This is a genomic window from Variovorax sp. 10L421 (assembly GCF_056395365.1).
This window is the reverse complement of sequence record NZ_JBFTJJ010000015.1, coordinates 1-53,633: the sequence shown is the minus strand read 5'-3', so window position 1 is coordinate 53,633 and position 53,633 is coordinate 1. Positions and strand designations below refer to the sequence as shown.

The 53,633-nt window shown below is 65.9% G+C and carries 60 protein-coding genes, 1 tRNA gene and 1 pseudogene (1 of these 62 running past the window's edge); 30 read left to right on the top strand and 32 right to left on the bottom strand.

The annotated features are described in order from the left end of the window. Positions 1-532: the 3' portion of an ABC transporter ATP-binding protein gene (locus AC1DFC_RS19210; protein ID WP_007830636.1), read on the top strand. 173 nt of this gene lie to the left of the window's left edge; the window shows 532 of its 705 coding nt (coding positions 174-705); its start codon lies beyond the left edge, outside the window; its stop codon occupies positions 530-532. On the opposite strand, the gene AC1DFC_RS19205 is transcribed toward AC1DFC_RS19210, so the two are convergent. The 3 genes and pseudogenes from AC1DFC_RS19205 to AC1DFC_RS19195 all read right to left on the bottom strand — a co-directional run bounded on the left by AC1DFC_RS19205 (position 529) and on the right by AC1DFC_RS19195 (position 3,115). Continuing rightward, on the bottom strand, positions 529-1,185 hold the full coding sequence (locus AC1DFC_RS19205; protein ID WP_413333888.1) for a DsbA family protein: 657 nt from the start codon (positions 1,183-1,185) through the stop codon (positions 529-531). The genes AC1DFC_RS19210 and AC1DFC_RS19205 overlap by 4 nt on opposite strands. Next, a pseudogene (locus AC1DFC_RS19200) lies at positions 1,179-2,072 on the bottom strand (MBL fold metallo-hydrolase); the annotation flags it as partial. The gene AC1DFC_RS19205 and the pseudogene AC1DFC_RS19200, both read right to left, overlap by 7 nt. Before the next feature lie 140 nt (positions 2,073-2,212). Further along, positions 2,213-3,115: a LysR family transcriptional regulator gene (locus tag AC1DFC_RS19195; RefSeq protein WP_413333890.1), complete on the bottom strand. Its 903-nt coding sequence runs from the start codon at positions 3,113-3,115 to the stop codon at positions 2,213-2,215. Positions 3,116-3,215: 100 nt separating this feature from the next. On the opposite strand from AC1DFC_RS19195, the gene AC1DFC_RS19190 reads away from it, so the two are divergent. From AC1DFC_RS19190 to AC1DFC_RS19180, 3 genes are read left to right on the top strand one after another with little or no spacing between them, the layout of a single operon-like run. Continuing rightward, on the top strand, positions 3,216-4,163 hold the full coding sequence (locus tag AC1DFC_RS19190; RefSeq protein WP_007830641.1) for a hydroxymethylglutaryl-CoA lyase: 948 nt from the start codon (positions 3,216-3,218) through the stop codon (positions 4,161-4,163). Beyond that, positions 4,160-5,368, top strand: coding sequence for a CaiB/BaiF CoA transferase family protein (locus AC1DFC_RS19185; RefSeq protein ID WP_007830643.1), 1,209 nt, complete (start codon positions 4,160-4,162; stop codon positions 5,366-5,368). Before AC1DFC_RS19190 ends, AC1DFC_RS19185 begins: the two co-directional genes overlap by 4 nt. A gap of 41 nt (positions 5,369-5,409) precedes the next feature. Beyond that, positions 5,410-6,420 carry a tripartite tricarboxylate transporter substrate binding protein gene (locus AC1DFC_RS19180; RefSeq protein ID WP_007830645.1) on the top strand — a complete coding sequence of 337 codons (1,011 nt, stop codon included), beginning with the start codon at positions 5,410-5,412 and terminating at the stop codon, positions 6,418-6,420. A 129-nt stretch (positions 6,421-6,549) separates the two neighbouring features. On the opposite strand, the gene AC1DFC_RS19175 is transcribed toward AC1DFC_RS19180, so the two are convergent. The 3 genes from AC1DFC_RS19175 to rpoD all read right to left on the bottom strand — a co-directional run bounded on the left by AC1DFC_RS19175 (position 6,550) and on the right by rpoD (position 11,215). After that, entirely contained in the window at positions 6,550-7,677 is a 1,128-nt protein-coding gene (locus tag AC1DFC_RS19175; protein WP_413314550.1) for an HPP family protein, read from the bottom strand. 14 nt (positions 7,678-7,691) lie between these two features. Then, complete coding sequence (locus tag AC1DFC_RS19170; protein WP_413333895.1) at positions 7,692-8,927, bottom strand: multidrug effflux MFS transporter; 1,236 nt, start codon at positions 8,925-8,927, stop codon at positions 7,692-7,694. Between the two features lie 101 nt (positions 8,928-9,028). Continuing rightward, the gene (rpoD, locus tag AC1DFC_RS19165; RefSeq protein WP_235507900.1) at positions 9,029-11,215 is read right to left on the bottom strand and encodes an RNA polymerase sigma factor RpoD; all 2,187 of its coding nucleotides are present in this window, start codon (positions 11,213-11,215) and stop codon (positions 9,029-9,031) included. Here rpoD and AC1DFC_RS19160 point away from each other — a divergent pair. After that, on the top strand, positions 11,208-11,540 hold the full coding sequence (locus AC1DFC_RS19160) for a hypothetical protein (RefSeq protein WP_235507901.1): 333 nt from the start codon (positions 11,208-11,210) through the stop codon (positions 11,538-11,540). The two genes, rpoD and AC1DFC_RS19160, sit on opposite strands and share 8 nt — an antisense overlap. Positions 11,541-11,663: 123 nt before the next feature. Here AC1DFC_RS19160 and dnaG read toward each other — a convergent pair whose 3' ends face one another. Continuing rightward, positions 11,664-13,688, bottom strand: a complete 2,025-nt coding sequence (gene dnaG / locus AC1DFC_RS19155; RefSeq protein ID WP_007830661.1) for a DNA primase — start codon at positions 13,686-13,688, stop codon at positions 11,664-11,666. A gap of 80 nt (positions 13,689-13,768) precedes the next feature. Between dnaG and AC1DFC_RS19150 the strand changes: the two genes are divergently transcribed. Then, the gene (locus tag AC1DFC_RS19150; protein WP_007830662.1) at positions 13,769-14,716 is read left to right on the top strand and encodes a YihY/virulence factor BrkB family protein; all 948 of its coding nucleotides are present in this window, start codon (positions 13,769-13,771) and stop codon (positions 14,714-14,716) included. Here the strand turns inward: AC1DFC_RS19150 and AC1DFC_RS19145 are convergent. Continuing rightward, on the bottom strand, positions 14,664-15,422 hold the full coding sequence (locus AC1DFC_RS19145; protein WP_413333898.1) for a 3-hydroxyacyl-CoA dehydrogenase: 759 nt from the start codon (positions 15,420-15,422) through the stop codon (positions 14,664-14,666). The genes AC1DFC_RS19150 and AC1DFC_RS19145 overlap by 53 nt on opposite strands. A gap of 130 nt (positions 15,423-15,552) precedes the next feature. After that, positions 15,553-16,104: a phasin family protein gene (locus tag AC1DFC_RS19140; RefSeq protein WP_007830664.1), complete on the bottom strand. Its 552-nt coding sequence runs from the start codon at positions 16,102-16,104 to the stop codon at positions 15,553-15,555. Between the two features lie 186 nt (positions 16,105-16,290). Here AC1DFC_RS19140 and AC1DFC_RS19135 point away from each other — a divergent pair, with 186 nt between their 5' ends. Next, positions 16,291-16,734: an acyl-CoA thioesterase gene (locus AC1DFC_RS19135; protein ID WP_007830665.1), complete on the top strand. Its 444-nt coding sequence runs from the start codon at positions 16,291-16,293 to the stop codon at positions 16,732-16,734. Here the strand turns inward: AC1DFC_RS19135 and AC1DFC_RS19130 are convergent. Further along, positions 16,724-17,158 carry a hypothetical protein gene (locus tag AC1DFC_RS19130; RefSeq protein WP_007830666.1) on the bottom strand — a complete coding sequence of 145 codons (435 nt, stop codon included), beginning with the start codon at positions 17,156-17,158 and terminating at the stop codon, positions 16,724-16,726. The genes AC1DFC_RS19135 and AC1DFC_RS19130 overlap by 11 nt on opposite strands. Before the next feature lie 41 nt (positions 17,159-17,199). Further along, a complete protein-coding gene (locus AC1DFC_RS19125) occupies positions 17,200-17,433 on the bottom strand; it encodes a CsbD family protein (protein ID WP_413333900.1) in 234 nt (77 codons plus the stop codon). A gap of 184 nt (positions 17,434-17,617) precedes the next feature. On the opposite strand from AC1DFC_RS19125, the gene pncB reads away from it, so the two are divergent. From pncB to AC1DFC_RS19100, 5 genes are read left to right on the top strand one after another with little or no spacing between them, the layout of a single operon-like run. Further along, positions 17,618-18,838, top strand: a complete 1,221-nt coding sequence (gene pncB, locus AC1DFC_RS19120; RefSeq protein WP_007830668.1) for a nicotinate phosphoribosyltransferase — start codon at positions 17,618-17,620, stop codon at positions 18,836-18,838. 35 nt (positions 18,839-18,873) lie between these two features. Next, complete coding sequence (locus AC1DFC_RS19115; RefSeq protein WP_478179807.1) at positions 18,874-20,286, top strand: sodium:proton antiporter; 1,413 nt, start codon at positions 18,874-18,876, stop codon at positions 20,284-20,286. An 11-nt stretch (positions 20,287-20,297) separates the two neighbouring features. Then, positions 20,298-21,284 carry a 2-hydroxyacid dehydrogenase gene (locus AC1DFC_RS19110; protein WP_007830683.1) on the top strand — a complete coding sequence of 329 codons (987 nt, stop codon included), beginning with the start codon at positions 20,298-20,300 and terminating at the stop codon, positions 21,282-21,284. Positions 21,285-21,304: 20 nt separating this feature from the next. Then, positions 21,305-22,672, top strand: coding sequence for a DNA recombination protein RmuC (locus AC1DFC_RS19105; RefSeq protein WP_478179806.1), 1,368 nt, complete (start codon positions 21,305-21,307; stop codon positions 22,670-22,672). After that, positions 22,669-23,832 (top strand): MFS transporter, encoded by a 1,164-nt coding sequence (locus AC1DFC_RS19100; protein WP_007830685.1) that lies wholly within the window; start codon positions 22,669-22,671, stop codon positions 23,830-23,832. Before AC1DFC_RS19105 ends, AC1DFC_RS19100 begins: the two co-directional genes overlap by 4 nt. Here the strand turns inward: AC1DFC_RS19100 and AC1DFC_RS19095 are convergent. The 3 genes from AC1DFC_RS19095 to earP all read right to left on the bottom strand — a co-directional run bounded on the left by AC1DFC_RS19095 (position 23,829) and on the right by earP (position 26,608). Then, positions 23,829-24,692 (bottom strand): LOG family protein, encoded by an 864-nt coding sequence (locus AC1DFC_RS19095; RefSeq protein WP_007830686.1) that lies wholly within the window; start codon positions 24,690-24,692, stop codon positions 23,829-23,831. The two genes, AC1DFC_RS19100 and AC1DFC_RS19095, sit on opposite strands and share 4 nt — an antisense overlap. 119 nt (positions 24,693-24,811) lie before the next feature. Further along, positions 24,812-25,366 carry an elongation factor P gene (gene efp / locus AC1DFC_RS19090; RefSeq protein ID WP_007830687.1) on the bottom strand — a complete coding sequence of 185 codons (555 nt, stop codon included), beginning with the start codon at positions 25,364-25,366 and terminating at the stop codon, positions 24,812-24,814. Between the two features lie 153 nt (positions 25,367-25,519). After that, a complete protein-coding gene (gene earP, locus AC1DFC_RS19085) occupies positions 25,520-26,608 on the bottom strand; it encodes an elongation factor P maturation arginine rhamnosyltransferase EarP (protein WP_413333903.1) in 1,089 nt (362 codons plus the stop codon). Between the two features lie 75 nt (positions 26,609-26,683). Between earP and AC1DFC_RS19080 the strand changes: the two genes are divergently transcribed. Next, the gene (locus AC1DFC_RS19080; RefSeq protein WP_007830689.1) at positions 26,684-28,108 is read left to right on the top strand and encodes a M20/M25/M40 family metallo-hydrolase; all 1,425 of its coding nucleotides are present in this window, start codon (positions 26,684-26,686) and stop codon (positions 28,106-28,108) included. Positions 28,109-28,159: 51 nt separating this feature from the next. On the opposite strand, the gene ggt is transcribed toward AC1DFC_RS19080, so the two are convergent. After that, complete coding sequence (gene ggt, locus AC1DFC_RS19075; RefSeq protein WP_007830690.1) at positions 28,160-30,217, bottom strand: gamma-glutamyltransferase; 2,058 nt, start codon at positions 30,215-30,217, stop codon at positions 28,160-28,162. A gap of 141 nt (positions 30,218-30,358) precedes the next feature. Here ggt and uvrC point away from each other — a divergent pair, with 141 nt between their 5' ends. From uvrC to AC1DFC_RS19060, 3 genes are read left to right on the top strand one after another with little or no spacing between them, the layout of a single operon-like run. Further along, positions 30,359-32,323, top strand: a complete 1,965-nt coding sequence (uvrC, locus tag AC1DFC_RS19070; RefSeq protein WP_007830691.1) for an excinuclease ABC subunit UvrC — start codon at positions 30,359-30,361, stop codon at positions 32,321-32,323. Between the two features lie 48 nt (positions 32,324-32,371). After that, complete coding sequence (gene pgsA / locus AC1DFC_RS19065) at positions 32,372-32,938, top strand: CDP-diacylglycerol--glycerol-3-phosphate 3-phosphatidyltransferase (protein ID WP_007830693.1); 567 nt, start codon at positions 32,372-32,374, stop codon at positions 32,936-32,938. Continuing rightward, positions 32,935-33,822: a DMT family transporter gene (locus AC1DFC_RS19060; RefSeq protein WP_007830697.1), complete on the top strand. Its 888-nt coding sequence runs from the start codon at positions 32,935-32,937 to the stop codon at positions 33,820-33,822. Before pgsA ends, AC1DFC_RS19060 begins: the two co-directional genes overlap by 4 nt. An 18-nt stretch (positions 33,823-33,840) precedes the next feature. Here the strand turns inward: AC1DFC_RS19060 and AC1DFC_RS19055 are convergent, their stop codons facing one another. Then, positions 33,841-34,800, bottom strand: a complete 960-nt coding sequence (locus tag AC1DFC_RS19055) for a LysR family transcriptional regulator (RefSeq protein ID WP_413333907.1) — start codon at positions 34,798-34,800, stop codon at positions 33,841-33,843. A 71-nt stretch (positions 34,801-34,871) separates the two neighbouring features. Here AC1DFC_RS19055 and AC1DFC_RS19050 point away from each other — a divergent pair, with 71 nt between their 5' ends. From AC1DFC_RS19050 to AC1DFC_RS19030, 5 genes are all read left to right on the top strand, one after another. Then, complete coding sequence (locus AC1DFC_RS19050; RefSeq protein WP_042673028.1) at positions 34,872-35,792, top strand: alpha/beta fold hydrolase; 921 nt, start codon at positions 34,872-34,874, stop codon at positions 35,790-35,792. Further along, positions 35,789-36,874, top strand: coding sequence for a tartrate dehydrogenase (locus AC1DFC_RS19045; RefSeq protein WP_007830702.1), 1,086 nt, complete (start codon positions 35,789-35,791; stop codon positions 36,872-36,874). Before AC1DFC_RS19050 ends, AC1DFC_RS19045 begins: the two co-directional genes overlap by 4 nt. Before the next feature lie 219 nt (positions 36,875-37,093). Beyond that, positions 37,094-37,366, top strand: coding sequence for an HU family DNA-binding protein (locus AC1DFC_RS19040; protein ID WP_007830705.1), 273 nt, complete (start codon positions 37,094-37,096; stop codon positions 37,364-37,366). A gap of 29 nt (positions 37,367-37,395) precedes the next feature. Then, positions 37,396-37,471: transfer RNA gene (locus AC1DFC_RS19035), tRNA-Val, on the top strand. Between the two features lie 229 nt (positions 37,472-37,700). Beyond that, the gene (locus tag AC1DFC_RS19030; RefSeq protein WP_478179805.1) at positions 37,701-38,768 is read left to right on the top strand and encodes a site-specific integrase; all 1,068 of its coding nucleotides are present in this window, start codon (positions 37,701-37,703) and stop codon (positions 38,766-38,768) included. On the opposite strand, the gene AC1DFC_RS19025 is transcribed toward AC1DFC_RS19030, so the two are convergent. Further along, positions 38,733-38,969 (bottom strand): helix-turn-helix domain-containing protein, encoded by a 237-nt coding sequence (locus AC1DFC_RS19025; protein ID WP_478179804.1) that lies wholly within the window; start codon positions 38,967-38,969, stop codon positions 38,733-38,735. The genes AC1DFC_RS19030 and AC1DFC_RS19025 overlap by 36 nt on opposite strands. After that, the gene (locus AC1DFC_RS19020; RefSeq protein ID WP_478179803.1) at positions 38,966-39,115 is read right to left on the bottom strand and encodes a hypothetical protein; all 150 of its coding nucleotides are present in this window, start codon (positions 39,113-39,115) and stop codon (positions 38,966-38,968) included. Before AC1DFC_RS19020 ends, AC1DFC_RS19025 begins: the two co-directional genes overlap by 4 nt. Before the next feature lie 24 nt (positions 39,116-39,139). On the opposite strand from AC1DFC_RS19020, the gene AC1DFC_RS19015 reads away from it, so the two are divergent. Beyond that, positions 39,140-39,793, top strand: a complete 654-nt coding sequence (locus tag AC1DFC_RS19015; RefSeq protein WP_478179802.1) for a hypothetical protein — start codon at positions 39,140-39,142, stop codon at positions 39,791-39,793. Between the two features lie 2 nt (positions 39,794-39,795). Here the strand turns inward: AC1DFC_RS19015 and AC1DFC_RS19010 are convergent, their stop codons facing one another. The 12 genes from AC1DFC_RS19010 to AC1DFC_RS18955 form a co-directional block, all read right to left on the bottom strand. Then, positions 39,796-40,533 (bottom strand): deoxynucleotide monophosphate kinase family protein, encoded by a 738-nt coding sequence (locus AC1DFC_RS19010; RefSeq protein WP_478179801.1) that lies wholly within the window; start codon positions 40,531-40,533, stop codon positions 39,796-39,798. A 22-nt stretch (positions 40,534-40,555) separates the two neighbouring features. After that, the gene (locus tag AC1DFC_RS19005; protein ID WP_478179800.1) at positions 40,556-40,897 is read right to left on the bottom strand and encodes a hypothetical protein; all 342 of its coding nucleotides are present in this window, start codon (positions 40,895-40,897) and stop codon (positions 40,556-40,558) included. Then, a complete protein-coding gene (locus AC1DFC_RS19000) occupies positions 40,894-41,061 on the bottom strand; it encodes a hypothetical protein (protein ID WP_478179799.1) in 168 nt (55 codons plus the stop codon). Before AC1DFC_RS19000 ends, AC1DFC_RS19005 begins: the two co-directional genes overlap by 4 nt. Further along, positions 41,058-41,180 (bottom strand): hypothetical protein, encoded by a 123-nt coding sequence (locus AC1DFC_RS18995; protein WP_478179798.1) that lies wholly within the window; start codon positions 41,178-41,180, stop codon positions 41,058-41,060. Before AC1DFC_RS18995 ends, AC1DFC_RS19000 begins: the two co-directional genes overlap by 4 nt. A 49-nt stretch (positions 41,181-41,229) precedes the next feature. After that, on the bottom strand, positions 41,230-41,502 hold the full coding sequence (locus AC1DFC_RS18990; RefSeq protein ID WP_478179797.1) for a hypothetical protein: 273 nt from the start codon (positions 41,500-41,502) through the stop codon (positions 41,230-41,232). Then, positions 41,502-41,690 carry a hypothetical protein gene (locus tag AC1DFC_RS18985; RefSeq protein WP_478179796.1) on the bottom strand — a complete coding sequence of 63 codons (189 nt, stop codon included), beginning with the start codon at positions 41,688-41,690 and terminating at the stop codon, positions 41,502-41,504. The genes AC1DFC_RS18990 and AC1DFC_RS18985 overlap by 1 nt, the downstream gene beginning before the upstream one ends. Then, positions 41,687-42,136 (bottom strand): hypothetical protein, encoded by a 450-nt coding sequence (locus AC1DFC_RS18980; protein ID WP_478179795.1) that lies wholly within the window; start codon positions 42,134-42,136, stop codon positions 41,687-41,689. Before AC1DFC_RS18980 ends, AC1DFC_RS18985 begins: the two co-directional genes overlap by 4 nt. Beyond that, positions 42,133-42,474 carry a hypothetical protein gene (locus AC1DFC_RS18975; protein WP_478179794.1) on the bottom strand — a complete coding sequence of 114 codons (342 nt, stop codon included), beginning with the start codon at positions 42,472-42,474 and terminating at the stop codon, positions 42,133-42,135. Before AC1DFC_RS18975 ends, AC1DFC_RS18980 begins: the two co-directional genes overlap by 4 nt. A 12-nt stretch (positions 42,475-42,486) precedes the next feature. Next, the gene (locus AC1DFC_RS18970; RefSeq protein WP_478179793.1) at positions 42,487-42,729 is read right to left on the bottom strand and encodes a hypothetical protein; all 243 of its coding nucleotides are present in this window, start codon (positions 42,727-42,729) and stop codon (positions 42,487-42,489) included. Between the two features lie 118 nt (positions 42,730-42,847). Further along, positions 42,848-43,525 (bottom strand): XRE family transcriptional regulator, encoded by a 678-nt coding sequence (locus AC1DFC_RS18965; protein WP_478179842.1) that lies wholly within the window; start codon positions 43,523-43,525, stop codon positions 42,848-42,850. A gap of 331 nt (positions 43,526-43,856) precedes the next feature. Beyond that, positions 43,857-44,240: a hypothetical protein gene (locus AC1DFC_RS18960; protein ID WP_478179792.1), complete on the bottom strand. Its 384-nt coding sequence runs from the start codon at positions 44,238-44,240 to the stop codon at positions 43,857-43,859. Positions 44,241-44,345: 105 nt separating this feature from the next. After that, positions 44,346-44,624, bottom strand: a complete 279-nt coding sequence (locus AC1DFC_RS18955) for a hypothetical protein (RefSeq protein ID WP_478179791.1) — start codon at positions 44,622-44,624, stop codon at positions 44,346-44,348. Positions 44,625-44,634: 10 nt separating this feature from the next. Between AC1DFC_RS18955 and AC1DFC_RS18950 the strand changes: the two genes are divergently transcribed. The 8 genes from AC1DFC_RS18950 to AC1DFC_RS18915 all read left to right on the top strand — a co-directional run bounded on the left by AC1DFC_RS18950 (position 44,635) and on the right by AC1DFC_RS18915 (position 51,765). After that, positions 44,635-45,165, top strand: coding sequence for a phage regulatory CII family protein (locus AC1DFC_RS18950; RefSeq protein ID WP_478179790.1), 531 nt, complete (start codon positions 44,635-44,637; stop codon positions 45,163-45,165). A gap of 40 nt (positions 45,166-45,205) precedes the next feature. After that, positions 45,206-46,129 carry a helix-turn-helix domain-containing protein gene (locus tag AC1DFC_RS18945; RefSeq protein WP_478179789.1) on the top strand — a complete coding sequence of 308 codons (924 nt, stop codon included), beginning with the start codon at positions 45,206-45,208 and terminating at the stop codon, positions 46,127-46,129. Then, positions 46,120-46,905 (top strand): hypothetical protein, encoded by a 786-nt coding sequence (locus AC1DFC_RS18940; RefSeq protein ID WP_478179788.1) that lies wholly within the window; start codon positions 46,120-46,122, stop codon positions 46,903-46,905. Before AC1DFC_RS18945 ends, AC1DFC_RS18940 begins: the two co-directional genes overlap by 10 nt. Positions 46,906-47,062: 157 nt before the next feature. Next, the gene (locus AC1DFC_RS18935) at positions 47,063-47,626 is read left to right on the top strand and encodes a hypothetical protein (RefSeq protein WP_478179787.1); all 564 of its coding nucleotides are present in this window, start codon (positions 47,063-47,065) and stop codon (positions 47,624-47,626) included. After that, complete coding sequence (locus tag AC1DFC_RS18930; protein WP_478179786.1) at positions 47,626-49,698, top strand: phage terminase large subunit family protein; 2,073 nt, start codon at positions 47,626-47,628, stop codon at positions 49,696-49,698. The genes AC1DFC_RS18935 and AC1DFC_RS18930 overlap by 1 nt, the downstream gene beginning before the upstream one ends. Before the next feature lie 5 nt (positions 49,699-49,703). Beyond that, on the top strand, positions 49,704-50,015 hold the full coding sequence (locus AC1DFC_RS18925; RefSeq protein WP_478179785.1) for a helix-turn-helix domain-containing protein: 312 nt from the start codon (positions 49,704-49,706) through the stop codon (positions 50,013-50,015). A 76-nt stretch (positions 50,016-50,091) separates the two neighbouring features. Continuing rightward, the gene (locus tag AC1DFC_RS18920; RefSeq protein WP_478179784.1) at positions 50,092-50,313 is read left to right on the top strand and encodes a phage head-tail joining protein; all 222 of its coding nucleotides are present in this window, start codon (positions 50,092-50,094) and stop codon (positions 50,311-50,313) included. A gap of 3 nt (positions 50,314-50,316) precedes the next feature. Further along, on the top strand, positions 50,317-51,765 hold the full coding sequence (locus AC1DFC_RS18915) for a phage portal protein (protein ID WP_478179783.1): 1,449 nt from the start codon (positions 50,317-50,319) through the stop codon (positions 51,763-51,765). 99 nt (positions 51,766-51,864) lie between these two features. Here the strand turns inward: AC1DFC_RS18915 and AC1DFC_RS18910 are convergent, their stop codons facing one another. Together AC1DFC_RS18910 and AC1DFC_RS18905 are read right to left on the bottom strand one after the other, a co-directional pair. Then, the gene (locus AC1DFC_RS18910; protein WP_478179782.1) at positions 51,865-52,248 is read right to left on the bottom strand and encodes a HEAT repeat domain-containing protein; all 384 of its coding nucleotides are present in this window, start codon (positions 52,246-52,248) and stop codon (positions 51,865-51,867) included. Between the two features lie 38 nt (positions 52,249-52,286). After that, entirely contained in the window at positions 52,287-52,679 is a 393-nt protein-coding gene (locus AC1DFC_RS18905; protein WP_093176404.1) for a hypothetical protein, read from the bottom strand. Between the last annotated feature and the right edge of the window lie 954 nt (positions 52,680-53,633).

Here is a 53,633-nt window from a genome sequence, read left to right as displayed (position 1 = left end):
CGGCAGCATCGCGCTGAGCGGACAGGCGCTGCACAAGCTGGCGCCGCACCAGCGCGCGGCAGCCGGCATCGGCTGGGTGCCGCAGGAGCGCAACATCTTCAAGTCGCTCACCGTGCACGAGAACCTCACGGCCGTGGAACGGCCGGGCAAGTGGAATCCGCAACGGGTCTACGAGATGTTCCCGCGTCTCGCAGAGCGCAAGACCAACCTCGGCACGCAGCTGTCGGGCGGCGAGCAGCAGATGCTGGCCGTGGGCCGCGCGCTGGTGCTGAACCCCAAGCTGCTGCTGCTCGACGAGCCACTCGAAGGGCTCGCGCCGATCATTGTGGAAGAGCTGCTGCGCGCCATCCGCCGCATCACGCAGGACGAGGGGCTGGCCGCGATCATCGTGGAGCAGCATCCGCAGGCGATCCTCGCGATCTCCGACGAAGCAGTGGTGTTGGACCACGGCACCATCGTGCACAAGGACAGCGCCGCGGCGCTGCGCACCCAGCCGCAGGTGCTGGACCGGCTGCTGGGCGTGGCGCGCTAGACGAGTTCCGCGAGGCGCGCCTTCCAGTCTTCGGTACGGCCCAGCCACGGGCCGACCTCGATGCGGCTGGCGCTGCCATCGGCCCGCGTCAGCACGAAGGTCGGGAATCCCTGGCCGCCCGCACGTTGCAGCAGCTGGCGGCTTTCGGCGATGTGTTGCGCGGTCGCTTCTCCCGCCAGGCGCTCGACGGCTGCAGCAAAGGCTTCGGTATCGAAACCGAGTTCCGCGGCCACCGCCTTCAGCACTTGCGCGTCGGCGATGCGTCGGCCTTCGACATAGTGCGCACGCTGCAGGCGATGCACCATGTCCAGCCCACCGCCTGAGCGCAGCGATTCGGCCGCGAGGATGGCGGTGATCGGCGGCTCGGAATCCATCACCGCGCCGGTGTCGCGCAGCAGTCCTTCGAAGTAGCCTTCGCCGAAGGGCTGGCCCGTCATCTCGGCGATGCGCCGGTCGTGCGGTATCACGTACTCGCGCCACTGCGGCGTGATTGCGCGGCGGTTGGCGCCGGTCATCATGCCGCCGCCATGGAACGCGACCTGCAGGCCCGGCATGTTGCGCGCCGCGTCGACCAGCGGCGCCGCGGCGTAGCACCAGCCGCACAGCGGGTCGAAGATGTAGTGCAGGGTGATGGTGTCGTTCACTGCGGCCATTTCATTTCTCCCTTGATGACCTTGGCGCCGAGTTCCAGCGACGAAGTGCCTTCCAGCTTCGGGTAGCGCTTCTTCATCGCGGCGATCAGCGCGACCGAGCCCTTGGCCTTGGCGGCTTCGGTTTCGAAGGCCTGCAGGTAGCTGCGCGTGAACTTCACCGAGGCCAGCGTGTAAGGCGCCGAGCCGTTGGCGTTCGGCAGGTAGTGGCCGGGCACCACGGTCTTCGGGTGCAGTGCCTCGATGCGGCCGAGCGTCTTGATCCATTCCTGGCGCGATTCGGGCGTCTGCGTGTCGGCCACCCACACGTGGATGTTGGCCGAGACGGGGATGCCGCCGACCACGGCCTTCAGCGAAGGAATCCAGCCGAAGGTGCGTTCGGGCGTGGGGCCGTCGAGGCCGACGACCTGGATCTTGCGGCCTTCGAGCGTGAGGCTGTCACCGGCCAGCGGCTCGGGTACGAGCAGCGCCTTGGGCGCGTTGTCCTTGAGGATCGGGCCCCAGTGCGCGAGCTTGCCGTCCTTCGAGGCCTGGATCGCGGCCACGGTCTGCGGCGTGGCGACGATCTTTGCGTCGGGGAAGGCGGCCTGGATCACATCGAGGCCGAAGTAGTAGTCGGGATCGCTGTGGCTGATGTAGACCGTGGTGAGCTTCTTGCCCGTGGCCTTGATCTTCTGCACCAGCGCCTCGGCGTCGTTGCGCTGGAACTGGGCGTCGATCAGCACGGCGTCGGTCTGGCCCGTGACGATTTCCGAAGAGACCGGGAACATCGATTTCGTGCCGGGGTTGTAGACGTCGAGCTTGAGCGGCTGGGCCGCCTGCGCGGCAAGCGGGGCGAGGCTCAGCGTGGTGGCGAGGGCAGCGGCGGAGAGGAGGGCTCTGCGGAACATGGCGGCGATCTTTCTGAATGTGTGATGCGAAGAGGTGACAGCGCTGAATGCCCCGAATGTTAGGTTGCGAGAATCGAAACAAAAACCTGATGATTCACAACGAATAGTTTCGGATTTCGGCCGAATGAGCTTCCGGGTCGTCAGTCCGTGGCGCATCTCTCGAGGTGCGCGACCAGCAGTTGCGCCGACGGCGACAGCGCCGCCTCGCCGCGAAAGCAGATCGCGAAACGCCGCCGCGCCCACGCGTCGGTGAGCGGCATCAGCCGCAGGCCGAAGGCATCGGTGAAGGGCCGCGCCACCTCCGCCGGCACCACGCTGATCGCCAGTCCGGCCCGCACCACCCGCAGTGCCGCGTCGAAGTTGGAGACCAGCACTCGGTACACCAGCGGCTTGCCCGCCACCGCTGCCTCGCGCGCCAGCATCAACTGCACGGCGCTCAGCGCCGGCATGCCGACGAATTCGTGGTCGAGCACCTGCTCGAAGCGCACGTGCTCGTGCCTTGCGACGGGATGCGACGGGTGCGCGACGATGGCGAGGTGGTCGGAGCGGTAGTTGCGCCGCTCCAGGCCGTCGAGGTCGGCGGCATCCCAGCACAGGCCGATGGAAGCGCTGCCCTCGCGGATGCCGCGCACGATCTCGGGGCTTACGCGCTCTTCCATGTCGACGCGGATGTTGCGGTGGGCCGGGTCCTTCAAAAAGCCCGCCACGTCTTCCGCCAGCGACTCGGCCATGACCGAGGCCGAGGCCAGGATGCGCACGTGCCCGCGAGCGCCGCCCGCATAGGCGGCCATGTCGCGCTCGATGCGGTTCACGCTGCCGAGCATCGCGCGGGCGTGCTCCAGCAGGGTTTCGCCGGCCGGCGTGGGCACCACGCCGCGGCGCTTGCGCAGCAGCAGCGGCGTGCCCACCGCTTCTTCGAGCTGGGCCAGCCGCTTGCTGATGGCCGAGCCGACGATGCTGGCCTGCTCGCCGGCGCGCGCGATGCTGCGCGTTTCGCAGACGGCGACGAACAGGCGCAGGGTGGTGAGGTCGAGGTCTCTCATGGTGTTCCGCTTCGGAAGCAAATGGCTTCCAAAATATACCTTCTGGGTCGAATCGGAACTTCTAATATTCACGCCGTACCCTCACGACGGAGACAAAGTCTTGATTCACCCCTTCCTGCCGCCATGCGCGGTCGTTCGCGAAGTGGGCCTGCGCGACGGCCTGCAGAGCATTGCCCGCGTGCTGCCCACCGCACGCAAGCTCGAATGGATCCGCGACGCGCATGCGGCCGGCCAGCGCGAGATCGAAGTCGGCTCCTTCGTGCCGGCGCACCTGCTGCCGCAGCTGGCGGACACGGCCGAGCTGCTGGCCTATGCGAAGACCTTGCCCGGGCTCTTCGCCTCGGTGCTGGTGCCCAACCTGAAGGGCGCGGAGCGCGCCATCGCGGGCGAGGCCGACCTGATGATCGTGCCGCTCTCGGCCAGCCACGCACACAGCCTCGCCAACCTGCGCAAGACGCCCGACGAGGTGGTGGCCGAGGTGGGCCGCATCCGCGCCGCGCGCGATGCGGCGGGCTCGAAGACGCTCATCGACGGCGGCGTGGGCACGGCCTTCGGCTGCACGCTCCAGGGCCACGTCGACGCCGACGAAGTGCTGCGGCTGATGCAGGCGCTGCTCGACGCGGGCGCCGACCGCGTGAGCCTTGCCGACACCGTCGGCTATGCCGATCCGGCGATGGTCCGTAGCCTGTTCGAGCGCGCGCTGCGCATTGCGGGCGACCGACTGTGGTGCGGCCACTTCCATGACACGCGCGGCCTCGGGCTGGCCAATGTCTACGCGGCGCTGGAAGTCGGCGTGACGCGCTTCGACGCCTGCCTCGCCGGCATCGGCGGCTGCCCGCATGCGCCCGGGGCCAGCGGCAACGTCGACACCGAAGACCTCGTCTTCATGCTCGAGAGCATGGGCGTCGCGACGGGCGTCGATCTGCCGAAGCTGCTCGAGCTGCGCAAGCGCGTGGCGGGCTGGCTCGAAGGCGAAACGCTGCAGGGCACGGTATGGCGCGCGGGCTTTCCAAAGACCTTCGCGGCCACGGCGGGGGTCGCGGCATGAGCACCGCAGGCACCGAAGAAAAGCGCCTGCCGCTGGCTGGCATCCGCGTGGTCGAGTTCACGCACATGGTCATGGGGCCGACCTGCGGCATGGTGCTCGCGGACCTGGGCGCCGAGGTCATCAAGGTCGAGCCGATCGAGGGCGACCGCACGCGGCACCTGCTGGGTGCGGGGGCTGGCTTCTTTCCCATGTTCAACCGCAACAAGAAGAGCATTGCGCTCGACCTCAAGAAGCCCGAGGGGCTCGAGGCCGCGCTGCGCCTGTGCGCCACGGCCGACGTGGTGGCGCAGAACTTCAAGCCAGGCACCATGGACAAGTACGGCCTGGGCTATGCCGCCCTCGGCAAGCTCAACCCGCGCCTCGTGTACGTGAACCACACCGGCTTCCTGCCCGGCCCGTACGAGCACCGCACTGCGCTCGACGAGGTGGTGCAGATGATGGGCGGCCTCGCCTACATGACCGGCCGCCCCGGCGACCCGCTGCGCGCGGGCACGAGCGTGAACGACATCATGGGCGGCATGTTCGGCGCCATCGGCGCGATCGCCGCGCTGATGCAGCGCGCCGAGACCGGCAAGGGGCAGGAGGTGCAGTCCGCGCTGTTCGAGAACAACGTGTTCCTGGTCGGCCAGCACATGCTGCAGTACGCGATCACGGGGCAGGCCGCCGCGCCGATGCCCGAGCGCATCTCGGCGTGGGCGCTGTACGACGTGTTCACCGTGAAGGACGGCGAGCAGATCTTCCTGGCCGCGGTGAGCGACGCGCAGTGGAAGACCTTCTGTGACGCGCTGGGCTTCGACGACCTGAAGGCCGACCCGGCCCTGCGCACGAACAACGACCGCGTGCGTTTGCGGCCCACGCTGCTGGCCGATCTGCGCCAGCGCCTGGCCGATCGTTCGGCGGCGGAACTGTCGGCGATCTTCGAGGCCAAGGGCCTGCCGTTCGCGCCGATCACGCGGCCGGAAGACCTGTACGAAGACCCGCACCTGAAGGCCACCGGCGGGCTCGTGGACATCCGCCTGCCCGACGGCGAGCGTGCCGGTGAAACGGCGCAGACGACGCTGTTCCCGATCACGCTCGGCGGCGAGCGCCTTGGCGTGCGCCTGAATCCGCCCACGCTCGGCGAGCACACGCGCGAACTGCTGGCCGAACTGGGCTATGCACGCGAGCAGGTGGACGCCCTGCTCGCCGATTCGGCAGTGGCCTGAGCCTGCGATCCTTTTCCCGAAACATAAAGAGAGACAAGACCATGACGAAGACACTTCCCTCGACGAACCTGGATCGCCTGAACCGCCGCGCGGTGCTCGGCCTCGGCGCGTGCGCCGCCGCGGTGGCCGCGATGGGTGCGCGCCCGGCGCTCGCGCAGGGCTCCGACAAGCCCGTCCGCTTCATCCTGCCGATCAGCGCCGGCTCGGGCGTCGACACCATCGTGCGCGCGGCGGCGCCCGCGCTCGGCAAGGCCTTCGGCCAGCCGGTGGTGATCGAGAACCTGCCGGGTGCGGGCGGCATCACCGGCGCGGCGGCCATCGTCAAGGCCGCGCCCGACGGACTCACGCTGGGCATGGTGTCGAACAACCACGTCATCAATCCGGCGGTGTTCAAGAAGATGCCCTTCGACGCGATCAACGACGTCACGCCGATCAGCGTGGTGGGCGCGACGCCGCTGGTGCTGCTGGTGAACCCGAAGGTGCCCGCGAAGAACGTGAAGGAACTGGTGGCGCTGCTGCGCGCCAAACCCGAGGGCTACAACTACGCCTCGTCGGGCAACGGCACCATCATCCATCTTGCCGGCGAGATGTTCATGGACGAGGCCGGCGTGAAGGCGCGGCACATCCCCTACAAGGGCACCGGGCCGATGGTGACCGACATGATCGGCGGGCAGGTCGAGATGGGCGTGGTCGCGCTGCCGGCCGTGCAGCAGCACATCCGGAGCGGTGCGCTGCGCGCCATCGGCCTGTGCGGCGCGACGCGCTCGCCGGCAGCGCCGGAGATTCCGACCATCGCGGAGCAGGGGCTGCCGAACTACGCGGTCGAAGGCTGGTTCGCGGTGATCGGCCCGCCGAAGATGCAGGCGGCCGACGTGCAGCGCGTGCACGATGCGGTGGCCGCCGCTTTCGCGAGCCCCGAAGTGCGCGAGGCGATGGACAAGCAGGGCAACGTCGTCAGGCCCACGACGCCCGAGCAGGCCGCGAGCTACTTCCGCAGCGAGGCCGCGCGCTATGCGGCGCTGGTGAAGAAAGCGAACGTGGTGCTGGAGTAAGGGCCTTGCTCCTTCCCCCTCTGGGGAAGGCTGGGATGGGGGCTGGCGGCCGTCGATGACGCGCTGCGTCGTGGTCGATGCCGTCGTGCCCCCCACCCCGACCCTCCCCCGGCAGGGGACGAGGAAAAATCAAGCCGGCCCGACGGCGCGGTACAACGCCCGCACGAAGTCCGACTGCGTGATCATCCCCGTCAACCGCTTCTCGCCGTCGATGATCGGGATATGGTGATGCCCGCCCTCGGAGAACAGCGGCACCAGGTCGACCACGGGCCGGTCGGCGCTGGCCACGCGCACCTGGCGCGTCATGATCTGGCCAACCACCTCGGGCTTGTTCGACATCACCGTGCGCGTGGCGCGGATCAGGTCGCGCAGCTTGCCGGCGATGCCGTCATGGTGCTGCAGGTCGAGCTGGCGGAAGAAGTCGGCCTGCGTGACGATGCCGACCACGCGGCGCGTGCGGTCGGTGACGGGCAGGGCCTTGATGTGTCGTTCGTGCATCAGCGCCCAGGCTTCCTGCAGCGGCGTGCCGAACTCCACCGAGATGGGCACGCTGGACATGATGTCGGCACAGGTCAGCGTACCGAGGCGCCGCTTGTACGACTCGAGCTCGGTTTCGCGGATCAGCGATTCGAGGTCGTCGCGGCTGATGTCGAGCACCTGGTTGTAGCGGGCCAGCACCGCGTCGATGTCGGCCTGGCTGAAGCGCGCATCGGCCGCGGGCGGACGCACCACCTGCACGTGCGGGTAGCGCCGCCCGGTGAGCGTGTTGTAGGCCACGCCGGCCAGCACCAGCAGCAGCGAGTTGGTGAAGAAGGGGAAGAGGGCGGACGAGAAATGCGTGGTGTGCGTCAGCACCGCCAGCAGCGCCGCGGCGCCGCCGGGCGGATGCAGGCAGCGCGCGCTGAACATCAGGCCGATGGCGCCCGCCACGGCCACAGCGGCGGCCAGCGCGGAGTCGGGAATCCAGTTGACGGCCGCGATGCCGACCACCGCCGACAGCGTGTTGCCGCCGATGACCGACCACGGCTGCGCCAACGGGCTCGCCGGCACCGCGAACACCAGCACGGCGCTGGCGCCCAGCGGTGCGATCAGCCAGACGGTCGCGGCCAGCGGGCCGGCCAGCCACCGGCACAGCAGCGCCGTGACCAGCAGCCCGAGGCCGGCGCCCGCAACCGCGCGCAGCCGCTCGCGCGCATCGACGGTGGTGCGGCCCGGCAGCCAGGCGCGCGCATGATTCAGGAGTGCCTCGAACCGCATCGCAGCCTCCGTCCTCAGCCTTCGTGAGCCACCAGGCGCCCGATCTCGGGCCAGCGGCCATGCAGCCACACCCATGCGACCAGGCCGATGCCGAGCATGCCCATGGAGGTCAGCGCCAGCGCGAGCGTCGAGTGCATCACCAGCGGCGCCACCGCGCCGGCCACCACGCCGTTGGCGGTGGAGCCGATCACCGCCTGCAGCGACGAGGCCATGCCGCGGCGCTCCGGGTGCAGGTCGAGCACCAGCAGCGTGACCACCGGCACCATCAGCGCCCAGCCGAAGGCGAACACCGCGAGCGGCCACAGCGCCCAGGCCACGTGCGCCTCGAAGAAGGTGTTGGCCACCACGTTGATCACCGAGGTCGCCAGCATGATGACGAAGCCGTCGCGGATCTGCCGCTTGGGCGCCACCTTGCCGGCCATGCGGCCGCTGGCGCGCGCGCCGAGCATGATGCCGCCGATGGTCAGCAGGAAGAACCAGAAGAACTGCTGCGGCTGCAGCGCGAGGTGGTCGCCCAGGAACGCGGGCGCGGCCAGCACGTAGAGGAACATGCCGTTGAAGGGCACGCCGCTGGCAAAGGCCAGCAGCAGGAAGCGCGGATCGGAGCACAGGTCCCAGTAGCCGCGCAGCAGGTGCCGCACCTGGAAGGGCTGGCGGTGGTCCTTGTGCAGCGTCTCGGGCAGCAGCTTGTAGTTGGCGGCGAACAGCACCACGCCCACCGCCACCAGGAACCAGAACACCGCATGCCAGCCTGCGTGCACGAACAGGAAGCCGCCGATGATCGGTGCGATGGCCGGGGCCACGCCGAAGTAGATCGTCACCTGGCTCATCACCCGCTGCGCCTCGGCCGGCGGGAACATGTCGCGGATCACTGCGCGCGAGACCACGATGCCGGCGCCGGTCGAGAGGCCCTGCAGCCCTCGGAACAGCACGAGCTGCGTGATGTTCTGCGACAGCGCGCAGCCCAGCGAGGCGAGCGTGAACACGGCCAGTCCCCACAGCACCACAGGCCGGCGGCCGAAGCTGTCCGACAGCGCACCGTGGAACAGGTTCATGAACGCGAAGCCGAACAGGTAGGCCGAGAGCGTTTGCTGCATCTCGGCCGGCGTGGCACCGATGGAGCGCGCAATGCCCGAGAAGGCCGGGATGTAGGTGTCGATGGAGAAGGGCCCGAGCATGCCGAGCACTGCGAGCAGCACGGCAAGCGCCCAGCGCGGGGCCTGCCAGAGTTTGTCTGCATCGGGATTCATGGAAGTTGCTCCATTCTTCTTGTCGTGTGCGGCTCCCAAAAGAGAGCGCCCGCCGCCCGGTGAGGGGCGAGGCGGGCGCTTGTGGCTTCAGGGAACCCGGATTACAGAGTATCGATGAAGCTGCGCAGCTTGTCGGAGCGGCTCGGGTGCTTCAGCTTGCGCAGCGCCTTGGCCTCGATCTGGCGGATGCGCTCACGCGTCACGTCGAACTGCTTGCCGACTTCTTCCAGCGTGTGGTCCGTGCTCATCTCGATGCCGAAGCGCATGCGCAGCACCTTGGCTTCGCGCGGCGTGAGCGAGTCCAGGATGTCCTTCACCACGTCGCGCAGGCCGGCTTGCATGGCGGCCTCGATGGGCGCCGTGTTGCTGCTGTCCTCGATGAAGTCGCCCAGATGCGAATCGTCGTCGTCGCCGATGGGGGTTTCCATCGAGATCGGCTCCTTCGCGATCTTCATGATCTTGCGGATCTTGTCTTCCGGGATCTCCATCTTCGCGGCCAGGATGCCGGCGTCGGGCTCGAAGCCGAACTCCTGCAAGTGCTGGCGCGAGATGCGGTTCATCTTGTTGATCGTCTCGATCATGTGCACCGGGATGCGGATGGTGCGCGCCTGGTCGGCGATCGAGCGCGTGATGGCCTGGCGGATCCACCASGTCGCATAGGTSGAGAACTTGTAGCCGCGGCGGTATTCGAACTTGTCSACSGCCTTCATSAGGCCGATGTTGCCTTCCTGGATCAGGTCSAGGAACTGCAGGCCGCGGTTGGTGTACTTCTTGGCGATGGAAATCACGAGGCGCAGGTTGGCCTCGATCATTTCCTTCTTGGCATCGCGCGAAGACGATTCGCCTTCGTTCATGCGCTTGTTGATGTCCTTGAGCTGGGTCAGCGGCACCACCACGCGCGACTGGATGTCGGTCAGGCGTTGCTGCAGTTCCTGCACCGGCGGAATGTTGCGCGCGAGCACGGCGCTCCAGGGCTTGCCGGCGGCAGCCTGCTTCTCGACCCACTTGAGGTTCAGGAGGTTCGACGCGATGCGGTTGCCGTTCTTGTCGTAGCCGCTGAAGTCGCGGATGAACTCGTCCTGCGGGAAGCCGCACTTGTCCACGATGATGCGGCGAAGCTCGCGCTCCTTCTTGCGCACGTCGTCGACCTGCGTGCGCACCAGGTCGCACAGCTTCTCGATGGTCTTGGCCGTGAAGCGGATGGTCATCAGCTCTGCGGACAGGGCCTCCTGGGCCTTGACGTACGCGGGGGTGCCGTAGCCTTCCTTGTCGTAGATCTTGTGGACCTTCTCGAACATTCCGGCGATGCGGTCGAAGCGCTCGAGCGCTTCGCGCTTGAGTTCCTCGAGCTTCTTGGTCAGGGCCTTGGAGCCGCCCTTGCCGTCATCGTCGTCTTCCTCGTCGAATTCGTCGAAGTCTTCTTCGGCCACGTAGTCGTCGGCCTCGTTGGGATTCGAGAAGCCGTCGACGATGGTCGAGATGACGACCTTGCCTTCGCGGATCTCGGCGGCCAGGCGCAGGATCTCGGCGATGGTGGCAGGGGAGGCCGAGATGGCTTCCATCATGGCCATCAGGCCGCCTTCGATGCGCTTGGCGATTTCGATTTCGCCTTCGCGCGTCAGCAGCTCGACCGTGCCCATCTCGCGCATGTACATGCGAACCGGGTCGGTGGTGCGGCCGAATTCGCTGTCCACCGTGGACAGGGCCGCTTCGGCTTCTTCCTCGGCTTCTTCCACCGTGGTGGCGGTGGGCGCGGTGTTGTTCAGCAGCAGGGTTTCGGCGTCGGGCGTCTGCTCGTACACCGCCACGCCCATGTCGTTGAGCATGGTGACCACGACTTCCATGGTCTCGGCGTCGACCAGCTTGTCGGGCAGGTGGTCGGAGATTTCGCCGTGCGTGAGGTAGCCGCGCGTCTTGCCCAGCGTGATCAGGGTCTTCAGGCGCGAACGGCGCTTGGCCAGGTCTTCTTCGGAGAGCACGGTCTCGTCGAGGCCGAATTCCTTCATCAAGGCGCGTTCCTTCGCCTTGCTGATCTTCATGCGCAGCGGCTTGACCTTTTCTTCGGTGGTCGTGGCAGCCGCGGGCTCGTCGCCGGCCAGATCTTCCTCGATGTCCGACAGGTCGATGTCGTTCTCGGGCGCATCCTTGTCAGCCTTGGGCTTGCGGCCGCGCTTGGCGCCGGTGGCAGGCGTGGCGGCACCGGCGGCCTTGGGCGGGCGGCCGACTTTCTTGGCTGCCGGGGCGGCTGCTTTTTTGGGATCGTCGAGAGAGGTCGATTTCGTGGGCACGGTTTTCACTTTCGTTGCGGCTGCCGATCTGGATGCGGCGGCGGCCGTCTTGGTTGCCGGCTTCGCGCCGGCTTTCAACGGTTTCTCTGCTGCGGGCTTGGTGGCGACGCTTTTGGCAAGTGAAGGAGCAGGCTTCTTTGAACTGGGCATACGACCTCGTTACGGCAAGAAAGAACAAGCGAAATCACAGGCGCACCGTCACACGGACAGCGCCACCACAGCCCGTGCACAGGCACGGACTAAAAACAATTGGGAAAGAGGAATGAATTCCTCAGCAGGCAAGATGTCGGGCGAACATTTGGTATGCAGTCCTTGCGGTTATTGACCCTTTCCGCCGGAATTTACCGTTGGAGTGCGTTGCGCTAGGGGTCGGCCCGGAGGTGCTGCTGTCGCTCTTGCCTAATTTCGCCAGTTGCGAAGCCCTACATTATAGCGTGTTGCGCAAATTTCAAGCAGTTTCTGAACCCGAGGCGCGCAGGCGGGCGCGCAATTCGAGCCGCCGGGTCTCCAGCGCCTTGTAGCGCTCCAGGGCTTTCGGGTCTTTCCCGACGGCCGCGATGGCTTCGCTCTGCTGGGCCTTGAGGCGGTCGTCGAGCATGAAATCGAGCACGCTGGCGAGTTCGCGGGCGGCGTCGGCCAGGTGCTGCGCTTCTTCGCCCTCGGGGATGGGACCGGCTTCGGAGACGGACATCAACCGCTCGGCCAGCGGCTCGAAGCCGAGTCCGCGCAGGCCTTCGCGCAGGGCTGCCCAGGGCTGGACACCGTGCTCGTGCAGCTGGCTGTCGAGCCAGGTGAAGAGGGCACCGTGATGGCCGGGCAGTTCGCAGAGCATCAGGTGAAGCTCGTGCGACAGGGCTTCCCACTGCGCCATGTTCGACAGCAGCAGCCGCACCGCCACGTCGGGGCGGCTGGGCGGGGCGCCGCGTCCGCGCAGGGGCTCGATGGGTTCCTCGAATTTGCCGCCCCAGCGCTTGCCCTTGGTGAACTTGCCGCGCTGCTGGAACTTGGGCTTGCTATCGCTTTCATAGCGAGGCGGTTCGTAGTCCTGGGGCGGGGGCATGTCCGGGTAGTAGTCATCACTGTCGCCACCGCTGAAGCCCGAGGGCTCGCTGTGGCGCTGCGGCGCCGGTGCGCCCCCGGCCTTGCGCGGGCCGGGTGTGGAGGCCCAGAGATCCGACAGCGCCGCCGCATCGAGCTGCACCAGCGTTGCGATCTCGCTCAGCAACTGGCGCTTGAGTGCGCCGTCGGGCATGGCGCTCCAAAGCGGGCGCACGTTGCTCGTCATGTGGGCGCGGCCCTCGGCGGAAGTCAGGTCGCAGCCTTCGCGGGCGGCTTCGAGCATGAAGCGCGACAGCGGCGTTGCCTCGTTCACGAAGCGGGCGAAAGCCTCGGCGCCGTGCTCGCGGATGAAGCTGTCGGGGTCGTGCTCGGCCGGCAGGAACAGGAACTTGATGCTGCGCACATCGGTGGCGTAGGGCAGCGCGCCGTCGAGCGCCTTGCGCGCAGCGCGCCGGCCCGCGGCGTCGCCGTCGAAGCTGAACACCACCGATTCGGTGAAGCGGAAGAGCTTCTGCACGTGCTCCGTGGTGCAGGCCGTGCCGAGCGTGGCCACCGCGTTCGGAAAACCGAGCTGCGCCAGCGCCACCACGTCCATGTAGCCTTCGGTGACCAGCGCATAGCCGCGGTCGCGGAAGGCGGCGCGGGCTTCGTAGAGCCCGTAGAGCTCGCGGCCCTTGCTGAAAACGGGCGTTTCGGGCGAGTTCAGGTACTTGGGCTTCTCGTCGCCCAGCACCCGGCCGCCGAAGCCGATGCATTCGCCCTTCACATTGCGGATCGGGAACATCACGCGGTCGCGGAAGCGGTCGTAGCGCTTGGCCTCGGCCTCGCTGAGCTGGCCTTCCTCGTTGTTGACGATCACCAGCCCGCTCTCGGCGAGCAGGGGGTCGTCATAGTCGGGAAACACGCTGGCGAGCGCGCGCCAGCCGGCCGGCGCATAGCCGATGCCGAACTGCTTGGCCACTTCGCCCGACACCCCCCGGCCCTTCAGGTATTCGATGGCGCCGGGCGCCTGCCGCAGGTGCTTGCGGTAGGCGTCGCCGGCCTTTTCGAGCACGTCGCTCAGCGTGGCCTGCTTCTGGCGCTGGCTGGCGGCGCGGGCGCGCTCGGCGGGGGAGGCGTCGTCTTCCGGCACCTGCAGGCCGTACTGGCCGGCCAGGTCGTGCACCGCCTCGACGAAGCCCATGCCGGCATGCTCCATCAGAAAGCCGATGGCGTTGCCATGCACCCCGCAGCCGAAGCAGTGATAGAACTGCTTGGTCGGGCTGACGGAGAAGGAGGGCGATTTCTCGCCGTGGAACGGGCACAGGCCCATGAAATTGGCGCCGGCCTTCTTGAGCTGCACATAGCGGCCGACGATCTCGACCACATCGGCGCGTGCGATGAGTTCCTGGATGAATGAAGCGGGGATGGTCATGTAGGCGAAGAGCGGCAAATCATACGCAAGCGGGCGAAGCCTCGCGCCCCGGCGGCATACTGAAAGCGACCGGATCACGCATGACGATGCCCAAACCCCTGCAACACATCGCGCCGCTGCTGCGCCACCCCCTGCGGTTCGCCTGGGACGCGCTCAAGGAATTTCGCGCCAACCAGGGCCTGCTGCTCGCGGGGGCAGTGGCGTACTACGCCTTGCTGTCCATCGTGCCGCTGCTGATCGTGAGCGTGATCGCCCTGTCGCACGTCATCGAGCAGGCCGAGCTGCTGCGCACCATCGGGCGGTACCTCGAATGGCTGCTTCCGGGGCAGTCGAAAGCCATCGTGGCCGAGCTGTCGAGCTTCCTGGACCATCGCGACGTGCTGGGGCCGGTGTTGCTGGTGACGATGATCTTCTTCAGCTCCCTGGCCTTCAGCGTGCTCGAAAGTGCCATGGCGGTGATCTTTCACCACCGCAAGGCGGACCACAAACGCCATTTCCTGGTATCGGTGGCCATGCCCTATGTCTACATCCTGTGCCTGTGCGTCGGGTTGCTGCTCGTCACGCTGGTGTCGGGCGCGCTGCAACTGGTGGGGCAGGAAAGCGTCGACCTGCTGGGGCGCAGCTGGTCGCTGTCGGGTGTTTCGGGGCTGCTGCTGTACCTGCTGGGGCTGGGCGGCGAGATCTTCATGCTGACTTCGCTCTACCTCGTGATGCCGGCCGGGCGCATGTCGCTGCGCCATGCGCTGCTGGGCGGCGTGACGGCCGCGCTGCTGTGGGAGGCCACGCGGCGCGTGCTGATCTGGTACTTCTCGACGCTGTCGCAGGTGAATGTGGTCTACGGCTCGCTCACCACGGCCATCGTGGTGCTGCTGAGCCTGGAGATCGCCGCCACGCTGGTGCTGCTGGGCGCCCAGGTGATCGCGAACTACGAGCGCCTGGACCGCACCGGCAGCACGAAGCCGCCCAAATCCGCTCTCAGCGGGGAGCCAATCGAATCGCTCCGTCCAGACGAATCACCTCGCCGTTGAGCATGTCGTTCTCGATGATGTGCTTCGCCAGCTTGGCGTAGTCCTCGGGCGTGCCCAGGCGGGAAGGGAAGGGCACGCTGGCGGCCAGGGCATCCTGCACTTCCTGCGGCATGCCGAACAGCATGGGCGTGCCGAAGATGCCGGGGGCGATGGTCATGTTGCGGATGCCGCTGCGTGCGAGGTCGCGGGCAATGGGCAGCGTCATGCCGACCACGCCGCCTTTCGAGGCGCTGTAGGCGGCCTGGCCGATCTGGCCGTCGTAGGCCGCGACCGAGGCGGTCGAGATCAGCACGCCGCGCTCGCCGGTGGCTTCGGGCTCGTTCCTGCCCATGGCGTCGGCCGCCAGGCGGATCATGTTGAAGCTGCCGATCAGGTTGACCGTGACGGTCTTGCTGAACACGGCCAGCGCGTGCGGGCCGTTCTTGCCCACCGTCTTCTCGGCCGGTGCGATGCCGGCGCAATTGACGAGGCCGACCAGCTTGCCGAGCTTGAGCGCGGCGGCCACCGCGGCCTGGCCGTCGGCTTCCTGGCTCACGTCGCACTTGACGAACACGCCGCCGGTTTCCCTGGCAACGGCTTCGCCCTTGTCAGCCTGCATGTCGGCGATCACCACCTTGGCGCCATTGGCCGCCAGCATGCGCGCCGTGCCTTCGCCGAGGCCCGAAGCGCCACCGGTCACGATAAAAACCTTGCCGTCGATCTGCATGGAGAGTCTCCTGAAATGAGACCCGCATTATCGAAGAGGCCCGCCAGACGAAAAAAAGGCCTCGTCGTGAGACGAGGCCCTGAATTGGATCCGTGAGGACCCAAGGAGACAACTGGTGGTGGTCGCCAGCTTAGCGCTTGCGCGAAGCGGTTGCGGTCTTTGCGGCGGCAACGGCTTGCGTCGACACGGCATTGAAGTTGGCTTCGGCGACGTCCGATGCTTGCTTGACGGCCTTCTGGACCGATTCGAAAGCGTTGTTGGCGGCAGCCACGGCGCTCTTCAGCACGGCAACGGCGGTTTCCGAACCGGCGGGGGCGTTCTTGGAAGCGCTGTCGACCAGGCCGACGAAGGCTTGCTGGGCTTCGGCAGCCTTGGCTTCGAAGGCCTTGCCGAATTCGGCGCCGGTGCCTTGGGCGATGTCGTACAGGTGACGGCTGTAGGCAGCGGTCTTTTCAGCCAGGGGCTGGAACAGGCTGGCTTGCAGCGTCAGCAGCTCTTGGGCGTCCTTGACGCTCAGGGCGGCCTGGGCGGTGCTCTGGGCTTCGACCAGGGCAGCCTTCGAGGCGGTCACGTTCAGTTCGACGAGCTTCTCGACGCCTTCGAAAGCCTTGGTGGTCAGGCCGAAGAGGGTTTCGAGGTTTGCCTTTTGGGCGGCGAGGATTTGGTCAGCGGTCAGGGCCATTTGGGAAATCTCCAGAAGGGGATGATTGAGTGGTCGGTTCACGTTGCGCTGTCTCGCCGTCTATGTTGCGGTGCAGCATGGCCTCAAGTATAGGCAGCTGAGTTTTGCGATCAAGGGGTTTTTGCTGCCATGCAGCAATTTAGAAGCCATCTTCTAAATTCGGCTTCCCGGGCAAAATGCCGCGCGATGAGCGCCCCGACCAAACCAATCCCCCAGGCGCGCGGCAGCTACCGCGCCTTCCGCAGCATTCCCACGCGCTGGGCCGACAACGACATGTACGGCCACGTCAACAACGTCGTCTACTACAGCTGGTTCGACACCGCGGTGAATGCACTGCTGATCGAGCGCGGCGCGCTCGATATCCACCAGGGCTCCACGATCGGCTTCGTGGTGGAGACGCAGTGCAACTATTTCGCGCCCATTGCGTTCCCGCAAACCGTCGAGGCGGGCATCCGGGTGGCACAGGCGGGCCGGTCGAGCGTGCGATATGAAATCGCGCTGTTCGCCGAGGGCGCGGACAGCGCTGCAGCACAGGGCCACTTCATCCACGTCTACGTGGATCGCGTCACGCAGCGCCCGGTACCGCTACCCGAGGCGCTGCAACGCGTGGTCGATTCGCTCAAGGCTTGACCGGCGCGGTCCGTTCTGAAGCGGTCTTCTTCATCGCCTTGATGTCGGCCTTGCCCTGGGCTTCGTCGGCCTTGGCCTGCTTCACGCAGGCGGCCTTCGCATCGCCCTTCTGGTCGTCGCATTTTTCCTTCGCGACTTCATAGGTGGCCTTCACCTTCTCTTCAGCCACGTTGCGGGCGTGGCTGTCGCTCGGCTGGTACTGCTGCTCCAGCTCGGCCTTGGCGACGTTTTCCTTGCCCTTGGCTTCCTTCTGGCAGACGTCCTTGGCGTTGTCCTTCATCGTGTCGCACTGGGCCTTCGCGACCTTGTAGTCGGCCTCGATCTTTTCCTTGGCGACCTTGTATTCATCCTTGGTCATGGCGCTGGCCTGCGTGGCCACGAAGCAGGTGGAGGCGAGGGCCAGCATGAGGAGATGCTTTTTCATGGGATGTTTTCCTTCGGGAATGGATGAAATTCAGGAGCTGCTCAATAGCGTTCGAACCAGAGCGCGTCCGGCGTGCGGCCATCGCGCGATTCCCAGTCCTTGACCTGCTTCTCGGCTTCTTCGCGGCTGATGCCATGGCGCTCCTGGATGCGGCCGAGCAGCTGGTCGCGCTTGCCCGCGATGACGTCGAAGTCGTCGTCGGTCAGCTTCCCCCATTGCTCCTTGACCTTGCCCTTGAGCTGTTTCCAGTTGCCTTTGACGATGTCCTTGTTCATGCAAACCTCCTTTGACTTTGAGCCAGGTTGATCCGGCGGGCCGTGTGCTTCGCCGTGGAATCACTGTCATCGGGGGGATTCACCCTCACGGTAGGACGTGCAGTTCAGGCCCCGTAGGCAGAGGCCGACTCACCCCGTGATAATCAAACGGACGCCGAAAGTTTGAGACACCGCGCACAGCACCATGATCATTCACAGCCTGCTCGACACCGACCTCTACAAGTTCACGATGATGCAGGTGGTCCTGCATCACTTCCCCGGGGCCCGGGTCGAGTACCGCTTCAAGTGCCGCAACCCCGGCGTCGACCTGGCGCAGTTCGCGGGACAGATCCGGGACGAGGTGCGCAGCCTGTGCTCGCTGCAGTTCCGCGACGCCGAGCTGGCCTACCTGCGCTCGATGCGTTTCATCAAGAGCGACTTCGTCGACTTCCTCGGGCTCTTCCGGCTCAATGAGAAGTACATCAACATCGTTCCCCAGCCCTCGGGCGAGCTCGAGATCCGCATCAAGGGGCCATGGCTGCACACCATCCTGTTCGAGATCCCGGTGCTGGCCATCGTCAACGAGGTGTACTTCCGCAATACGCAGAAGAAGCCCGACTTCGAGGAAGGCCGCCGCCGGCTCGAAACCAAGATCACCCAGCTGCAGGACGCAGGCCTCGCCGACCTGAAGATCGCCGACTACGGCACGCGCCGCCGCTTCTCCAAGGACTGGCACGAAGAGGTGCTGCGCACGCTGACCGCCCGACTCGGCGCCGTCACCTCGCCGCCAGTGCAGGCGCCGCCCGGCACGCGGCTGCCGCAGCTCGCGGGCACCAGCAACGTGCTGTACGCGATGAAGCTGGGCCTGATCCCGCTGGGCACCATGGCCCACGAATACCTGCAGGCCTGCCAGGCGCTCGGCCCGCGGCTGCGTGACAGCCAGATCTTCGGCTTCGAGAGCTGGGCGCGCGAGTACCGAGGCGACCTGGGCATCGCTCTGTCCGACGTGTACGGCATGAACGCGTTCCTGCGCGACTTCGACATGTATTTCTGCAAGCTCTTCGATGGCGCCCGCCACGACAGCGGCGACCCGTTCCAGTGGGGCGAGCGCATGCTGGCGCACTACGTCGCCAACCGGGTCGATCCGCGCACCAAGACGCTGATCTTCAGCGACGGCCTCACGGTGCCGCGCACCATCGAGCTCTACCAGCAGTTCCGCGGCCGCTGCCAGCTGGCCTTCGGCATCGGCACCAACCTCACCAACGACCTGGGCTACGAGCCGCTGCAGATCGTCATCAAGATGATCCACTGCAACGACCAGCCGGTGGCCAAGCTGTCGGACACGCCATCCAAGAACATGTGCGAGGACGAAAAATACCTGGCCTACCTGCGCCAGGTCTTCGAGATCGAACAACCCCCGGCTTGAAGGCTGTACTGACCCCTCTGGTACGGTACGGCCCCATGAAAAACCCCCTTCGCCTTGCGGCGGCCGCGGTGCTGCCGCTGACGTTTCCCGCCCTGGCGATGGCTGCCGACTTCGACGGCGCCACGCTCTCGCCGCTTTGGGGCGTGCCATTCGCCGGCATCCTGTTGTCGATCGCGCTGTTCCCGCTGCTGGCGCCGGGCTTCTGGCACCACCACTACGGCAAGGTCTCGGCGGCCTGGGCGCTGGCCTTCCTGCTGCCCCTTGCCGCCACCTTCGGCGTTTCGCTGGCCGGCGCCCAGCTCGTGCATGCGCTGGTGGAGGAGTACATCCCCTTCATCATCCTGCTCACGGCGCTGTTCACCGTGGCGGGCGGCATCCACATCCGGGGCAACCTGCATGGGGCGCCCGGCCTCAACACCGGGCTGCTCGCCATCGGCGCGGTGCTCGCGAGCTTCATGGGAACCACCGGCGCGTCGATGCTGCTGATCCGGCCGCTCATTCGTGCCAACGACAACCGCAGGCACCGGGTCCACGTGGTCGTGTTCTTCATCTTCATCGTTTCCAACGTGGGTGGCTCGCTCACGCCGCTGGGCGATCCGCCGCTGTTCCTCGGCTTCCTGAAGGGCGTCGACTTCTTCTGGACCGCGAAGAACATCCTGCCCGACACGCTCTTCCTCCTGGCCGTGCTGCTCGCGCTGTTCTACGCCATCGACCGCCACTACTATCGCAAGGAGGGCGTGCTGCCGGTCGACCCGACGCCCGACACGAAGCGCATCGGCTTCGATGGCGCCGTCAACTTCTGGCTTCTGGGCGGCGTGGTCGCCTTCGTGCTGCTCAGCGGCTTCTGGAAGTCGCCCGTCGGCTTCGACGTCTTCGGCACCCGGGTGGGCCTGCCGGGCCTGGTGCGCGACGCGGGCCTGGTCGCCATCACGCTGCTCTCGCTGAAGATCACGCCGGCCAAGGTGCATGCCGACAACCAGTTCGAGTGGGGCCCCATGGCCGAGGTGGCCAAGCTGTTCGCGGGCATCTTCCTGACCATCATCCCGGTGATCGCGATGCTCAAGGCCGGCACGCAGGGGCCGTTCGGCGCCGTCGTCTCGGCCGTGACGCGCGCCGACGGCCAGCCCGATCCGGCGATGTACTTCTGGGCCACCGGCGTGCTCAGCTCCTTTCTCGACAACGCGCCGACCTACCTGGTGTTCTTCAACACCGCGGGCGGCGACCCGGCCGCGCTGATGACCACCTATGCCACCACGCTGGCCGCCATCTCGGCTGGCGCCGTGTTCATGGGCGCCAACACCTACATCGGCAACGCACCCAACCTCATGGTCAAGGCCATCGCCGAGAGCCGCGGCGTGCGCATGCCGAGCTTCTTCGGCTACATGGCGTGGTCGGTGGCCATCCTGGTTCCGCTGTTCGTTCTTTCCACCTTCATCTTCTTTCGCTGAGTGCAAACATCATGAGCAAGCCCAAGATACTGGTCGCGCGCGCGATCTTTCCCGAAACCATCGAGCGCCTCTCGCAGCACTTCGAGGTCGAGTCGAACCAGTCCGACGAGAGCTGGAGCAAGGAACAGCTGATCGCGAAGCTGCAGGGCAAGCAGGGCGCCTTCACCACCGGCAGTGAGCGCATCGACGCCGCGGTGCTCGATGCCTGCCCCGGCCTGAAGATCTGCGCCAACATGGCGGTGGGCTACAACAACTTCGACGTCGACGCGATGGCCGCGCACGGCGTGCTCGGCACCAACGCGCCCGACGTGCTGACCGAGACCACGGCCGACTTCGGCTTTGCGCTGCTGATGGCCACGGCGCGCCGCATCACGGAGAGCGAACACTTTCTGCGCGCGGGCAAGTGGCAGAAGTGGAGCTTCGACATGTTCGCCGGCTCCGACATCCACGGTTCCACGCTCGGCATCATCGGCATGGGCCGCATCGGGCAGGGCATCGCGAAGCGCGGTGCGCACGGCTTCGGCATGAAGGTGGTCTATCACAACCGCTCCAGGCTCGACGCCGCGCTCGAGGCCGAATGCAAGGCCAGCTACCTGAGCAAGGAGGAGTTGCTCAGGACGGCGGACCACGTGGTGCTTGTGGTGCCTTATTCGCCGGCCTCGCACCACACGATCGGCGCGGCCGAGATCGCGCTGATGAAGCCGACCGCCACGCTCGTCAACATCGCGCGCGGCGGCATCGTCGACGACGCGGCATTGGCCGTGGCCTTGCGCGAGAAACGCATCGCCGCCGCGGGCCTCGACGTGTTCGAGGGCGAGCCCAAGGTGCACCCCGACCTGCTGACCGTGCCCAATGTGGTGCTGACGCCGCACATCGCCAGCGCCACCGTACCCACGCGCCGCGCCATGGCCGACCTTGCGGCGGACAACCTCATCGCGTACTTCGGCGGCAAGGGACCGCTGACGCCCGTGACGCCCGTTCCTTCGGCAAGCAAATAGGCAGAGGCAGTACCGCACCCTTGGACACCTCGCTGATCCTCATCGGACTGGCCGTACTCGCGGTCGTCCAGCTCGTGCTGGTGATCTGGCTGCTGGCCCGCCGGCAGCCCTCGTCCGACCACGGCGACGTGCTGCGCGTGCTGGCCGCCCTGGGCTCGGCCAACGAACGCACCGAGCGCGAACTGCGCCACGACATCGGCGAAAGCTCGCGCGGCGTGCGGCAGGAAACCGCGCAGGCCTTCGCCACTTTCCAGCAGGCGCTGGTGCAGCAGGGCGCCGAAGCCACGCGCACGCAGAATGCGCAGCTCGACGCGTTCTCCCTGCAGCTCGCGTCCTTGCAGAAGACGTTGGCTGACACGCTCAGCACGCAGCTGCAGGGTTTGAGCGAATCGAATGCGCGCCGCCTGTCCGAAGTGCGCGCGACCATGGAAACGCAGCTCGCGCAGCTGCAGCAGATCAACGCCGCCAAGCTCGACGAGATGCGCAAGACGGTCGACGAGAAGCTGCAGAGCACGCTCGAGGCGCGCCTCGGCGAAAGCTTCAAGCAGGTAGCCGACCGGCTCGAACAGGTGCACAAGGGACTCGGCGAAATGCAGACGCTGGCCGTGGGCGTGGGCAGCCTGCAGCGCGTGCTGACCAACGTGAAGACACGCGGCGTGTTCGGCGAAGTGCAGCTCGAGGCGCTGCTCGAACAGGTGCTCACGCCCGACCAGTACGCCAAGCAGATCGAGACCAAGCCGCGCAGCGGGCAGCGTGTCGATTTCGCGATCCGCTTTCCGGGGCGGGGCGAGGACGGTGCGCCGGTGTGGCTGCCCATCGACGCCAAGTTCCCGCGCGACGACTACGAGCGGCTCATCGACGCGCACGAACGCGCCGATGCCGTGGGTGCCGACCTGGCGGCCAAGGCGCTCGAAGCGCGCATCCGCACCGAGGCCAGGTCGATCGCCGACAACTACCTCGCCGCGCCGCACACCACCGATTTCGCCATCCTCTTCCTCCCGGTCGAGAGCCTCTATGCCGAGGTGCTGCGCCGGCCGGGCCTGATGGATGCCATCCAGCGCCAGCACCGCGTGACGCTGGCGGGCCCGACCACCTTGCTCGCGATGCTCAACAGCCTGCACATGGGCTTTCGCACGCTGGCGCTGGAGCAGCAGGCCTCCGAAGTCTGGAAGGTGCTGGGCGCAGTGAAGACCGAGTTCGAGCGTTACGGCGAATGGGTTGCGCGCGTCAAGGAGCAGGTGGCCAAGGCTTCCGACACGCTCGACAAGGCCGACATGCGCGCCAAGCAGATGCGCCTGGCGCTGCGCAAGGTGGAGGCGCTGCCCGAGGCGCAGTCGCAGGCGCTTCTGCCGCCCACCGCCGACAGCGAGGCCGAAGACACCCCGTGAAAGGTTCCGAACTGCTGCGCGTGATCGGGGCCCAGGTGTGCCTGCACGCGACCATGGCCGGCATGCGGCTCGCCACGCCGCTGCTGGCGCTGCAGCAGGGCTACAGCGCCGCGGCGGTCGGCCTGCTGATCTCGCTGTTTGCGCTGACGCAGGTCTTCCTTGCATTGCCTGCCGGACGCTTTGCCGACCGCTACGGTTTCAAGCGGCCGCTGTGGCTGTCGGTCATTGCGGCAGTCGTCGGTGCGGGGCTCGTGGTGATCTTTCCGATCTTTCCGGTGATGTGCATTGCCGCCCTGCTGACAGGCGGCGCCACGGGCGCGACGGTCATCGCGCTGCAGCGGCACGTCGGCCGCTCGGCCACTGACGCGACGCAGCTCAAGCGCGTGTTCAGCTGGCTCGCCATCGCGCCGGCCGTGGCCAATTTCGTCGGGCCCTTCCTGGCCGGCATGCTGATCGACCATGCAGGCCGCTCGCCCGCGGACATGCTTGCGTTCCGCATCTGCTTCGCGGTGATGGCGGCGCTGCCCATCCTCTGCTGGATGCTCGCGCGCGGCGCGCACGAGCCACCGCCCGCCGCGCCGGTGCCGGGCGCCACGCCGACCCGCGCCTGGGACCTGCTGCGCGAACCGATGTTCCGCCGCCTGCTCTTCGTGAACTGGCTGCAGTCGTCGAGCTGGGACGTGCACGCCTTCGTGCTGCCGGTGCTGGGGCACGACCGGGGCATCAGCGCCTCGGTGATCGGCTCGATCCTCGGCGCCTTCGCGATCGCGGCGGCGGTCGTTCGCGTGGTGCTGCCGGTGATCGCCTCGCGCGCTTCGGAGCGAAGCGTGATCCTCAGTTCCACGGCGGTCACTGCGATGGTGTTCGCGGTCTATCCGCTGCTGGACTCGGCGCTGAGCATGGGAGTGTGCTCGGTGGTGCTCGGCTTCGCGCTGGGCGCGGTGCAGCCGATGGTGATGAGCATGCTCCACCAGATCACGCCGCACACCCGCCACGGCGAGGCGTTGGGCCTGCGGCTCATGACCATCAACGCGTCGAGCGTGGCGATGCCAATGCTGTTCGGCTCGCTCGGTGCACTGATCGGCATCGGCGGCGTGTTCTGGGTAGTGGGAGGCGTGGTGGCGCTCGGCGCGCGCGCCACCTGGGGCCTCAAGGTCTAGAGCTTGTAGAAGCGCTTGATCGCGCTCCATGCGTCTTCGGGCGCGTCGACATATTCGAAGAGCTTCACGTCGCCCGGCGATATCACGCCTTCGTCGACCAGAAAGTCGAAATCGATCAGCCGCTTCCAGTAGTCCGAGCCGAACAGCACGATCGGCACCGGCTTCGACTTCTTCGTCTGCACCAGCGTGATCACCTCGAACAGCTCGTCGAGCGTGCCGAAGCCGCCCGGAAACGCCACCAGCGCCTTCGCACGCATCATGAAATGCATCTTGCGGATGGCGAAGTAATGGAACTTGAAGCTCAGCGCCGGTGTGACGTACGGGTTGGCTTCTTCTTCCATCGGCAGCGCGATGGCCAGGCCGACCGAGAGGCCGCCGCCTTCGTGCGCGCCGCGGTTGGCCGCCTGCATGATGCCGGGGCCGCCGCCGGTGCAGACGAAGAGCTTGTCCTGCGGTTCCTTGTCGTTGCTGTACTGCGCGACCATCTTGCCGAAGGCGCGCGCCTTCTCGTAGTAGTGCGAATTGCGCGCCAGCCGGCGCCAGCGCTCGGATGCCGCGGCGTCGCCAGCGGCGTCGGCCTGCGCGATCATGGCGGAGGCGTCTTCCTCGCTGCGAAAGCGTGCGCTGCCGAACACCACCACCGTGTTCTCGATGCCATGGGCGCGCTGCTCGAGATCGGGCTTCATCAGCTCGAGCTGCATGCGGATGCCGCGCGTCTCGCGGCGCAGCAGGAACTCGGGGTCGGCGAAGGCGATGCGCGAGGGATCGGGGTCGAGCGGCAGGCCCTTGTCCGCATGGGACTGGAGCGTGGCCCAGGCATCGGCCAGGCGTTTGTCGTGAATGTTGTGCGTGTTGTTCATGAGGAAACCAGACGGAAGGACCTTGGGAGATTGTGCAGCGTTGCAACTGCCATGCCCATCAACAAAAAAAGCTCCTTGCGGAGCTTTTTTCGAGGGTGGCGGTCAGCCGGGAAAGAGGCTCAGACGCGCTTGCGGTATTCGCCGGTGCGCGTGTCGATTTCGATCTTGTCGCCTTGCGACACGAAGAGGGGCACGGGCACTTCGAAGCCGGTGGCGATCTTGGCGGGCTTGAGCACCTTGCCCGAGGTATCGCCCTTGACGGCGGGTTCGGTCCAGGTGATTTCGCGCTCGACGCTGGTCGGCAGTTCGACCGAGATGGCCTTGCCGTCGTAGAACACCACTTCGACGGCCATGCCGTCTTCGAGGTAGTTCAGGGCGTCGCCCATGTTTTCGGCTTCGACTTCGTACTGGTTGTAGTCGGCGTCCATGCAGACGTACATCGGGTCGGCGAAGTAGGAGTAGGTGCAATCCTTCTTCTCGAGCACGATCTGGTCGATCTTGTCGTCGGCCTTGAAGACCACTTCGGTGTTGAAGTTGGCGATCAGGCTCTTCATCTTCATGCGCACGGTGGCGGAGTTGCGGCCGCCGCGGCTGTATTCGGTCTTGAGGACGACCATCGGGTCCTTGCCGTGCATGATGACGTTGCCGGCGCGGATTTCTTGAGCGATTTTCATAACAGGGTCTCTGGATGTTGGCCGCTCGGTGCACGGGGCTGCCGGCGACGCTTGCCGGCATTGTTGGCCCCGCGGTACAGGTCCCGCGGCAGGTTTAGCGGAGAGCATCTCGAATCGTTGAGATCCGGGCCGAAATCCGCAAAGCCCGCTATTTTAGCTTTTTTGGCCGATCAGTTTCCGCAGTTGCGTGACCAGATCGTCCTGGGCGAGCAGCCGCGTGCGGGCGTCCAGTGCTGTTTCGAGCCACGGGCCCTGTGTTTCAGGCAGTGGCAGGGCACCGTCGACGAAGCCGTTCCAGGCGTGGTGGAAAAGCCGCAGCGAGGGCGGGGCGCCGAGCCAGTCCAGCCAGGCGTTCAGCTTGACGTGGTGGGCATCGTCGTCCTGCGGGTAGATCTGCCAGACCAGCGGCGCGCCGGCCCAGAGGGCGCGCACCAGCGAATCCTCGCCGCGCACGAAATTCAACTCGCAGGCCCAGAGCAGGTGATCGAAATCGGGCTGCGTGAGATAGGGGAGGTATGAAATTGATAGCGCACCGCGCTCGTGGGTCGATGGGGCGCCCCCAAAACAAGCCTGGACCGCCTGGGTGGCGCGGCCCGCCGTCACCAGCAGGCGCGTGGGTTCGGGGCCTTCCGCCAGCCGGGTCAGCAAGGCGGCCAGCGCAGGCGGCTCGTAGCAGAAGAGGGAGAGCAGGCGTTCGTCGGCTCGCCACGGGATCTGCCGTTCGGCCAGCCACTGCACCCGGTCGAAGCGCGCCCGGCGTTCCATCAGGCCGGGCTCGCGCAGCAGCCCGCCCGTGGCTGGCGTGAAGCCTGGATAGAAGAAGCGCTTGGTCAACCTGGCGCCGGGACCCCTGAACACCGGCGACGGCAGCCCATGCAGCCGCTCCACGTACGGTTCGGCCGACAGGTATTCGAGGTTGATCCACGCACTGCCCGGCCCTTCGGCGAAACGGGCGATCGATTCCGGCGCCGGCTCGCAGCCGAAGGCTTCTATCAATACGTCGGGCGCCGGCCCCGCTACGGCAGCCCGAAGCGCAGCGGCGTCGAGCCAGTCGATCACCTCCACGCCGTCGCGACCAGTGCGAGCCTCGGGCGCCATCCAGCGCAGCGCCGCCGCATCGTCGATCCACAGCCGCACGCGTTCGCCGAGCGCGGCCAGCTGGCGGGCCAGCCGCCAGCAGACGCCGAGGTCGCCGTGGTTGTCGATGACCTTGCAGAAGATGTCCCATTGCCTCGATTGCATGGGCGCGAGTGTGCCCGTGTTCGCGGGCGGTGCTTGCTATGCTGTCCGGCACAACCACCACCGGAGAGAGAACCCATGAGGATGAAGACCTTCCGTGTAGCGAGAACCGTGCTCGCCGCCTCGCTGGCCCTGTGCGGCATGACCGCTGCCATGGCGCAGACGCAGACCCCGCCGGCCCTCACGCCGCAGCAGCAGCGCTTTCACGACATCTACAAGGAGTTGATCGAGATCAACACCAGCCATTCGGTGGGCGACAACACGGTGGCCGCGCGCGCCATGGAAAAGCGCTTGATCGAATCGGGCTTCGCGCCCGGCGACATCCAGATCTTCGAACCCTTCCCGAAGAAGGGTAACCTGGTGCTGCGCTTCAAGGGCGACGGCAGCAAGAAGCCGCTGCTGCTGCTGGCCCACATCGACGTGGTCGAGGCCCGGCGCGAAGACTGGAAGACCGACCCCTTCAAGCTGCAGGAAACCGGCGGCTACTTCACCGCGCGCGGCGCCATCGACGACAAGGCGATGGCCTCGGCGCTGGTCTCGGTGATGGGGCAGCTGAAGCAGGAGGGCTTCAAGCCCAAGCGCGACATCATCCTGGCGCTGACGGCTGACGAAGAGCGCGGCGATGCGCTCAGCAACGGCGCCTTCTGGCTCATCAACAACAAGCCCGAGCTCCTGCAGGCGGAGTTCGGCATCAACGAAGGCGGCGGCGGCGAGCTGCGCGGCGGCAAGCCCAACCTGCACCGCATGCAGGTGGCCGAGAAGATGTACACCACCTACATGCTGGAGGCGCGCGACGTGGGTGGCCACAGCTCGGTGCCGACCAAGACCAACCCGATCTATGCGCTGTCCGCCGGCCTGGAACGGCTGGGCAACTTCAGCTTTCCGGTGAAGCTCGCGGAGGTCACGAAGACGTACTTCGCGCGCAGCGCACCGTTCGCCACCGGCCAACTGGCCGACGACATGCGCGCGGTAGGCGCGGGCAACCCCGACGCAGCGGTCATCGAGCGCATGTCGGCCAACCCGGCCTACAGCGCGCAGTTCCGCACCACCTGCGTCGCGACGATGGTGCAGGCCGGCCATGCCGAGAACGCGCTGCCGCAATCGGCCAAGGCCACGGTCAACTGCCGCATCCTGCCGCACGACGATCCCGAGGAAGTGGAGCGCCTGCTGACCCAGGCGGTCGGCAACGACAAGATCGTGGTGCGCAACATGGGCAAGCCGCTGCGCAGCCCGGCGTCGCCGCTGAACGGCGACCTTGTGAAGACCGTGGAGTCGCTCACGCAGCAGATGTGGCCCGGCGTGCCCGTGGTGCCTGCGATGAGCACAGGCGCCACCGACAGCCGCTTCATGCGCAACGCGGGCATTCCGATGTACGGCGTGAGCGGCATTTTCCTGGAGCCGTCCGATGCGCGCGCGCACGGGCTCGACGAGCGCATCGAGATCCAGCGGCTTTATGACGGCCGCGAGTTCCTGTACCGGCTGGTGTCGGAGCTGGCGAAGTAGGCGCGCCGATGAGCGGCGCCTGCGAGCACCACTTCGTCCAGGCCAACGCCCTCAGGGCGTGAAGGTATCGCCCAGCACGATGCCTTCGCGCCGGGGGTCGGCGCCGCCTGTCAGCACGGTCTTGCCACCGACGCTGGTGCGGATGATGGTGCTCACGCCGCTGGACTGCGCCGAGACCGACACCTTGTGACCCAGTCCGATCAGCCCGGCGACCAGCGGGTCGTTGAGGCCCGAGTTCGTCGCGTCGATGTTCGGATGCTCGCCGCCGACATTGGTGGTCACGCTGTTGGAGGCACCGAAGTCGACCAGTGACGTGGCCTGCTGGGCGTCGAGCCCCCAGTCGAGCGCGCCGACCAGCGTCTTCACGACGTACTGGATGATGGTGCCGCCGCCCGGCGAACCGGTGCCCATGACGAACTCGCCCATGCTGCCATCGGCCTGCTTCCTGAATACCAGCGTCGGCGCCATCGTGCTGCGCGGGCGCTTGCCGGGTGCGACCCGGTTGGCCACCTTGATGCTCGGATCGACCGTGTCGTTCGGGTTGGCCGAGAAGTCGGTCAGCTGGTTGTTCAGCATGAAGCCCTGCGTCATGTGGAACGAGCCGAGCGTACTTTCCACCGTGGTGGTCATCACCACCACATTGCCCTGCTTGTCGACGATGGTGAAGTGCGTGGTGCCATGCTCCTCGGTCTTGTCGATGCCCAGCGGCACCGCGCCCAGGTTGCCGGCCTGGGCAACGCCCATGCTCTTCGCCAGGCTGATGAGGCTGGCGCGGCTCTGCAGATAGGGCTTGTTGATCATGGTGTCGACCGAGCCGCCCGGCAGCGGAACGAAGTCGGTGTCGGCCACGTACTTGTCGCGGTCTGCATAGGCCAGGCGCTCGGCCTCGCTCACCAGGTGCACGCCCATCACGGTCGGCTTGCCTCCCTCGATGCCGATGGCGGTCGGCTTGTGCAGGCCCATGTTGAAGGTCTCGAGGATGCCCAGGCTCGCCACCACCGCGATGCCGCCAGAGGACGGCGGCGACATGCTGCACACGTAGTAGTCGCGATAGGTGCCGCAGACCGGGGCGCGCCGCTTGGCCTTGTAGTTGGCCAGGTCGGCCAGCGTGGTCTTGCCGGGCGTGATGGCCGAGCCGTCGTTCGCGGCGACCGTGACGCCGATCTTGTCGACGATGCCCTGGGCGATGTCGCCCGTGTAGAAGGCGTTGGCGCCTTGCGTCGCGATGGTGGTCAGCGTCTTGGCGTAGGCCGGGTTCTGCAGGCGGGTGCCCAGCGCCTTCGGCGTGCCGTCGGCGTTGAAGAAGTAGGCCGTGGCCTCGGCGTCGCGCTTGAGGCTGGCGGCCGACGACGAGATGGCGGCGGTCATGCGCCCGCCGATCAGGAAGCCGTCGGAGGCCAGCGTGATGCCGTAGCTGAAGAGGTCTTTCCAGGGCAGCTTGCCGTGGTCCTGGTAGGCGATGTCGAGCATGCGCACCGCGCCGGGCGTGCCGATCGAGCGGCCGCTGGCGCGCGCGCCGCCGGGCTTGGGCAGGCTGGTGTCGGTGGCGTCGTCCACGTAGCGCAGGTAGTTCTCGGTGGCCGCGGCGGGCGCGGTCTCACGGCCGTCGTAGGCCTGCACCTTCTTCGTCGCGGCGTCGTAATAGAGCATGAAGGCGCCGCCGCCCAGACCGCTCGATTGCGGCTCGACCAGCCCCAGCACGGCCTGCACGGCCACCGCCGCATCGACTGCGCTGCCGCCGGCCTTCAGCACGTCGCAGCCGGCGCGCGTGGCCAACGGGTGGTTGGCGACGACCATGTAATTCTTCGCGTAGACCAGCTTGTGCCCCGGCGCGTAGCCCGAGGCCGCCTCGGGCGCGGCCGGATCGCCGGCATCCCCCGAGCCGACCACCACGGAGGAGTTGCCGGTCGAGGTGAGGCAGCCGTTGTCGGGTGCGCTCGGGGCAGGCTGCTGGGCCGGCTGGTTGGCCGCGTTGATCGCGGCGATGGTTGCAAGAATCGTTGTCGTGTCTTGCGCGTCATTGCGGGAGGCGCCGCCGCAGCCCGCGAGGCTCAGCGAGAGCGCGATGGGTGAGAGCGCCCACCAGGCGCGCCTGTTGTTCTTGTTCATGCAGATTTCCCGAATAGGTATGTTGAAAAAACCGGGCGCTCCTCGCGCCCGTGGCTATCTTCAGCAGGTTTCATTCCAGCCGCGTCGGGGTTTGCGCGCAGGCGGGCGCCGGGCCGCGTGCCGCGCGCCACAATAGCCGCCATGTCAGACGTGCATTCCGATCAATTGCTCAGCGAAGTCGCGGCCCTGCCGCAGCTGCCGGGCGTCTACCGCTACTTCGACGCGGCCGGCGCCGTGCTCTATGTGGGCAAGGCGCGCAACCTCAAGAAGCGGGTCGCCAACTACTTCCAGAAGAACCACGGCGGCACCCGCATCGGCCACATGATCTCGAAGATCGTGCGCATGGAGACCACGGTGGTGCGCTCCGAGGCCGAGGCGCTGCTGCTCGAGAACAACCTGATCAAGACGCTCAAGCCGCGCTACAACATCCTGTTTCGCGACGACAAGAGCTACCCCTATCTCAAGATCGCGTCGCACCAGTTCCCCCGGCTGGCGTACTACCGCGGTGCGGTCGACAAGAAGCACCGCTACTTCGGGCCGTACCCGAGCGCCTGGGCGGTGAAGGAATCGATCCAGCTGCTGCAGAAGGTGTTCCGCCTGCGCACCTGCGAAGACACGGTGTACGCCAACCGCACGCGGCCTTGCCTGCTGTACCAGATCAAGCGCTGCAGCGGGCCGTGCGTCGGCTACGTCGCGCCCGATGTCTATGCGCAGGACGTGGCCAGCGCCGAGGCCTTCCTGATGGGCGATACGCAGCTCGTGCTCTCCAAGCTTGAACAGCGCATGACTGCGCACGCCGAGAAGCTCGAGTTCGAGCAGGCGGCCGAGCTGCGCAACCAGATGTCCGCCATCTCGCGCGTGCTGCACCAGCAGTCGATCGAGATCGCGTCCGACAAGGACGTGGACATCCTGGCCGTGAAGGTGCAGGGCGGCAAGGCCTGCGTGAACCTGGCGATGGTGCGCGGCGGCCGCCACCTGGGCGACCGGCCGTACTTTCCCGTGCATGTGGAAGACGCGGCGCAGATCCACCACGGCGAACTCGACGATGAAGAAGAGGGTGGTCCGCCCGCCGCGGCCGACCCGATCGAGGTGCAGGTGCTCGAGGCCTTCATCGCCCAGCACTACATCGACGTGCCGGTGCCGGCCACGCTGGTGCTGAGCGAGCAGGTGGGCCGCGAGCTGATCGAGGCGATTTCGCTGCAGGCCGGCACGCGCGTGACGGCGGTGTTCCAGCCGCGCGAGCAGCGCCGGCACTGGCTCGAAATGGCCGAGACCAACGCCAAGCTGCAGCTGGCCCGGCTGCTCGCCGAGGAGGGCTCGCAGCAGGCGCGCACGCGCGCGCTGGCCGATGCGCTGGAGCTGGCATCGGACGATCTCGACAATTTCCGCGTCGAATGCTTCGACATCTCGCACACCGCGGGTGAGGCGACGCAGGCTTCATGCGTGGTGTTCGAGCACCACGCCATGCAGAACAAGGAGTACCGCCGCTACAACATCGAGGGCATCACGCCCGGCGACGACTACGCGGCCATGCGCCAGGTGCTGCACCGCCGCTATGGCAAGCTGGCCGAGGCGATGGCGGCCGAGACCGACGCCCTGCCTCCGGGCGATGCCGAGAGCGACGGCAGCGAGGCGCCGGTGAAGATCAAGGCCGCGCGCATGCCCGACCTGGTGCTGGTCGACGGCGGCAAGGGGCAGGTGTCGATGGCGCGCGAGGTGTTCAGCGAACTGGGCCTGCCGCTGTCGCTGATCGTCGGGGTCGAGAAGGGCGAGGGCCGCAAGGTCGGGCTCGAGGAACTCGTGTTCGCCGACGGCCGCGAGAAGGTCTACCTGGGCAAGGACTCGGCCGCGCTGATGCTGGTGGCCCAGATCCGCGACGAGGCGCATCGCTTCGCCATCACCGGCATGCGGGCCAAGCGCGCCAAGGTGCGGGTCGGCGGCAGCCAGCTCGAGGACATCCCGGGCATCGGACCGAAGCGGCGCGCGCGGCTGCTGCAGCGCTTCGGCGGCATCCGGGGCGTGGCGGCGGCGAGCGTGGAGGACATCGCGTCGGTCGAGGGGATCGCCTCCGACCTGGCGGAGGAAATCTACAAGGCGCTGCACTGAGGGCGCGACCCCCGTTGGGGGTTAATGCCGCCATGACACAATCAAGCGATGTTCTGGACCCTGCCGACCATCATGACCTGGACGCGCATCGTCGCGATCCCCCTGATCGTCGGCGTGTTCTACCTTCCGATCAGCGAGCCGATGCGCAACCTGATCGCCACGGTGATGTTCATCGTCTTCGCCGCCACCGACTGGCTCGACGGCTTCCTGGCGCGCCGGCTCAACCAGACCTCGGCTTTCGGCGCCTTCCTCGATCCGGTGGCCGACAAGTTCCTGGTGTGCGCCTCGCTGCTGGTGCTGGTGCACCTGAACCGGGCCGACGTGTTCGTGGCGCTGATCATCATCGGCCGCGAGATCGCCATCTCGGCGCTGCGCGAATGGATGGCACAGATCGGCGCAAGCAAGAGCGTGGCGGTCCACATGATCGGCAAGGTCAAGACGACCGTGCAGATGATCGCCATTCCGTTCCTGCTTTTTGACGGGCACCTGTTCCGGGTGATCGACACCGGCGTCTGGGGCCAGTGGCTGATCTGGATCTCGGCCGTGCTCACGATCTGGTCGATGGTGTACTACCTGCAGAAGGCCATTCCCGAAATCCGGGCCCGCACCAAATGACCGCGGCAGCCGCGGCCCGCAACGCGGGCTGGCTGCGGGCGATGCCGGCGGTCTTCGTGTTGATCTGGAGCACGGGCTTCATCGTCGCGCGCTACGGCATGCCGTATGCGCCACCCCTCAAGTTCCTGGCCGTGCGCTATGCGTTGTCGCTGGCTTGCTTCGGCGTGTGGGTCGCGCTCGCGCGGGTCGCGTGGCCAAAGCAGCGCGCGCAGTGGGGGCACCTGGCGGCCACGGGCATCCTGATGCAGGCCGGCTACCTGGGCGGTGTGTGGGCCGCGGTGCGGGAAGGCATGGGCGCGGGGCTGGTGGCGCTGCTGGTCGGCATCCAGCCGGTGCTGACGGCGGTCTGGCTGTCTTTCCACGGCGGCCGCATCTCGCAGCGGCAGTGGGTCGGGCTGGGGCTTGGTTTCGCGGGCCTGGTGCTCGTGGTGCTGCGCAAGCTCGGGCAGGGCGGCGAGGTGAGCGTGCTGACGATGGGGCTCACGCTGATGGCGCTGGTCTCGATCACGGCGGGAACGCTGTACCAGAAGCGCTTTGTCGCGCCATGCGACGTGCGCAGTGCGAGCGCGGTGCAGATGGCGGCCGCGCTGCTTGTCACATTGCCTTTCGCGGCGTTGGAGTCGGAGAGCATCCAGTGGAACCTGCACTCCGGCGGCGCAATGGCGTGGTCGGTGCTGGCGCTGTCGCTGGGCGGCAGTTCGCTGCTCTACATGCTGATCCAGCGCGGCACAGCCACGGCCGTCACGAGCCTGCTGTACCTGGTGCCGCCCTGCACGGCCGTGATGGCGTGGCTGTTGTTCTCCGAGCCGATCACGCTGGTGACGGTGCTGGGCATTGCGCTCACTGCGGTGGGGGTGAGCCTCGTGGTGCGCAACGGCCGCTGAGCGCCGGCGCTTTTCTCTTCAGCGCGTATCGGCCTTGCCCGGCTTCCAGGGCTCGCCGCGGAACTGTTCCACCAGGTGATCGACCAGCAGGCGCACCCGCCGAGGCGTCTTCGGCCGCCAGGGCGCGATCCAGTGGATGTCCGCTTCCGCCATCGCGTATTGCGGCAGCACGCGCACCAGTTCGCCGCTCGCGAGTTGGGGTGCGATGTCCCACAGGCTGCGCAGCATGACGCCATGCCCGGCCACGCACCAGTCGCGCACCATCTCGCCCGAGTTGCTGGCCAGCGGCCCCTGCACACGCACGCGCGCCGTGCTGCCGTCGCGCACATGGCGCAGGGTCCAGAGTGCGTACTGGCGCTGGCTGGCATCGCCGTTCTCGCGCGCGACCAGGCAATCGTGCGAAGCCAGCGCCTCGACGGTGCCGGGCGTGCCGCGGCGCTTCAGGTAGGCGGGCGAGGCGGCCAGCACGCGCTGGTTGCGCGCGATGCGCCGCGAGATCCAGTCGGCCGCACGGCGCTGCTGCACCGCCCAGAGCCAGACCGCGCCATCGTAACCCTCGGCGCCGAGGTCCGGCAGTTGCTCGGTCAGCAGCAGTTCGATCTGCAGTGCAGGGTGCCGCGCCTGGAAAGTGGCCAGCGCCGGCCCCAGCCAGCGGCGGCCGAAGCCGAAGGTCGCGGCCAGGCGGACGGTGCCGGTCAGTTCGTTCTGGCGTTCTCCGAGTTCGCTTTCGAGGGCGGCGAAGCCGTCGAGCAGCGCTCGCGCATGCAGGCAGACCGCCTCGCCCTCGGCCGTGACGCTGAGCCGCCGGGTGGTGCGCTCGAAAAGGCGCTGGCCCAGGCGCGCCTCCAGCGCGCCCAGCCGCTTGGTGATGACCGAGGGCACGACGTTGAGCGTGGCCGCAGCGCTCGCCAGGCTGCCCTGGTCGCGAATGGCCAGCACCAGTGCCAGGTCGCCACGATCCATCGAGAGAGGACTCATGCCATATCGGAAAGTATGAATTGGCTGATTGTTGCTTGATGATCATCCGGGCGCAACGCACAATCGTTTGCGTGACAGCCTCCTTCCTTTCCTTTCCCACTTTCGATATTGAGCGCGATAGCGTGCGCATCCACGGCCGCATCGGCGGGCGCGGTGCTCCCTTGCTGCTGCTGCACGGCCATCCGCAGACGCATGCGATCTGGCATCGCGTGGCTCCGACGCTGGCCGAGCGGTTCACCGTGGTCGCCGTCGACCTGCGCGGGTATGGCGATTCGGGCCGGCCTGCAGTTGATGCCGAACACGTGGTCTACAGCAAGCGCGAGATGGCGCTCGACGCGCTCGCCGCCATGCGGCACCACGGCTTCGAACATTTCGGCGTGCTGGCCCATGACCGCGGCGCGCGCGTGGCGCACCGGCTCGCCGCGGACCACCCCGACGCAGTCGAGCGGATGCTGCTGCTGGACATCGCACCCACGCTCGCGATGTACGAGCACACCTCCGAAGCCTTCGCCAAGGCCTACTGGCACTGGTTCTTCCTGATCCAGCCGCCGCCGCTGCCCGAGGCGCTGATCGCATCCGACCCCGCACGCTACGTGCGCAGCGTGATGGGCGGGCGGCATGCCGGCCTCGCGCCCTTCGCGCCCGAGGTGCTGGCCGAATACGAGCGCTGCGCCGGCATCGCGGGCACGGCCGAATCCATCTGCGAGGACTATCGCGCCTCCGCCACCATCGATCTCGTGCACGACCGCGCCGACATCGCCGCCGGCCAGCGCCTGGCACAGCCGCTGCGCGTGCTGTGGGGCGAGCACGGCGCGGTCGGCAAGGCCTTCGACGTGCTCGCGCTGTGGCGCGAACGCGCGGCCGAAGTGTCGGGCCGCGCGTTGCCGTGCGGTCACTACGTTCCCGAAGAAGCGCCGGGCGAGTTGCTCGCCGAGGCGCAGGCATTCTTTTCGCCTTTCACCCATCTCGAACGAGCAGGAGCCACACCATGAGCACCCACAGAATCGCAGTCATCGCCGGTGACGGCATCGGCAAGGAAACCATGCCCGAGGGCCTGCGCGTGCTCGATGCTGCGGCGCGCAAGTTTGGCATCGACCTGAAATTCGACCACTTCGACTTCTCGAGCTGGGACTACTACGAGAAGCATGGCCAGATGCTGCCCGACAACTGGAAGGACCAGATCGGCGGGCACGACGCCATCTTCTTCGGCGCGGTCGGCTGGCCCGAGAAGATCGCCGACCACGTCTCCCTGTGGGGCTCGCTGCTGATGTTCCGCCGCGAGTTCGACCAGTACATCAACCTGCGTCCCGCGCGCCTGATGCCCGGCATCATCGCGCCCGTGGTGCGGCGCGACGGCACGCCGCGCGAGCCCGGCGAGATCGACATGTACATCGTGCGGGAGAACACCGAGGGCGAGTACTCCAGCATCGGCGGGCGCATGTACCAAGGCACGCCGCGCGAGATCGTGGTGCAGGAAACCGTGATGTCGCGCATCGGCGTCGACCGGGTGCTGAAGTTCGCCTTCGAGCTCGCGCAGTCGCGGCCGAAGAAGCACCTGACCAGCGCCACCAAGTCGAACGGCATCTCGATCACCATGCCGTACTGGGACGAGCGCGTGGCCGAGATGGGCAAGAACTACCCGGGCGTCAAGCTCGACAAGTTCCACATCGACATCCTCACGGCGCACTTCGTGCAGCGGCCCGACTTCTTCGACGTGGTGGTGGCGAGCAACCTGTTCGGCGACATCCTGTCGGACCTGGGGCCGGCCTGCACCGGCACCATCGGCATCGCGCCGAGCGCCAACCTGAATCCCGATCGCACCGCGCCGTCGCTGTTCGAGCCGGTGCATGGCTCGGCGCCCGACATCGCCGGCAAGGGCATCGCCAACCCGATCGGGCAGATCTGGTGCGGCGCGATGATGCTGGAGTTCCTGGGCCACAAGCAGGCGCACGACGCCATTCTTTCGACCATCGAAAAGGTGCTTGCGCCCCAAAGCGGAGCGCCGCGCACCCCCGACATCGGCGGAACGGGCAGCACCAGCGACGTGGGCAAGGCGATCGCCGCCGCCCTTTGAGCCGCCCTGAAAAAGGGCTTCACGAAAGGCCTCTAAAATCGCGCGCTCCGCTGATCGGCATGGCTTCGCGTCTTATTGACACCCTGCAGACCAGTGGTTGTAATCCTCGCTGGCAGCGCGCTGCCGAGGCGTCAGTCTTGCCAGGCTCTGGGGTCGCATCGTTTGCGGCCAGGTCGCAGCTGACGGAAGCCGACCAACTTTTTCCTACAAGGGGCCCTTGTGAACAAGACCGAACTGATTGAGCACATCGCAAAGAACGCCGATATTTCCAAAGCCGCAGCGACGCGTGCACTCGAATCCACTATTGGCGCCATTCGCACCACGCTCAAGAAAGGCGGCTCCGTTTCGCTCGTCGGTTTCGGCACTTTTGCAGTAGGCAAGCGCGCGGCCCGCACCGGCCGAAATCCCCGCACCGGCGACGCGATTAAAATCAAGGCAGCCAAGATCCCGAAGTTCCGTCCGGGCAAGGCGCTGAAAGACGCGCTGAACTAAGACGTTAGACTCGGAAAGTATTCCCGGTGGGGTGCTTAGCTCAGTTGGTAGAGCGGCGCCCTTACAAGGCGTAGGTCGGGGGTTCGAGCCCCTCAGCACCCACCACCCGAAATGCTATTGAAATCAAGGGCTTAGAGCAATCTAGGCCCTTTTTCTTTACCCGTTGCACCGCCCGGAATGACAGCCTAGAACAGCCTTTGCCAACCAAAAACAGCGATCTGCCACCCGTGCGAATCGCGTAAAGTGCGTAGCTTCACGGTACACGCGACGGAGCAATATGGCGGGGAAGCGGCAGCGGCCGAATGGCTGGGAATACGTCATCAAGCGCGCTGGCTTGCTCGACAAGCCGATCTATCTCACCTTTGCCGATGAGACTGAGGGCGATGCGTTCGTCGCTCGGGTCGAGAAGCTGCTCGACAAGGGCATAGTGCCCACCGAGCTGCAGGTACCTTCGCGCATCATCACCATCGCCGACCTCGTGCGAGAGTACGAGCGCGATGCGCACCCGAAGTCAAAGGATCGGGCCGCGCTTGGAACGATCATCAAGACCAAGGGGGCGGCCCGACTGACCGCCATCACGGCCGGCTGGGTCGATGACTGGATTTCGGAGATGAAGCGCCTCGATAAGCTTGCGCCGGCCACCATCCGCGCGAAGGTGGGGGCACTGGCGCGCTGTACCGACTGGGGCATGCGCAAGGGGCACTTGGTGATGCCCGACCACCCGTTGCGCACGCTGCCCGATGGCTACGCCCAGTACACGAAGACCGATGCGGCGCTCGCCGGCGGCGCCCGGGTTGATATCGAGCGCGATAGGCGTCTGGAGCCTGGCGAATTCGAGCGGGTGTCCGCGGTGATCGTCGGCGGCATCCTGCCCCGGAAGCAGCGGCCTTTGACGTTGGACGATCCGAAGGGCCTTTGGTGCCTTTTCGTCCTGGCCGTTGAGTCGGCGATGCGGCTGCGCGAAATGTTCACGCTGACGCTCGATCAGATCGACCTTGAGAAGCGCACAGCCTTCCTCGACAAGACGAAGAACGGCGACAAGCGGCAGGTGCCGCTCTCCAGCGTGGCTCTGCAGGCGCTGACAGCCTATTCAGAGATTCGAGTTGCGGCCGGTGTAAAGGGGCGCGATGTCATGTTTCCGTGGTGGGATGGAGACACCAGTTCGACAAAACTCGACAGAACCTCGGATTATTTGTCAAAGCTGTTCATCGGGATTTTCGAGGCGGCGAAGTGCCCGGGTCTGAAGTTTCACGACCTCCGGCACGAGGCAACGAGTCGTCTTTTCGAAAAGACGACTCTCTCGGAAACTCAGATCATGAAGATCACCGGCCACAAGTCGCACCGCATGATGATGCGGTACGCGAACTTACGCGGCAGCGATCTGGCGGCGCGGCTTTGGTGACTTCGAGGGCCGGCGCATCCTCGCTGCGGTGTCTCGAATGACGGCGTTCTCGATGAAGTCGAGCACGTCCTTTGTCATCATCACGTAAGCGCGGCCGACCTGGGCGGCGGGCAGTTCTCCCTTGTGGATCATCTTCTTCACCGTCTCCGGGTGAATCTTCAGCAGGTCGGCTGCGCCTGGCACGTCAACGGTGAGGCTCATGGTTTGACCTGGCTGCGCGTTTGCGTCTTGGGGCGGGCATCGCGCAGCACTGCGCGCACCATCGGTCCGACATAGAGCATGGCGCGCTTCTTCGGAATCCGAGCGACAGGCACTTTGCGTGCGCTGATGAATTCGGGTGGCCTCATACTTCGGTCACCTAGGAGGTGGAAATGAGAAAAGACATTGAGCGAACGCTCAGCGTCGCCGGGGCCGTGTTTTCGGCTGCAATGTTCGTTTGGGCGTTCGCCGCATACCCGCCGAAAGGCTCTACCGAATGGGCATCTTGGGTTCAAGCGATTGGTTCCATTGCAGCAATCGGAGCGGCCGCGTGGGTAGTGCAACGTCAGCACAATTTGGAGAAGGCGCGAACCGCCGAGGCCGAACTTCGTAGCCGCCTCTCCCTTCACAACGCTGCCTTCCAGCTTGTGGGTGGCGTTTACCGCAAAGCTGAATCGGTTAGAGACCTGGCATGCGACGAATACCGGCAGGTCGAATTCCTTCGGCCACTCGGCAGTGATCTTGCAGGCCTTGTGATGGCGCTGGGAAAAGTCAATCATCTGCGTTTCGAGACGCACGCGGCGATTGAAGCCATTCTTGTTGCCGAAAGTGTTGGGAGAGAGTTTCAAAACTTCGTTTATGAGGCGCGCGTGTACATGGAAAAAGGCCCTCATTCGCAATGGATTCCCTTGTGTGAGCGTGCGAATGCAGTCTTGAAAGAAATCAAACCTCGGATGGATGTCGTCTATGCAGAAATTCATGCACTTGAGCGGCAACTTCAAGGCGCGACGGTCGAAAGCGAGGCGGTGGCGCAGCGACCCCGCTGAGGTCAGCATGTGACGGCCCTCGTGCTGAGGGTGATGTTCTCGCGGTCGAGGCCGAGTTCGCGGGCGATGAACTGTGACAGCACCTCGACCTGCAGGTGCCGCACGTCGTGGGCGTTGGTGATGACCACCTCGGGATTAAAGCGGCCACCGTCCGTTGCGCTGACATGCCCGCCTTCGGCGGTGCCGTCGTGACCTGGGCGGATGACTTGCCAGAGCACGGCGCCGGCCATGCGCAGCGCGTGGGCCTCGTTGTCGAACCGCACGTCAGTGACCACGAAGCGGGTTTCTCCCTCGCGCCGGTAGTAGGCAAGGCGCTTAATGAGCTGTTCGGTCCAATAGCGCGGCGACCGCGCGCGGCGGTACTCGGTGCCCCACCACTGCATTATCTGCCGCGGGCTACGCGGTTCGTCGAGCCATTCGTCGCTGAGCGGTGTGCGGTGGTCGGTTGCGGCGGCGCTCAAGGACAGGATCACGGACGCGAGGAACTCGTGCGGCGCGCGGCGCATGCGAAGCGCGACGGTCGGCACGTTCTTCAGGTACGGCGTACTGAGGTCGACGAGCGAGAGGTCGAATGCATTCGCGACTTCGGCGCGCAGCGCGTCGGCGAAGGCGAGTTTGCGAAAGCGCGCATGTGCAACGAGCAAGTCGGCGGCGGTGTCCTTGCCGACGCCAGCGTGACCGGTGAGCGCGATGAGATGGTGAAGGGCGGGCCGCTTCACCGGGGGTGTGAGGGTATTCATGTGTCCGGGTCGTGGTGATGGGCTACGCGGTTTGAGCGGCAGCGGGGGCGCGTGCGGGCAGCAGCTCGCACGAAGAGATGGCGGCGTGCGTTTCCGGCGACATGGCGCCGGGCATTGCGCGCGGATTACTGAGCACCAGGCGCAGCGCATCGCCGGCCTTCAGTTCGGGGTGCTGGGCACGCCACGCGGCGGCGGTCTGGCCGACCCAGCGCGTCACGTACACCTCGACGGCGCGCGGACCTTGGTTGTCGATGAGGCGCATCTTCAGAATGAATTCGCCCGTATCGGACCTGTGGTCGCTGACGGCGGGGCGGCCTGGGCGGTCCTTGCTGACGAAGAAAACGCCGGTCGTGACGGTCGTCATGGCCGTGCACCCCGCTGCTCGGCGCGGATGCGCTTGAAGGTGTTGCGGATGTCAGTGGCGACGGCCGGCGTGTACTTGAATCGGCTGTCGGCGAGGCCGCCGACGGGGCCGGTCTGTTGCGGCTGCTTGGGGCGCCGCGGGCGAGGGGAAACGATCACGATCATGGTGTGCTCCAGCCGTAGACACACATCGCGGCGAGCGCGATGGGCAGGACGATGAAGACCGCCAGCGCGGCGGCGGTCGCGAGGAAGCCCGAGACGGGCGCGACTGGCGATGTCCTCATGAGGCCAACGCCGGTTTCTTGGAACGAGGTCGAGCGCATGGCCGGCCTTTCAGAACGGGCAGCGCAGCGAAGCGCGGCCCGGGGTGGTCAAGACGATTTCGAGCGCGATGTCAATCACCTCTTCGTCAGAGGCGCCGTGCCGGCTCGCGAGCAGCGCCGCGCTCATGGGGTTTCGCTCGCAGAACGGCGAACCCGGGCGGTGCTCGTAGTGATATCCGCCGCACCGGCACAAGCGATGACCGGTTTCGCGCAGGTGCTGCGTGAACAGGCCATAGCTGCGGCGCCGCGTGCGGCACTCGGGGCAGCGGAACAGGAACGCCATTAGCCCACGCTCCCGGTGGGCTTGCTGGCCTCACGGCGCCACGGGCATGCAGCGCAACCGTGCTCGCCGTCATCGCATCTTTCGGCCTGTTCATGCGTCGGCTCTTGTGCACGTGCCGCCTCGAAGCAGCGGCGCATGTTGGCGGCTTCGTGGTCATCGCAGCCGAGCAGGTCACCTGGCGTGCTCATGCTGTCGCGTCCCGCGTTGCGCTGTTGACGGAATGGCTGTCTTTCGTCACGTCGATGACGAGCACCAGTGAGCGGCCGTGCTTGAGCTTCACCTGCTCTTCTTTGTTGCCCCAGTCCTTGCGCTCGATTTCACGAAAGCCGAGGTCGATGAGGGCCGCGAACAGCTTGTCGTCACGCGAGCAGATCGCGGTCTGAATCCGCAACGTTTTCCCGTGGTCGTAGGTGCAGAGATCGCGATGTGCGAGGTTGATGCCGCGCTCGGCGAGTGCAGGCAGGAACCCATCGAGCAAGGCGAGCTTCCCGCGCAGCACCTTGATTTCGGCAAGGCGCCGGCGGTGCTCGTAGTCGGCCTTTGCAATGGCAAGTTCTTCGAGGGTCTTCGGTTCGCGGCCGTAGACCTTCAAGTGCGTTTGCCACTCGCTGATGAGACGAACGGGCGCGTTCATGCACCACCTCGCGCGGCGGTGTTGAGGGCGTCAATCTCGCTGTTGAGGGCGCGTGCGCGCTCGGCGAACTCCACAGCCATCGGATGGGCTGGCGCTTCGTCCTCTGCGTAGCGCTCGACAGCTGCGTCGGCGAGGCCGGGGAGGTCGATGCTTCCCGCCTTGAGTGCCTTTTCTGCGAGCGGCACACCCATGGCCTGCCACGTTGTGACGCCTGCCAGCTTGCAGCGATAGAACGCCTGGCGACGACGACCGTTGATGCGCATCCAGATTTCGACGCGCGCCGAACGGGTCGCGACGAAGGGCGCGGTGCGGCCCGAGGCCGCGTGGTTGGTTTGCACGCGAGCCATTGCTTAGCCCTCGATGCGGGTCGCTTCGATCACCGGGCAGCCGGTGATGCGGTGGGCGATGTCGAGTGCTGCGGTCGCGTTGGCCGCGCGGAACTGCACGAACGGAGCGGCGCCCGTGTCCGAGGGATGCAGGTGGCCGAGCGCGTCGCGCGGTGTGTAGGTGCAGCGATAGCGGCGACTGTTATCGACCTGCGTGGTCGAGGCGGGACGTGATGCCCTCTTGGCTTGGTGCGCGGTGCGCGTCATTCCTCACTCCTTCGCGCCGGGATGGCGCATTGGAGTGAATTATCGGTATTCCGATATTTGTGTCAACGGTAAACCGATAAATGGAGCGATATTTTTATCGGGATACCGGTTGAACCGGTCAGGCTCGGCTTTTGATCTTGCGGCGAGGGACCGGATAAGGGACGTAGTACATCCACGCCACCTGCTCAGGCTTCAGATGAAGAACCACCGTGTCGTTGTAGCTCGCAAGGCTGTAGCCGCTGCGTCGGGAGACAAGGCGTTTAATCAGGGTCTCACCAGTCACAAGGCGGACCAGCACGTCGTCTTCTAGTTCGGGCTCTGTGCCTGGTTCCACGAGCGCGAAGTTTCCGGGCGTGTACTTCGGGTACATGCTCGCACCCTCGACCTCCACCACGAATGCTTGCGGGTCGCTGCTCGCGATGTCCTCGGCGTACTCACCCGTCGCTCCCACTGGATAGTCTGAATCCGTCCAAATCACCTGCGGCATTGCTCCCCCGTTGCCTCTCCCAACTACGGCAACGCCCTTTAGCTTGCCGGCCCTGACGGCCTGCGCCGTCTCAAGCCCTTTCGGTCGAGGGATCATCTCGCCTTCGCCAGTGGCGAGCCAGTCAACGTTTACGCCACATGCCTTCGCAATCTGTGGAGTGAACGCAGACCCAAGGCCCGACTTCTCGGCCTCGGAGTAAGCGGACTGGCTCATACCGACCTGCTTTGCAAGCGCCCCCTGTGTAAGGTCCGCATGCTTGCGCGCAGCGGCAAGCCGCTGGCCGAATTCTGTGCGTTGGACATCCCTCATAACCGATAGGGTAGGTTCACTGTACATCGGAAAACCGCTTGAATGAATATCGGAATACCGATAAAGTCGAGCGCTTATGGATTGGCCTCAACTCATTTCGGGACTGCAGCGACGAAAGCTCAGCCACACCCAAATCGCCGCCTTGTGCGGGTGCGGGCAGGCGACCATCGCCGACTTGGCTCGGCGAGCCACTTCTGAGCCCCGTTACGGGCTCGGGCGTTCGCTCGTGCAGCTTTCGCACGCGAGCAACGCCGAGATTCAACGTCGATTGATGGTCCTGCGGCCAGCTGAGGCGTCCATCCAATCCATTCTCCGCACCCGTGAGCTTCGATCAGTGTCGATGTCGCTCGCTGTGGTTGATGAGGTCGAGGGGCTGAACTTCGGGGGTGGCTTCGACCATGTAGCGGCCCAACGCATGCGCGGTTCGGCGCTCGACGATGGCCGCAACCCATCCGATGCCTCGGTTCCGCATGCTGATTCGCAGGGACCCGTCGAGACGGACGGCTGCAGTGATTGAAGGGCGATCTTCTTCCAGCATCGCGCTGTTCGCTGCGAGAGCTGCGGCCCGCGTATCCGGCACCGCCGGATTCATGGCGGCGCGCAACTCCGCAAGACGATGGATCAGATCCTCCAGTTCGTGCGCGGACAGCTTCCCGTCCAGGTGCAGCGTGACTTCGGATGCGTCGCTGTTGAGCGCAACTCGCTCTTCGTTCATGAGTGTCCTTCTCGCGATGGTTGGTCGAACGTTCATTGTCCAGCGGCTGAAGGTGACTTTGTTTCTCGGTGAGGGAGCGGGAGCTTGGGGTTGAGATGCCAATCTTCACGAAATCCAGCCCGAACCGAGTTGCACCACGTCAACGCCGGGCGACAGCACGCGCGCGCAAAGCTGCTCCATCGCGGCACGCTCGCGCACCGACTGCAGCCCATGGGCCCTGGCGCTGCTGCTTGTTATCTCGATCCACGCGGCGACGGACTCCCGATTCAGGTCCGGCTCGACTTCCAGCAAGAGCACGAGCTGCTGCAGGAATTGCTCGATGGCGTCTATCCGCTCCGCAACCGTGGGGGCTGCGGCTTCCGCGATTGGGGCGCTGTTTTTCACTGAGGTTTGCATGAGAACGAATATCTCAATCGACGAGGCGCATGGCTATGGCGCCGATGAGCCCGTGCCCGCCAAGCTCCGCGGCCACGATGCCGCGGTCGCGGCCTATGACACCGCGCATGGGTACGACGGCGGCATCGCCGCCCTTGCCAAGCGCATGGGCCAGAACGTCAACACGTTGACGCACAAGGTCAACCTGCAGAACACGAGCCATAACCTCACACTGCGCGACGCCATCGAGATGCAATGGCAGAGCCGTGATTACCGCATCCTGCACGCCATGGCCGACGAGCTGGATCACGTCTGCGTCCGCGCGACGCCAGCGAACTCCGAAGACGATCCGGTCGATACGTTGATGCGCATGCAGATGGCGTTTGCCGACTACGTGCAGGCGCTCGGCGAGGCGCTGATGCGCCGCGCGGGTGGCGTGTCGCGCAATCAGATGCGCAAGGCCGAACACCACGCGGCCGAGGCAGCCGCCAGCATGGGCCATGCGTTGGCGATGCTGCGCGGCCTGATGCGGGAGGAGCCGAAGGCATGAGCGCAGCGGTTCGACCTGGCCGGGGAGGGCGCGCGACGCCATGAGCATCAAAGTCATGTCGATGGTCTTTGATCGCTATCCATCGGGCGGCATGGAGCGATTGCTCGCGCTCGCGATGGCCGACCACGCCAGCGATGACGGCAGGCGCATCTGGCCCTCGGTGGACGAGCTGGCCCGCAAGACCATGCAGAGCCGCAGCAGCGTGCAACGACAGATTCGCCGCATGGTCGCCATCGGATGGCTGATTCAGGTCAAGACGGCGACCGGGCGGCCGGGCATCACGAACGAGTACCGCATCTGTCCTGAATGGATCGAGGGCGGGGAAGTGCCGACGCCCGAGAGGGGTGTCAATTTGACACCCCTCGACGATGCGCCCCCAGCGGAAGTTATCCACACGGGTGTCAATCTGACACCCGTCGCAAAACCCGGGAGGGGTGTCACCACGGACGAGAGGGGTGTCACCAGAGACGAGAGGGGTGTCACAGCTATGACACCCGAATCTTCAGAACCATCAATGAACCAATCCCCCCTACCCCCCGGCGGGGGGGCGAGCGGGTTCGATGAACTTTTCGCGATCTACCCGAACCGTGACAACCGGTCGAAGGCAGAACGCCGATACCGCCGGATGGCGCCGAGCGCCGCGCTGCAGCAGACGATGCGCTCGGCAATCGAGGCCCAAAGGCTTAGCAAGAGGTGGACGAAGGACGATGGCGAGTTCGTGCCCGAGTTCGCGACCTGGCTGCGCAATGAGCGGTGGCGAGACGAGCCTCGTGCCGCTGGCGCTAGTACCGGCGCGGACGCATGGCACGAGACGCGCAGCGGCATCGACGCGAAGGCGCGCACACTGGGCGTCAGTGCGTGGGATGAAGCGGCGTTCTCGATGGGCCGTGGCGAGAGTTACATCGCGTTCACCGCACGGGTGATGCGTGCCGCCGAACGGGCAGGGGAGGCGGCATGCGCGTGACCGTGGGTTTCAATGGCAGCGGCCTCGCCAGCGTGCAGCAGCAGCTCGCCAAGCTGTCGGGCCAGCAGGCCAAGCAGGCGTATGCCGAGGGCTTGAACGATGGCGGTCACCATGTGCGCCGTGGCTGGCAGCGGGAGATGCGAGAGCAGTTCGACCGCCCTTCGGACTACATCCTTCGCAGCGTGCAGTTTCGTCCGGCTACCTCAGAGAGGCTGAGCATCGATGTGCAGCCGACCTACTACGGCGGCAAAGGGGTGGACCCGCAAAAGATTCTGCAGGCGCAGGAGTTCGGCGGGGCACGACGTGACAAGCGCAGCGAAGTGGCGCTGCGCCGCATCGGCATCTTGCCGGCGGGCTATCAGACGGCCATCCCTGCCACTCCATTCCCGGGCAGTGATGACGGCCGGGGCAACGTGCGCGGTGGCTTCCTCGTGCGCCTGCTGTCCTACTTCCAAGCGATGGGAGAGCAGGGCTATCGGGCCAACATGACGGACAGGGGAAAGGCCCGTCTGCACAGGGGCTCCAAGGGGCGCGAGGGTGTGCGCTTCTTTGTTGCGTATGGCCGTCTGCGCAGTGGTCCAACACAGCACCTCGCGCCTGGCATCTGGGCCGCGACAGGAACACAGGGCGGCGTAGTGCGGCCTGTGCTGATGTTCGTGCGCAATGCAGCCTACGAGGCGCGCATCAGCAGCGAGCGTGTCGCAGAGCGCGCTGACCTTGAACCCTACATCGAGCGGCGCATCCGCTACCGCATTCGAAAGATGGTGGGCGAATGAAGGCCGACCTCGACATGTCGCCTCGCGGCGCCTCCGACCCTCACGCCCCATCGTGGGGCGCCGTCGAAAAACGCCCCGGGTCCTTCCGCGAAGCCACGGATACGGGTAATTCGAACCGCGTTCTCGGACTGTTCCGCGACCTTGCTAAGGGGGTTAAGTGAAGGTCGTTGAGGCATTGGCCGCATCGATCACGCAGGCCGAGTTCGCTGCGCTGATCGGCGTGAGCGAAGCGAAGGTGAGCCAGCTCGCGAGCGAAGGCGTGATCGTGCGCGGCGCCACCGGGCTTGCCTGGCTGCTCGCCTACTGCGACCGCCTGCGCGAAGTTGCGGCGGGGCGCGCGTCGGCGGATGGCGGCGGCCTCGACCTCGTGCAGGAACGGGCCGCGCTGGCCCGCAGTCAGCGCGAAGCGCAGGACATCAAGAACGCCGTGGCGCGCGGCGAGTACGCGCCCATTGGTCTGCTCGCCGATGTCCTGGGCACCGCATCAAGCGCAGTGGTGGATCGGTTCGACCAGTTGGAAGGGGCACTGCAGAAGGCATGCCCCGGCTTGCCCGACGAAGCCACGGCCACGGTGCAGCAGGTTATCGCTAGCGCGCGCAACGAGTGGATTCGCTCGACTGCCAAGCTCGTGGGCGACCAGCTCGACGGTATGGAGCAGTCGCCCGATGACGACGAGGACGACGATGTATCGGCCTTCGACGAAGCCGGGGCGGAGGTCTGATGGCGATGCACGTTTCGCGTGAAACATTGGCCGCGGTTCGCAAGTCCGTTGAGCTTGGACTCGGCAGCTTGCGCGCCGAGCTGTTCCAGACGCTGAGCGAATGGGCCGCAGGCAACTTCAAGCTCGCCGGCGAAAGCTCCCACCAGAAGGGCGGATGGATCGCGTGGTCCTTCCAGACCGGCATCCTCGACTTCATGAGCGACGATCGCATCGAAGAACTCGATGTCATGAAGTCGAAGCGCGTCGGCTACACGAAGATGATTACCGCCTTCGTGGCCTACAACATCGCGCACCGCCGGCGCAAGCAGGCCTTGTGGCAACCGACCGACGACGACCGCGACAGCTACGTCAAGAGCGAAATCGATCCGATCCTTGATGCGCGCGACGGCGTTCCTGCCGTGCAGGCCGCACGCCGCAAGGGCGGCGGCAATGACGACACCATCAAGCTGAAGAAGTTTCGCGACAGCGTGCTCCACCTCTTGGGCGGCAAGGCGAAGCGGGCCTATCGCCGCATCACTGTGGCGATTGCCATCCTCGACGAATGGTCGGCCTTCGATCAGGTCATCGAGAAGTCGGGCGACCCCGGCGGCCTGGCGAAGGGACGGCTCGAAGGCGCACCCTATCCGAAGTTCATCGGCGGCTCCACGCCCGGCGTGAAGGGCATGTGCCATGTCGAACGCGCGGCCGGCAATGCCGATGGCTTCGTGCGCTTCCATATCGATTGCCCGCACTGCGGCGTCGAGCACCCGCTGATGTGGGGGGGGCGCGAGAAACTGTTCGGTTTCAAGTGGGACCGCGGCCAGCCTGCGACCGTGCGCCACGTCTGCCCGCACTGCCTCGAACCGATCCGGCAGAGCGACTACCTGCGCGGCGGTGTGCCGATGCCCGGCGTCTGGGTCTGCGAGAAGACCGGCAAGCGCTTCGGTTCGGACCGCATCTGGCGCGATGCCGCCGGCATGCCCACGAAGCCGCCGAAGTCGCTGGGCCTGCATGTGTGGGCTGCGTACAGCCCGCAGCGCACCTGGGAAAGCATCGTGAAGGAATTCGAGGAAGCGCTCGATGCGATGCAGCGCGGCGACGCTGGCCCGATGCAGCTCTTCGTGAACGAAACCCTCGGCGAGACGTGGGAGGTCGTGGGCGAGCGCACCGACGACCACGAGCTGCAGGCGCGCGCCGAAGCCTTCCCGCTGCGCACGGTGCCCGCCGGCGGGCTGATCCTGACGGCCGGCGTGGACGTGCAGCGCGACCGCTGGGAAATCGCCGTGTGGGCGTGGGCACGCGGCCTCGAGTCGTGGATCGTCGATAGCCATGTGATCGAAGGCAATCCCGCGTCAGAAGCCGACTGGGCGCCCGTGACCGAATATCTGAGCCGGCGCTACCCGCAAGCCTGGCACGGCGGTTCGATGGGGCTGAGCGCCATCTCCATCGACTCCAGCGACCAGACGCATGCCGTCTACAACTGGGTGCGCAAGGTGCAACACCAGTTGCCGAAGCTGCGCGCCGTGAAGGGCCGCGGCGAAGAAAACATCCCCGTGCTCGGACCGAGCAGCGCGCAGGAAGTGAAGTGGAACGGCAAGCGTTGGCCGAATGGCATCAAGCTCTGGAATGTCGGTGTCGATACCGCCAAAGACCTGTTGCTCGGGCAGCTCTCGATCACCGAGGCCGGACCGGGCTGCGTCCACTTCAGCGCCGAGCTGCCGCGCGAGTGGTACGAGCAACTGACCGCCGAGCAGCGCATCCTCGTGAAGGTCGGCGGGCGCGAAACCTATCGCTGGGTCAAGCGCCGGCCTCGGAACGAGCAGCTCGACTGCCGCAACTATGCGTTGCATGCCGCCTTCGGCCTGGGCTTGCACAACTACACGGACAAGCGCTGGAGCGAGCTGGAGGCCTCGGTGCAGCCGCCTCGCGATCTGTTCTCGGCGCCGTTGGCGCCCGAGGTGCCGCTGCTTGTCCCATCGATCACGCCGACCGCTGCCGCATCACGCGCGACGCCGGCTCCCGAGCCTGTTCCGGCTCGACCCTACACCCCTGCGCCTGCGCGCACACCGGCCTCCTTCGGCCGAGATTGGTAAACCGAATGACAGAACCATCGCCCACGCCTGTACTCGACTCGCTGCTGCAGGCCGAGCCGGATCTCGTTGACCGCATCTTCGATTACTTGATCGAAGCGCATCCTGAGATTGCAGGGCTGCGGCTGGACGAATCGAAGCGTGCAGTGCGCAGCCACCTGGCGGGCAGTCGCTACTACGTCGCCAGCCGAAAGCGCGACGACATCGCCAGCCGCGTCCTGTCGCTCTTCAATGGTCGCAACGCGACCGAGGTCGCGCGCAAGCTGGGCATCAGCCGCGCTACCGTCTATCGCTGCTTGAAGCAGCCTCGGCGCGAGTGATCGCGTCTCAGTTTTTGGCTTGAAATGAGACAGGGCAGGGAATAGCGTCAAAGCCTTTGCGATTCCCATCCCTTCAATGTCTCAACCCTCCTACACCTCCGAAGACCTGGCCGCCGTGCGACGGGCCATTTCCAGCGGCGAGCTGTCCGTGATGCACAACGGCCGCCGGGTCGAATACCGCAGCATCGACGATCTGCTCAAGGCCGAGGCCCGCATCGAAGGCGAGCTGCGCGCCGCCGTCGGTCGCCCGCGCGGTGGCGTGCGTCGCTTCACCTTCACCACCTACCGCGGCGAGTAAGACATGCCCAATCTCTTGGATCGGCTCATCGGCGTCATCAATCCCGATCAGGGACTGCGCCGGCATCGCAGCCGCGAGCTGCTGAAGCGCGCCTATGAAGGTGCCAGCTCGCGCGACGGATGGCGGCCAAAGCGAGCGGGGGCCAGCGCCAATGCCGACCATGCCGCCGATGCGCGAACCCTGCGCGTGCGCAGCCGGTCGTTGGAGCAAAACGTTCCCTACATCGCGCAAGGGCTGCGCGCGCACAGCGCGAACATCGTCGGCACCGGCATCATCCCGAGATGGAAGGACAGCAAAGAGCACGCCGCGGCCTGGCAGGAATGGGCGCCGTTCGCGGATGCGGACAGCGGGCTCGATGTCTACGGGCTGATGTTGCTGGCGCACCAGACGGCGCAGCGCGACGGCGAGGTGCTGGTGCGCATTCGGAACCGCCGTCCGTCCGATGGCCTGCCGGTTCCGATTCAGTTCCAGGTGCTCGAAATCGATTGGCTCGACGACAGCCGGATGGGGCGCATCGACGGCTACAACGTGATCGAAGGCATCGCCTACAACGGCATCGGCAAGGTGGCGGGTTACTACCTTTTTGACCAGCATCCTGGCGAGCCGGTCATCTTTGGCGGTCGTCGTGCGACCAGCAAGTTCGTGCCGGCCGAGAGCGTAATCCACTACTTTGCGCCCAGCCGGCCCGGGCAGGGGCGAGGCTTCCCGCGGGTCGCTCCGATCATCGCGCGCACCCGTGACCTGATGCTCTACGAGGACGCCGAGCAGCACCGCAAGAACCTCGAAACGCGCCTGGCGGTGATCGGCTCGGGTGATGTGGATGGCATGGCCGAGGGCGAGAGCGAGACGGTCAAAGAGAGCCGCAGCATGGGCGAGCTGCCAAGCGGCGGCATGATGCAGGTGCCGTCCGGCACGAACCTCACCGTCGTGCAGCCCAACGCCGCGCCCGGGTATGTCGAGTACCTGAAGATGCAGCTCCATTTGATTGCTGCCGGTGCAGGATGGACCTACGAAATGATGACGGGCGATGTGCGCGAAGTGAGCTATACCAGCGCACGCATCCGCAGGCTCGACTATCGGCGCGAGGCCGAGCAAGAGCAGTGGCTGCACGTCATTCCGAAGTTGATCGCGCCGATGGTCCGCGCGTTTTCCAATGCGTGCGAGCTGGCGGGGCGAGTGAAGAAGGCCGACTACAACCTGCGCTATGCGACGCCGAAGTGGGAGTACACGAATCCGAAGGACGATGTCGCGTCAGACCTTGATGAGATTGCCGGCGGTCTGAGCAGTTTCAGCGAGAAGCTGCGCAGCCGTGGCTATGAGCCGGACGAAGTGTTCGAAGAGTTGGCCGAGGACATCGAGAAGCTGCGCAAGCTCGGCATCTTGGATGTGATCTTAATGATGCGAAAGGGCAAGCAGATGAACGAGAAAGCGAACTCGACCGCAGCGGCTTGAAGCCCCTCGTTGCGGCGATGCCACTTGGCCGTCGCGAAGCCAAGGCCACCGGCGGGAACGGGCCCAGAGGCGTCCTTCAATATCGCCGATACCGGACGTTCAGCGCCTGACGAAAGGAAGCGGCCATTTGCTCAATCCTTCCTCGCCATACTCACGTAGCTGGTTGTCTGAGTGACGGGCCAAGTGCTCAAGGACTTCACGAGATTCGAGCGTTCCGATTCGAGCGAGCACATACGCGCACTTGCGCTGAAACGCGTGAAGATTGCCCCACTGCTCTAGGTATGGAAAAGGGGCTGAAACGGCTTTGACGATTGCCGGGATAGCAGAAGGATTGCCGAGAAGCCCAAGGTCAAACACGATGTCTTCGTGGCGCTCGTGTCCATCCAAGCTGAGCAGTTCAATCAAAAGGGGCAGCCGAGACTCGTCGTCCGGCAGGGCATCCAGTGCTGCACACAGTGCGGCGACGTCTTTTGGTTCGTTCATAAATGCACCTGAATGCCTGGTTGTGGCCGCATGCCGCTCTAGGGGCGGACGGTCCCTTGCTGCGACACAAACACGTCAGCGAAGAATACGAGGCCGTTTGCATCGGGGTCAACGATGAACTTCCGCGCACGCTCGACGGGAAAGATGTTCGTATCACCAGCCCTCACGGCAAATCCTTCACCATCTCTCCCGGCGACCCACTCTCCTTGGAGTTCACGGCGAAGGATTTCACCTAGGTAGGCCCCCACGAGAAAGCCAGCGCCGTTGAGGGTGGACTGGTCGGCTCCGATGTCCTTCAGGGCGGTCAAAATTTTTTCGAGCACCCGCACCGAACCGAGGTTGAACGAGAGCTTTGCCCCCATATCCGTCGCCGTCTTTTCCAGATGGGCGCATGCCGCATCAATGGTGCCTTGGAGGGTCTTGCCGGTCATATTTCTGGCTCAATGGAAGGTTGGTACGAAGGTCCGGTTCTGGCCGACGGCTGCCTATGAACGCCGCCCCTCCGCTCTCTCAACGAGCGACCTGATAGCTGCAGCGTGAAGACAGAAGACTACAGCCCCAAGAAGAAAGCCCACCAAGAAGAAGCTGCAATAGCTGTATAGCGGCATGCCATAGCCAGCCCAAAGACCGGTCGCAATTGAACATGTCAATGTCGGCAGGGCATATGGGCGAGTCGAGACTCGCCAGCTTCGATACATCAGATGCAGGAGCGCTGCCGCGCCTAGCATTGCCCCGATGGTGAATAGGATTTCGCCGCCCACACGAGCCCTTTGTCTGGTTACCGAATCTTGACCGTCCGCCGGCAGGATCGCCAAACGAATTCTGGAGCAAGGCCCGAAGGTCCGGTTCTGGCCGAGAGTCGTCTTCCTGGAACACTAGTCATCAAGCGGCGAGCACTTTGTGCGAATCCAGGGAGAGTGAACGTCGGCCCGCTCTGCCTCCCACTCGGGAGCCAAATCAAGCAATGCATTGAGGCTAGGGTCACAGTCGAGCAAGTGCCCCATCCCGACAACTCTGTATTCAGACGCATTGTCAGCGTGCTCACCGCCGCAAACAAAGCACCAACTCCCGCCGTCCCTCGCCACAAGGAGGACCGGCTTCACGTTGTCGAAAACGTGGATGCAGACATAGGATTTTTGACCGCGTTGCATTTTCTTAGCGCCGGTACTGAGGGCGTTGTACCTCTGGGTTCCGTCTTTCCGTGTTTTTTGCCGCCGGCGTTGAACGACCGGTTGTGGCCGAGGCTGTGTGAAAAGACTTCCAGTCCCGCCCTTCAAAAAATAAAATCGATGCACCCGTTTCAAGCGAGGTGCCCATGAAGCGATTCATCGAAGGCGAAGATCGACAGCAGGTCGCGCTGTTGCCGGAATGTCTTGATGACTATA

Bases quoted from the DNA above. Each gene is read 5' to 3' on its own strand.
- AC1DFC_RS18950 (WP_478179790.1), top strand. From the start codon at position 44,635: ATGAGAACGAATATCTCAATCGACGAGGCGCATGGCTATGGCGCCGAT.
- AC1DFC_RS18965 (WP_478179842.1), bottom strand. From the start codon at position 43,525: ATGAGGGATGTCCAACGCACAGAATTCGGCCAGCGGCTTGCCGCTGCG.
- AC1DFC_RS19195 (WP_413333890.1), bottom strand. From the start codon at position 3,115: ATGAGAGACCTCGACCTCACCACCCTGCGCCTGTTCGTCGCCGTCTGC.
- AC1DFC_RS19170 (WP_413333895.1), bottom strand. From the start codon at position 8,927: ATGAATCCCGATGCAGACAAACTCTGGCAGGCCCCGCGCTGGGCGCTT.
- AC1DFC_RS18985 (WP_478179796.1), bottom strand. From the start codon at position 41,690: ATGAGCACGCCAGGTGACCTGCTCGGCTGCGATGACCACGAAGCCGCC.
- dnaG (WP_007830661.1), bottom strand. From the start codon at position 13,688: ATGACCATCCCCGCTTCATTCATCCAGGAACTCATCGCACGCGCCGAT.
- AC1DFC_RS19080 (WP_007830689.1), top strand. From the start codon at position 26,684: ATGAGGATGAAGACCTTCCGTGTAGCGAGAACCGTGCTCGCCGCCTCG.
- AC1DFC_RS19115 (WP_478179807.1), top strand. From the start codon at position 18,874: ATGAAAAACCCCCTTCGCCTTGCGGCGGCCGCGGTGCTGCCGCTGACG.
- AC1DFC_RS18905 (WP_093176404.1), bottom strand. From the start codon at position 52,679: ATGACCGGCAAGACCCTCCAAGGCACCATTGATGCGGCATGCGCCCAT.
- AC1DFC_RS19015 (WP_478179802.1), top strand. From the start codon at position 39,140: ATGAGAAAAGACATTGAGCGAACGCTCAGCGTCGCCGGGGCCGTGTTT.
- AC1DFC_RS18960 (WP_478179792.1), bottom strand. From the start codon at position 44,240: ATGAACGAAGAGCGAGTTGCGCTCAACAGCGACGCATCCGAAGTCACG.
- AC1DFC_RS19130 (WP_007830666.1), bottom strand. From the start codon at position 17,158: ATGAAAAAGCATCTCCTCATGCTGGCCCTCGCCTCCACCTGCTTCGTG.
- AC1DFC_RS19020 (WP_478179803.1), bottom strand. From the start codon at position 39,115: ATGAGGCCACCCGAATTCATCAGCGCACGCAAAGTGCCTGTCGCTCGG.
- AC1DFC_RS18940 (WP_478179788.1), top strand. From the start codon at position 46,120: ATGCGCGTGACCGTGGGTTTCAATGGCAGCGGCCTCGCCAGCGTGCAG.
- AC1DFC_RS19175 (WP_413314550.1), bottom strand. From the start codon at position 7,677: ATGCGGTTCGAGGCACTCCTGAATCATGCGCGCGCCTGGCTGCCGGGC.
- AC1DFC_RS18920 (WP_478179784.1), top strand. From the start codon at position 50,092: ATGTCTCAACCCTCCTACACCTCCGAAGACCTGGCCGCCGTGCGACGG.
- AC1DFC_RS19045 (WP_007830702.1), top strand. From the start codon at position 35,789: ATGAGCACCCACAGAATCGCAGTCATCGCCGGTGACGGCATCGGCAAG.
- AC1DFC_RS19205 (WP_413333888.1), bottom strand. From the start codon at position 1,185: ATGGCCGCAGTGAACGACACCATCACCCTGCACTACATCTTCGACCCG.
- AC1DFC_RS19150 (WP_007830662.1), top strand. From the start codon at position 13,769: ATGACGATGCCCAAACCCCTGCAACACATCGCGCCGCTGCTGCGCCAC.
- AC1DFC_RS19180 (WP_007830645.1), top strand. From the start codon at position 5,410: ATGACGAAGACACTTCCCTCGACGAACCTGGATCGCCTGAACCGCCGC.
- AC1DFC_RS19145 (WP_413333898.1), bottom strand. From the start codon at position 15,422: ATGCAGATCGACGGCAAGGTTTTTATCGTGACCGGTGGCGCTTCGGGC.
- AC1DFC_RS19025 (WP_478179804.1), bottom strand. From the start codon at position 38,969: ATGAGCCTCACCGTTGACGTGCCAGGCGCAGCCGACCTGCTGAAGATT.
- uvrC (WP_007830691.1), top strand. From the start codon at position 30,359: ATGTCAGACGTGCATTCCGATCAATTGCTCAGCGAAGTCGCGGCCCTG.
- AC1DFC_RS18980 (WP_478179795.1), bottom strand. From the start codon at position 42,136: ATGAACGCGCCCGTTCGTCTCATCAGCGAGTGGCAAACGCACTTGAAG.
- AC1DFC_RS18945 (WP_478179789.1), top strand. From the start codon at position 45,206: ATGAGCATCAAAGTCATGTCGATGGTCTTTGATCGCTATCCATCGGGC.
- AC1DFC_RS18930 (WP_478179786.1), top strand. From the start codon at position 47,626: ATGGCGATGCACGTTTCGCGTGAAACATTGGCCGCGGTTCGCAAGTCC.
- AC1DFC_RS19135 (WP_007830665.1), top strand. From the start codon at position 16,291: ATGAGCGCCCCGACCAAACCAATCCCCCAGGCGCGCGGCAGCTACCGC.
- AC1DFC_RS18995 (WP_478179798.1), bottom strand. From the start codon at position 41,180: ATGAGGACATCGCCAGTCGCGCCCGTCTCGGGCTTCCTCGCGACCGCC.
- AC1DFC_RS19110 (WP_007830683.1), top strand. From the start codon at position 20,298: ATGAGCAAGCCCAAGATACTGGTCGCGCGCGCGATCTTTCCCGAAACC.
- ggt (WP_007830690.1), bottom strand. From the start codon at position 30,217: ATGAACAAGAACAACAGGCGCGCCTGGTGGGCGCTCTCACCCATCGCG.
- AC1DFC_RS19095 (WP_007830686.1), bottom strand. From the start codon at position 24,692: ATGAACAACACGCACAACATTCACGACAAACGCCTGGCCGATGCCTGG.
- AC1DFC_RS19140 (WP_007830664.1), bottom strand. From the start codon at position 16,104: ATGGCCCTGACCGCTGACCAAATCCTCGCCGCCCAAAAGGCAAACCTC.
- AC1DFC_RS19000 (WP_478179799.1), bottom strand. From the start codon at position 41,061: ATGATCGTGATCGTTTCCCCTCGCCCGCGGCGCCCCAAGCAGCCGCAA.
- AC1DFC_RS19005 (WP_478179800.1), bottom strand. From the start codon at position 40,897: ATGACGACCGTCACGACCGGCGTTTTCTTCGTCAGCAAGGACCGCCCA.
- AC1DFC_RS19125 (WP_413333900.1), bottom strand. From the start codon at position 17,433: ATGAACAAGGACATCGTCAAAGGCAACTGGAAACAGCTCAAGGGCAAG.
- AC1DFC_RS19060 (WP_007830697.1), top strand. From the start codon at position 32,935: ATGACCGCGGCAGCCGCGGCCCGCAACGCGGGCTGGCTGCGGGCGATG.
- efp (WP_007830687.1), bottom strand. From the start codon at position 25,366: ATGAAAATCGCTCAAGAAATCCGCGCCGGCAACGTCATCATGCACGGC.
- AC1DFC_RS18990 (WP_478179797.1), bottom strand. From the start codon at position 41,502: ATGGCGTTCCTGTTCCGCTGCCCCGAGTGCCGCACGCGGCGCCGCAGC.
- AC1DFC_RS19055 (WP_413333907.1), bottom strand. From the start codon at position 34,800: ATGAGTCCTCTCTCGATGGATCGTGGCGACCTGGCACTGGTGCTGGCC.
- earP (WP_413333903.1), bottom strand. From the start codon at position 26,608: ATGCAATCGAGGCAATGGGACATCTTCTGCAAGGTCATCGACAACCAC.
- pgsA (WP_007830693.1), top strand. From the start codon at position 32,372: ATGTTCTGGACCCTGCCGACCATCATGACCTGGACGCGCATCGTCGCG.
- AC1DFC_RS19185 (WP_007830643.1), top strand. From the start codon at position 4,160: ATGAGCACCGCAGGCACCGAAGAAAAGCGCCTGCCGCTGGCTGGCATC.
- AC1DFC_RS18970 (WP_478179793.1), bottom strand. From the start codon at position 42,729: ATGACGCGCACCGCGCACCAAGCCAAGAGGGCATCACGTCCCGCCTCG.
- AC1DFC_RS18910 (WP_478179782.1), bottom strand. From the start codon at position 52,248: ATGAACGAACCAAAAGACGTCGCCGCACTGTGTGCAGCACTGGATGCC.
- AC1DFC_RS18925 (WP_478179785.1), top strand. From the start codon at position 49,704: ATGACAGAACCATCGCCCACGCCTGTACTCGACTCGCTGCTGCAGGCC.
- AC1DFC_RS19010 (WP_478179801.1), bottom strand. From the start codon at position 40,533: ATGAATACCCTCACACCCCCGGTGAAGCGGCCCGCCCTTCACCATCTC.
- AC1DFC_RS18915 (WP_478179783.1), top strand. From the start codon at position 50,317: ATGCCCAATCTCTTGGATCGGCTCATCGGCGTCATCAATCCCGATCAG.
- pncB (WP_007830668.1), top strand. From the start codon at position 17,618: ATGATCATTCACAGCCTGCTCGACACCGACCTCTACAAGTTCACGATG.